The organism is Brevibacillus sp. AG (assembly GCF_028369215.1).
Taxonomy (GTDB): domain Bacteria; phylum Bacillota; class Bacilli; order Brevibacillales; family Brevibacillaceae; genus Brevibacillus; species Brevibacillus porteri.
The window spans coordinates 692,058-749,728 of record NZ_JAQMYO010000001.1; the positions used below are offsets into that span (position 1 = coordinate 692,058).

General features: G+C 48.0%; 43 protein-coding genes and 1 pseudogene (2 of these 44 cut by a window edge). 8 read left to right on the forward strand and 36 right to left on the reverse strand.

The features are described from left to right. The 17 genes from POF51_RS02960 to POF51_RS03040 all read right to left on the reverse strand — a co-directional run. Positions 1-1,210, reverse strand: the 5' portion of a protein-coding gene (locus POF51_RS02960) for an acyl-CoA carboxylase subunit beta (RefSeq protein WP_069845176.1). 356 nt of this gene lie to the left of the window's left edge; only the first 1,210 of its 1,566 coding nucleotides appear in the window; its start codon is at positions 1,208-1,210; the stop codon falls past the left edge of the window. A 4-nt stretch (positions 1,211-1,214) separates the two neighbouring features. After that, on the reverse strand, positions 1,215-2,267 hold the full coding sequence (gene meaB, locus POF51_RS02965) for a methylmalonyl Co-A mutase-associated GTPase MeaB (protein ID WP_069845177.1): 1,053 nt from the start codon (positions 2,265-2,267) through the stop codon (positions 1,215-1,217). Then, positions 2,264-4,435, reverse strand: coding sequence for a methylmalonyl-CoA mutase (scpA, locus tag POF51_RS02970; protein WP_069845178.1), 2,172 nt, complete (start codon positions 4,433-4,435; stop codon positions 2,264-2,266). Before scpA ends, meaB begins: the two co-directional genes overlap by 4 nt. Continuing rightward, positions 4,435-6,558 (reverse strand): methylmalonyl-CoA mutase family protein, encoded by a 2,124-nt coding sequence (locus POF51_RS02975; protein WP_271753749.1) that lies wholly within the window; start codon positions 6,556-6,558, stop codon positions 4,435-4,437. Before POF51_RS02975 ends, scpA begins: the two co-directional genes overlap by 1 nt. Positions 6,559-6,589: 31 nt before the next feature. Next, positions 6,590-7,105 carry an acetyl-CoA carboxylase biotin carboxyl carrier protein gene (accB, locus tag POF51_RS02980; protein WP_069845180.1) on the reverse strand — a complete coding sequence of 172 codons (516 nt, stop codon included), beginning with the start codon at positions 7,103-7,105 and terminating at the stop codon, positions 6,590-6,592. Between the two features lie 240 nt (positions 7,106-7,345). After that, positions 7,346-7,993 (reverse strand): TetR/AcrR family transcriptional regulator, encoded by a 648-nt coding sequence (locus POF51_RS02985; protein WP_026043063.1) that lies wholly within the window; start codon positions 7,991-7,993, stop codon positions 7,346-7,348. An 80-nt stretch (positions 7,994-8,073) separates the two neighbouring features. Then, the gene (locus POF51_RS02990) at positions 8,074-8,976 is read right to left on the reverse strand and encodes a M15 family metallopeptidase (RefSeq protein ID WP_271753752.1); all 903 of its coding nucleotides are present in this window, start codon (positions 8,974-8,976) and stop codon (positions 8,074-8,076) included. A gap of 96 nt (positions 8,977-9,072) precedes the next feature. Then, positions 9,073-10,650 (reverse strand): glutathione ABC transporter substrate-binding protein, encoded by a 1,578-nt coding sequence (locus POF51_RS02995; RefSeq protein ID WP_271753755.1) that lies wholly within the window; start codon positions 10,648-10,650, stop codon positions 9,073-9,075. A gap of 97 nt (positions 10,651-10,747) precedes the next feature. Further along, entirely contained in the window at positions 10,748-11,719 is a 972-nt protein-coding gene (msrB, locus tag POF51_RS03000) for a peptide-methionine (R)-S-oxide reductase MsrB (protein ID WP_069845183.1), read from the reverse strand. 174 nt (positions 11,720-11,893) lie between these two features. Further along, entirely contained in the window at positions 11,894-13,273 is a 1,380-nt protein-coding gene (locus tag POF51_RS03005) for a M20/M25/M40 family metallo-hydrolase (RefSeq protein ID WP_271753759.1), read from the reverse strand. A gap of 31 nt (positions 13,274-13,304) precedes the next feature. Then, positions 13,305-15,320: a S9 family peptidase gene (locus POF51_RS03010; protein ID WP_271753761.1), complete on the reverse strand. Its 2,016-nt coding sequence runs from the start codon at positions 15,318-15,320 to the stop codon at positions 13,305-13,307. 5 nt (positions 15,321-15,325) lie between these two features. Beyond that, complete coding sequence (locus POF51_RS03015; RefSeq protein WP_271753763.1) at positions 15,326-17,128, reverse strand: S9 family peptidase; 1,803 nt, start codon at positions 17,126-17,128, stop codon at positions 15,326-15,328. An 80-nt stretch (positions 17,129-17,208) separates the two neighbouring features. Next, complete coding sequence (locus POF51_RS03020) at positions 17,209-18,837, reverse strand: peptide ABC transporter substrate-binding protein (protein ID WP_069845187.1); 1,629 nt, start codon at positions 18,835-18,837, stop codon at positions 17,209-17,211. A gap of 36 nt (positions 18,838-18,873) precedes the next feature. Beyond that, positions 18,874-19,821 (reverse strand): ABC transporter ATP-binding protein, encoded by a 948-nt coding sequence (locus tag POF51_RS03025; protein WP_271753766.1) that lies wholly within the window; start codon positions 19,819-19,821, stop codon positions 18,874-18,876. Further along, entirely contained in the window at positions 19,822-20,841 is a 1,020-nt protein-coding gene (locus POF51_RS03030; RefSeq protein WP_026043061.1) for an ABC transporter ATP-binding protein, read from the reverse strand. A 28-nt stretch (positions 20,842-20,869) separates the two neighbouring features. Next, positions 20,870-21,814, reverse strand: a complete 945-nt coding sequence (locus POF51_RS03035; protein ID WP_069845188.1) for an ABC transporter permease — start codon at positions 21,812-21,814, stop codon at positions 20,870-20,872. A 3-nt stretch (positions 21,815-21,817) separates the two neighbouring features. Further along, a complete protein-coding gene (locus POF51_RS03040) occupies positions 21,818-22,750 on the reverse strand; it encodes an ABC transporter permease (protein ID WP_069845189.1) in 933 nt (310 codons plus the stop codon). A gap of 397 nt (positions 22,751-23,147) precedes the next feature. On the opposite strand from POF51_RS03040, the gene POF51_RS03045 reads away from it, so the two are divergent. After that, entirely contained in the window at positions 23,148-24,458 is a 1,311-nt protein-coding gene (locus tag POF51_RS03045) for a hypothetical protein (RefSeq protein ID WP_069845191.1), read from the forward strand. Positions 24,459-24,631: 173 nt separating this feature from the next. Beyond that, complete coding sequence (locus POF51_RS03050) at positions 24,632-25,573, forward strand: alpha/beta hydrolase (RefSeq protein ID WP_271753771.1); 942 nt, start codon at positions 24,632-24,634, stop codon at positions 25,571-25,573. Between the two features lie 99 nt (positions 25,574-25,672). Here POF51_RS03050 and POF51_RS03055 read toward each other — a convergent pair whose 3' ends face one another. Both POF51_RS03055 and POF51_RS03060 read right to left on the reverse strand, forming a co-directional pair. Beyond that, the gene (locus tag POF51_RS03055) at positions 25,673-26,560 is read right to left on the reverse strand and encodes a DMT family transporter (protein ID WP_106833887.1); all 888 of its coding nucleotides are present in this window, start codon (positions 26,558-26,560) and stop codon (positions 25,673-25,675) included. Between the two features lie 200 nt (positions 26,561-26,760). Further along, a complete protein-coding gene (locus POF51_RS03060; RefSeq protein WP_069845194.1) occupies positions 26,761-28,830 on the reverse strand; it encodes an acyltransferase family protein in 2,070 nt (689 codons plus the stop codon). A gap of 1,366 nt (positions 28,831-30,196) precedes the next feature. Here POF51_RS03060 and POF51_RS03065 point away from each other — a divergent pair. Continuing rightward, positions 30,197-31,807, forward strand: coding sequence for a multicopper oxidase family protein (locus POF51_RS03065; RefSeq protein WP_271753775.1), 1,611 nt, complete (start codon positions 30,197-30,199; stop codon positions 31,805-31,807). 43 nt (positions 31,808-31,850) lie between these two features. On the opposite strand, the gene POF51_RS03070 is transcribed toward POF51_RS03065, so the two are convergent. Further along, a complete protein-coding gene (locus POF51_RS03070; protein ID WP_271753776.1) occupies positions 31,851-33,815 on the reverse strand; it encodes an ATP-dependent DNA helicase in 1,965 nt (654 codons plus the stop codon). A 167-nt stretch (positions 33,816-33,982) separates the two neighbouring features. Between POF51_RS03070 and POF51_RS03075 the strand changes: the two genes are divergently transcribed. Next, positions 33,983-34,342 (forward strand): Lin0512 family protein, encoded by a 360-nt coding sequence (locus tag POF51_RS03075; protein WP_017248289.1) that lies wholly within the window; start codon positions 33,983-33,985, stop codon positions 34,340-34,342. On the opposite strand, the gene POF51_RS03080 is transcribed toward POF51_RS03075, so the two are convergent. Next, on the reverse strand, positions 34,339-34,668 hold the full coding sequence (locus tag POF51_RS03080) for an MGMT family protein (RefSeq protein WP_069845495.1): 330 nt from the start codon (positions 34,666-34,668) through the stop codon (positions 34,339-34,341). The genes POF51_RS03075 and POF51_RS03080 overlap by 4 nt on opposite strands. A gap of 80 nt (positions 34,669-34,748) precedes the next feature. After that, a complete protein-coding gene (gene pepF, locus POF51_RS03085) occupies positions 34,749-36,548 on the reverse strand; it encodes an oligoendopeptidase F (protein WP_069845199.1) in 1,800 nt (599 codons plus the stop codon). 247 nt (positions 36,549-36,795) lie between these two features. On the opposite strand from pepF, the gene POF51_RS03090 reads away from it, so the two are divergent. Further along, a complete protein-coding gene (locus POF51_RS03090) occupies positions 36,796-38,022 on the forward strand; it encodes an aminopeptidase (RefSeq protein WP_069845200.1) in 1,227 nt (408 codons plus the stop codon). A 104-nt stretch (positions 38,023-38,126) separates the two neighbouring features. Here POF51_RS03090 and cdaS read toward each other — a convergent pair whose 3' ends face one another. Then, positions 38,127-38,741: a sporulation-specific diadenylate cyclase CdaS gene (gene cdaS, locus POF51_RS03095; RefSeq protein WP_017248285.1), complete on the reverse strand. Its 615-nt coding sequence runs from the start codon at positions 38,739-38,741 to the stop codon at positions 38,127-38,129. A 193-nt stretch (positions 38,742-38,934) separates the two neighbouring features. Between cdaS and POF51_RS03100 the strand changes: the two are divergent. After that, positions 38,935-39,641: pseudogene (locus POF51_RS03100) on the forward strand (spore germination protein); the annotation flags it as partial. A gap of 326 nt (positions 39,642-39,967) precedes the next feature. Here POF51_RS03100 and POF51_RS03110 read toward each other — a convergent pair. From POF51_RS03110 to POF51_RS03170, 13 genes are all read right to left on the reverse strand, one after another. Continuing rightward, positions 39,968-40,732: a LamB/YcsF family protein gene (locus POF51_RS03110; RefSeq protein WP_069845203.1), complete on the reverse strand. Its 765-nt coding sequence runs from the start codon at positions 40,730-40,732 to the stop codon at positions 39,968-39,970. A gap of 4 nt (positions 40,733-40,736) precedes the next feature. Then, the gene (locus tag POF51_RS03115) at positions 40,737-41,744 is read right to left on the reverse strand and encodes a biotin-dependent carboxyltransferase family protein (RefSeq protein WP_271753784.1); all 1,008 of its coding nucleotides are present in this window, start codon (positions 41,742-41,744) and stop codon (positions 40,737-40,739) included. After that, positions 41,745-42,494: a 5-oxoprolinase subunit PxpB gene (pxpB, locus tag POF51_RS03120; protein WP_271754189.1), complete on the reverse strand. Its 750-nt coding sequence runs from the start codon at positions 42,492-42,494 to the stop codon at positions 41,745-41,747. It abuts the gene before it with no gap. A gap of 31 nt (positions 42,495-42,525) precedes the next feature. Next, positions 42,526-43,173 carry a pyroglutamyl-peptidase I gene (gene pcp / locus POF51_RS03125; RefSeq protein WP_271753786.1) on the reverse strand — a complete coding sequence of 216 codons (648 nt, stop codon included), beginning with the start codon at positions 43,171-43,173 and terminating at the stop codon, positions 42,526-42,528. Continuing rightward, complete coding sequence (locus POF51_RS03130) at positions 43,145-46,345, reverse strand: M14 family metallopeptidase (RefSeq protein ID WP_069845207.1); 3,201 nt, start codon at positions 46,343-46,345, stop codon at positions 43,145-43,147. The genes pcp and POF51_RS03130 overlap by 29 nt, the downstream gene beginning before the upstream one ends. A 13-nt stretch (positions 46,346-46,358) precedes the next feature. Beyond that, the gene (locus tag POF51_RS03135; protein WP_017248277.1) at positions 46,359-47,270 is read right to left on the reverse strand and encodes an ABC transporter permease; all 912 of its coding nucleotides are present in this window, start codon (positions 47,268-47,270) and stop codon (positions 46,359-46,361) included. Beyond that, positions 47,267-48,202: a nickel ABC transporter permease gene (gene nikB / locus POF51_RS03140; protein WP_069845208.1), complete on the reverse strand. Its 936-nt coding sequence runs from the start codon at positions 48,200-48,202 to the stop codon at positions 47,267-47,269. The genes POF51_RS03135 and nikB overlap by 4 nt, the downstream gene beginning before the upstream one ends. Before the next feature lie 70 nt (positions 48,203-48,272). Then, positions 48,273-49,853, reverse strand: coding sequence for an ABC transporter substrate-binding protein (locus POF51_RS03145; protein ID WP_271753790.1), 1,581 nt, complete (start codon positions 49,851-49,853; stop codon positions 48,273-48,275). Between the two features lie 68 nt (positions 49,854-49,921). Further along, the gene (locus tag POF51_RS03150) at positions 49,922-50,917 is read right to left on the reverse strand and encodes an ABC transporter ATP-binding protein (protein WP_017248274.1); all 996 of its coding nucleotides are present in this window, start codon (positions 50,915-50,917) and stop codon (positions 49,922-49,924) included. Positions 50,918-50,928: 11 nt separating this feature from the next. Continuing rightward, positions 50,929-51,882 carry an ABC transporter ATP-binding protein gene (locus tag POF51_RS03155; protein WP_271753793.1) on the reverse strand — a complete coding sequence of 318 codons (954 nt, stop codon included), beginning with the start codon at positions 51,880-51,882 and terminating at the stop codon, positions 50,929-50,931. Further along, a complete protein-coding gene (locus tag POF51_RS03160; RefSeq protein ID WP_244521678.1) occupies positions 51,882-52,673 on the reverse strand; it encodes an IclR family transcriptional regulator in 792 nt (263 codons plus the stop codon). The genes POF51_RS03155 and POF51_RS03160 overlap by 1 nt, the downstream gene beginning before the upstream one ends. A 160-nt stretch (positions 52,674-52,833) precedes the next feature. Next, positions 52,834-53,718 (reverse strand): YitT family protein, encoded by an 885-nt coding sequence (locus POF51_RS03165; protein ID WP_271753796.1) that lies wholly within the window; start codon positions 53,716-53,718, stop codon positions 52,834-52,836. A 101-nt stretch (positions 53,719-53,819) separates the two neighbouring features. After that, positions 53,820-54,674: a DMT family transporter gene (locus POF51_RS03170; RefSeq protein ID WP_069845213.1), complete on the reverse strand. Its 855-nt coding sequence runs from the start codon at positions 54,672-54,674 to the stop codon at positions 53,820-53,822. A 238-nt stretch (positions 54,675-54,912) separates the two neighbouring features. Here POF51_RS03170 and POF51_RS03175 point away from each other — a divergent pair, with 238 nt between their 5' ends. Further along, positions 54,913-56,517, forward strand: coding sequence for an SWIM zinc finger family protein (locus POF51_RS03175; protein ID WP_271753798.1), 1,605 nt, complete (start codon positions 54,913-54,915; stop codon positions 56,515-56,517). Next, positions 56,514-57,671: the beginning of a DEAD/DEAH box helicase gene (locus POF51_RS03180; RefSeq protein ID WP_069845215.1), read on the forward strand. Its footprint extends 1,701 nt past the window's final position; the window shows 1,158 of its 2,859 coding nt (coding positions 1-1,158); the start codon lies at positions 56,514-56,516; its stop codon lies off the right edge, out of view. The genes POF51_RS03175 and POF51_RS03180 overlap by 4 nt, the downstream gene beginning before the upstream one ends.

A 57,671-nucleotide genomic window follows, 5' to 3' on the forward strand; every position in this document is an offset into this window, starting at 1 on the left:
TCACGGTGATTTTGGGAACCGTTGCTTCTGAGTATGCATACAAGATTTTCGCCCCATGACGGATAATCCCTCCGTGCTCCTGATTGATCCCCGGGAAAAAGCCAGAGACATCTTCAAAGGTCAACAGCGGAATGTTGAAGCAGTCGCAGAAACGGATGAACCGTGCCAGCTTATCCGATGAATGAATGTCCAGTCCGCCTGCCATGACCTTTGGCTGGTTGGCAATAATGCCGACACTGTGTCCATCGATACGCGCCAGACCGATAACGATATTGCGGGCAAAGTTCGGCTGTACTTCCATGAAATCACCGTGATCCACGATTTTTTCGATGACCTTGCGCACATCGTATACTTTGGTACTTTCAGCAGGTACTAGCTCCAAGAGCTCCTCTTGCCAACCATTATTCTCCTCTGCTTTTATCACAGGTGCGCGATCGCGATTGTTTTGTGGCAGGAAGCTGAGCAGCCTGCGTACTCCTTCCAATACTTCCTGTTCGGTCTCTGCCGTAAAATGGGCATTGCCGCTCACCGTCGAATGGACTTTGGCTCCGCCTAGATCCTCCGCGGATATTTTTTCACCTGTAACGGTTTCGATGACTTTTGGTCCTGTGATGAACATTTGACTCGTCTTCTCAACCATGAACACAAAATCCGTAATGGCTGGAGAGTAAACCGCTCCTCCTGCACACGGACCGAGAATGACAGAGATTTGTGGAATCACACCGGAGTAAATGGCATTGCGGTAAAAAATCGTGCCATAGCCATCCAGCGAGCTTACCCCTTCTTGAATGCGTGCTCCGCCAGAGTCGTTCAGACCGATAAAGGGAGCGCCGTTTTTCGCTGCCAAGTCCATCACCTTGGCAATTTTCATCGCGTGCATCTCACCCAGAGCTCCACCAAACACCGTGAAATCCTGCGCGAACAAATAGACAGGACGACCGTTGATTTTACCATAGCCCGTCACAACACCTTCGCCTGGTGCCTCCATCTGGTCGAGACCAAAATGCGTAGCACGATGCTCAACAAACGGGTTCAGCTCCATAAAGGTGTCTGGGTCAAGCAGTAGCTCGATACGCTCACGTGCGGTCAACTTACCGCGGTTATGTTGGGCATCGATACGAGCATCTCCGCCACCAAGCTGGATTTTATATTTCCGTTCCATCAATTCATCAATTTTCTCGTACATATTGTTGCTCATAAGGGCCACCATCTCTCTATTCCTTTTTCATGATCGCATTCTCGTAGATCGCCACTAATTGTTGCACGGCACTCGTCGGTGAAATCTCGCCACTCGCAACGGCTCCTTCAATGGAGGGAAGCAGCTCGGCTACTTGCTGGTTGCCGAAAAAGGTCGCGCGCAAGTAGTCCTGAGCCATACTGTGCATCCAATCGAGTAGCTGCGCTTTGCGTCTTGCCTCGAAGCCGCCTGATTGGATGGTGGTTTCACGAAATTGACCGATGACCTCCCAAATATCTTCAATGCCTTCCCCTGTCAGAGAAGAACACATATATGCCTTCGTTTCCCAGCCAGTGGTTGCCGGCTGCAAGTAATGCAGAACACGATTGTATTCACCTTTGGCGATCAAGGCACGTGTGCGATTTTCCCCATCGGCTTTATTAATCAGAAGCGCATCCGCGATTTCCATGATGCCTTTTTTGATTCCTTGCAGTTCATCGCCCGCCCCTGTCAGCATCAGCAGTAAAAAGAAATCAACCATGGACCTGACTGTCGTCTCACTCTGTCCAACCCCTACCGTCTCGACCAAAATCACATCATAGCCTGCTGCCTCGCAGATCAGCATCGTTTCCCGCGTCTTCCGATTGACACCGCCTAGCGTGCCCCCCGTGGCAGAAGGTCGGATGAACGCCTGTGGATTGCGTGACAAAAGCTCCATCCGCGTCTTGTCGCCGAGAATGCTCCCGCGTGTAACCGTACTGCTCGGATCAACAGCCAATACAGCGACACGATGACCTTTTTCACAAAGCATACTGCCGAATGCTTCAATGAACGTGCTCTTGCCTGCACCTGGCACACCGGATATACCTATGCGTATGGATTGACCTGTATGAGGAAGCAACTGCTTAATCACCTCTTGGGCCATATCCATATGAGCGGGAGCATTGCTCTCAACCAGCGTGATTGCCTGCGCCAAAACCGTTCGGTTACTATCTCGTACTCCTGTGACGTATTGATCCACTGATAAGCGCGGGAGACGTGCCTTGGAGGAAACGTTCAAGAAATTCTTGTCAGCCTTGCCCCCGGTCATTGTCCAGCAGCCTCCAGGCGATACACGATCTCTTGCAGAACGTGCTGGGCTGCTACAGGAATGACTGTTCCTGGCCCAAAGATAGCTGCGGCACCATGCTCTCGCAAAAAGGCGTAATCCTGCGCTGGTATAACACCACCTATGACCACAACAATATCCTCGCGTCCTAGCTTCTTGAGCTCTTCCACCAGTTGGGGCAGCAAGGTTTTATGCCCTGCCGCAAGCGAGCTGAAGCCGATCACGTGCACATCATTTTCTATCGCCTGCTTCGCTGTTTCCTCAGGTGTTTGGAACAACGGACCGATATCGACGTCAAAGCCTAAATCCGCAAAGGCAGTAGCAATTACTTTCGCGCCCCTGTCATGTCCGTCTTGACCCATTTTCGCGATCATAATACGGGGACGTCTGCCTTCCCACTGCTCGAATTCGTCTGCCATCTTGCGCACAGCCGCTACCTCATCGGCATCTGCGTATTCGGAACTGTAGACGCCGCTAATGGAGCGAATGACCGCTTTATGTCTACCCACGACCTTTTCATAGGCATCCGATATTTCGCCCAAAGAAGCTCTTGCCCGCGCCGCTTCAATGGCCAGTTCCAACAGATTGCCTTCGCCTGTTTTCGCACATTCCGTAATGGCTTGAAGAGTTACTTGCACTCTCGCCTCATCTCGGTTACTGCGCAGCTCCTGCAAACGTCTGATTTGCGCTTCCCGAACCGCTGTGTTGTCCACTTCGAGAATTTCCAGCGGATCTTCCTTGTCCAGACGGTATTTGTTCACGCCAATAATGGCTTCCTTCGCCGAATCGATATGGGCCTGACGGCGTGCAGCCGCTTCCTCGATCTTCATTTTCGGCAATCCCGTCTCTATTGCTTTTGCCATACCACCAAGTGCTTCGATCTCTTCGATGTGTGCCCACGCTTTTTCCACGAGCTGCGCAGTCAAGGACTCGACGTAATAAGAGCCTGCCCACGGATCGACGACCTTGGTTATCTCGGTTTCGTCCTGCAAAAACAACTGTGTATTTCGCGCGATTCTGGCTGAAAAATCGGTCGGCAACGCAATCGCTTCATCCAGAGCGTTCGTATGCAGAGATTGGGTATGCCCCAGAGCCGCGGCCATGGCTTCGATGCACGTCCGCACCACGTTGTTATACGGGTCCTGCTCCGTCAAACTCCATCCAGATGTTTGCGAGTGTGTTCGCAGTGCCATCGACTTTTCGTTTTTGGGATGGAATTGCTTGATCAGATTGGCCCAAATCAAGCGGCCTGCACGCATTTTCGCCACTTCCATGAAGTAGTTCATGCCAATCGCCCAGAAAAATGACAGTCGTGGCGCAAACGCATCGATGTCGATGCCTGCTGCAAGGCCAGTACGAACGTATTCCAAGCCATCTGCCAACGTGTAGGCCAATTCAATATCCGCGGTCGCACCCGCTTCTTGCAGGTGGTAGCCTGAAATACTGATGCTGTTAAATTTGGGCATGTGCTTGGAGGTGTAGGCAAAAATATCGGAAATAATCTTCATCGACGCTTCTGGCGGATAAATGTAAGTATTCCGAACCATGTATTCCTTCAAAATGTCATTTTGGATCGTTCCGGTTAGCTCCGCCTGCGATACCCCTTGCTCTTCTGCTGCCACGATATAGAACGCCATAATAGGTAAAACGGCTCCGTTCATCGTCATGGAGACGGACATTTTATCGAGGGGAATGCCATCGAACAAAATTTTCATATCAAGAATGGAGTCAACTGCTACGCCTGCTTTCCCGACATCACCGACTACCCGGGGGTGATCAGAGTCATAGCCGCGATGTGTCGCGAGGTCAAAGGCAATCGACAGCCCTTTTTGTCCCGCAGCCAAATTCCGTCGGTAAAATGCGTTACTCTCTTCCGCCGTAGAAAATCCGGCATATTGGCGCACCGTCCAGGGCTGAGTTACGTACATCGTCGGATATGGTCCACGCGTATACGGTGGCAAACCAGGCATGTAGCCGAGGTGATCCATGCCCTCCACATCTTCCATGGTGTAAAGAGGTTTTACAGGGATCTGCTCCAGCGTCTGCCACATTTGCTCGTTTCCTTGTGGGTTTGCATCCAGTTGGGGAAACAAATCAGACACATCTCGTTTGGACTGATAAGCCATTTTTGAAAAATCAGGTCGCTTCATTATGAGCTCACTCCTATCCGCTCCTGAAGTTCTCGCAGCATCTCGTAGCAATTGGAACGCATGTGGATGCAATCATCTACACCAGCCGCCTTAAAAGTAGCCAGCTGCTCTGCGTCAGGCAAGCCAGCCAACAGAACCGTCATCTGAGCTACACGTTGCTTGATTGCTTGCGCCAAAGGTGGAGCCTGTTCTGGATAACTCGCATCGTCCGAACAAATGACCGTGATCAACGCACCCGATGCCACCGCAGCTTCGGCCGCCTCTACAATGCTAGAGAATGCTTGCTGACGCAATACGTCAAAACCGCCAACTGCAAAAAACTCTGATGCGAAATCTGCCCGTGCCTTATGCTTTGCCACTGAACCCATCATAGCCAAGAACACAGTCGGTCTCTTGCCTGTCGTTTTCAAGAAATCATCTGCCTGTATTCTCAAGGATTCAAAGCGTTCGGATGCCCGGTGAATACGGAGTGGTTGGATGATTGTCTCCACTGAATCTTCACGTTTCATGGCTTTGGCGATATCACCCACAGTCGCTCCATGAAGCACTGCTTTTACTGCACGTCCCACGAACTCCTCCGTATGATTCGCCAACTCATCGAGGGCTGCGGAGACGAGAGTCGCGTTTTGTTTCAATCGAAGGGATCGTGCTTCCGCTGCTCGCTCTTCGTGAATGCTCAGAAGACTCTCGGCCTGCAGTGGCTGCTCAGCCGTATTGGCATACATGTTGGTTCCAACCAAACGCTTTTTACGCGTATCGATGCTCGTTGCCTTTTGATCCGCGATCTGGGCAATCAAGCCTTGTGGGAAGCCTGCTTCTAAGGCGCTCAGCATGCCACCTTGCGCTTCTACCTGCTGGAACAATTCCCATGCTTTTTTCGCTAATGCATCTGTGAGCCATTCTACGTACCAAGAACCTCCCGCAGGGTCGATCACTTTTGCCAAATGCGCTTCTTCTTGCAAAATGATTTGCGTATTTCTGGCGATTCTTCTTGAAAACGCATTGGCAGGGCGTATGGCTTCGTCAAATGCGGATACATGCAGACTGTCTGCTCCACCAATGACAGCTGAGAACGCTTCTGTCGTGGAGCGCAGCATATTGACATACGGATCGTAAATCGTCTTCGTCCAGGCCGAAGTTCTGGCGTGAATCGTCATCTTTTGAGCTTCGGTTGAACCACCGTAGGCTGCCACGATGTTTGACCAGAGCATTCTTGCAGCACGCAGCTTCGCGATTTCCATAAAGACGTCTGAACCGATCGAATATGAGAACTGCATCCGTGTTGCGACTTCCTCTATGGACAGTCCCCTCTCAAGCATCGCTTGCAAATAGTCGACACCTGTGGACAGTGAAAAAGCCAGTTCGGTTACTGCGTTTCCGCCGCCGTCCTGATAAGGATTGCTTTGAACCAAGATCGTTTTCAGCGCGGGCGCATGATCGTTTGCCCATTTCGTCATGCTTGCCATGGCGTTATAAGCTGTCTGTAAGGAACAAGGGAGCTTGCCCTCTGTGAGAAGAACCGCTACAGGGTCTTGCCCGATGCAACCTCGAAGTTCGGAGACTTGCTGGCCTGTCGCTTCAACATGTGCCAAGATGAGTGAAAGAATGGGCAAGCCTAGCGCTCCCGTGTTCACGTAAAGAGGGATCTCTGAAAGCTTCACCCCTTGAAGTGCCTGCTCTACATCCTCTCTGCAAAAAACAGATACGCCTTTGTGACCAATCGAATCTGGCAATGCTTCGTCCGGATCAAGTCCATCCAATGTCGCTTGATCCACCAGCAGATGTAGCATCGTTTGCCCGCGCTCCAAATCGTCTACGGTTGCCTGATTGAAAGCCTTGGCACTCGTTGCGATGATTTCCTGACAGACATGCCATTTGTGTTCCTTTTGCTCGCCATGCTGTTGATTCCCTCTATGAAAAGGTGCCTCGCCTGGCAGCGCTTCCAGATGCGGAAATGTTTTGACATCTTCGTACCGATAGATGGGCTGGCGAACAATCCCCTCGTACGAATGCGTCAGTAACTTGGCATCAAAAGATGCACCCTTTAGCGATTTTTCTGCCGCCTCCCGCCATTGCTCGTACGTGGGAACGGAGAATTCCTTGAACCATGTATGTTTGCTCACTCTTCCAGTCCTCCCCTTAAAAGCTGCTCCATTACGCTTGCTTCACCAGGAATAACGGCTGTCCATGCTCGACCAACTGACCGTTTTCCACCAAGACTTGGACAATCTCTCCTTTTACTTCTGCTTCAATCTCGTTAAACAGCTTCATGGCCTCGACAATACAGACAATGGTAGTTGGCTCTACCCGATCATTTATGGATACGTATGGTGCTGCGTCAACGGCAGGTGCTGCATAGAAGGTTCCAACCATGGGTGAAGTGATTTTGTACAAGTTTTCCGTCACTTCCGCCGATTTTTGAGGCGCTTCCACAGGGACTTTTTCGACCGGACGCTCAATCACTTCTTTTTTAGGCAAAGGGAAAACCGGTGCCGCCGTCACGATTGGCGCGCTTTTTGTTTGTACGGGAGTCTGGTGTATGGCTGTGACTTGATTCCCATTTCTTCGTTTGATTCGCAATGAAGAATCTTCATCATTTACCTCAAAAGATTCTATGTCCGTCTGCTCCAATAGCTTCACAAGTTCTCGTAATTCGTAAATGGTAAGCACGACTATTCCTCCCCTATTCCCGAATCTGACTGGCACACTCTCACGAACCGACTAGTTGGTCTGTTGTGATTGTGCAAGACCGACCAGTTGGTCTTTTTGATATTATAACAAATGTCAGAATACTAGTACAGACCAACCAGTTGGTCTGATCGAAGAATATGATAAGGGACCATCAAGCGACTATGCCCCTGTCTCCTATCGAAAAGCTTGAGTGTAGCCGCATGATCCTTGTTAGCACCCCTACAATGGATTGAAGGAATTTCCTTCTGATTGCAGGAAAAAACGTTGAAATGCCGGGTTTTCCATCGATTCTGATTTCAAAACGGAATGAAGAACCATATCTGCATAAATATCCGCGATTTGCTCGATCGAGTACGTCCCTGACTTTTGATACCACTTGTAAATCCAGTTCACCATGCCAAAGATAGCCATGGACACAATCGGCACAGGCAACTCCGGGCGGAACTCACCCGATTCGATTCCGTCCGAAATGACGGTGAACATGATTTTTTTATAGCGATCCCGTTTTGTTTCAATATCCGTGTAGTACTCCGGAGCTAAAAACAAACTCTCCTGATAAAAGATCGTAACCTGCGAGCGGTACAGATCAATCATCATAACGAAGGATTTTACGATTGCTTGGAGTCGCTCTGTCGGGGTGTCCCACTTCTCGTAAGCTTCCTCTGCTTTCTCCAACACATACGTAATAAATTGATCATGAATGATATAGAGGAGTTCATCTTTTGATTTGAAGTTGTGATAAAATCCTCCCTTCGACGTGCCGCTTTCTTTCACAATTTGATCCACAGTCACTTTGTGGTAGCCATTTGCTTCAAACAAGCGCATGGATGTTTCAATAATACGTTCTCTGATTGATTTTTCGGCCATTATCTTCACCCGTGACCATTATAGCATAACTACATAGCAAAAACGCCGATTCTCTTCGGTGAGAGATCGGCGTTTCTTCCTTAATTCGTTGGTGTGGAAACAGGCACGGCACCTGAATATTCTTCGAGCGTAATCCCTTTTTCTCCAATTTCTTGCGCAATCTCGGGACCTACATAGCGCAAATGCCACGGCTCATAAATATAGCCAGTAATCGCGTCTTTTCCCTCTGGGTAGCGAATGATAAATCCAAACTTCTCGACGTTTTCATCCAGCCACTTCGCTTCTTTTGTTCCACCAAAGCAGCTCGTTGCTGCGCATTTGCCATCCTTACCAGACACGTCAATCGCGAGTCCCGTCTCATGCTCACTCGTCCCAGGAACGGCACTGTAAGTCCGTGCCTTCTCTACGCCGTCTTTTTTTACATAGCGACTAAACAGCGTTTTCTGGTAGGCGTGGGAGCGATAGGCAGATACGCCAGCCAACTGGACGCCGTCAGCCTGGGCTGCCGCAAATAACTGTTCAAGCGCACCAGCTGCTTCTTTGCGCATTTTTCGTTTCTCGCTCTTTTCCGGGAGCAGGTAAGGAACGTTCGGAAACACTAAATCATTTGGCTGATAGTTCTCTGGAAGCTTGCGTTGTTTGTTCACCAGTACAGCAACACTCTCAGGTTCGCCCACAACCTCGATGTCCGGGAACGACAGCTCAGGTGGCTGACCCGCTGGTGGCTTTTCTGCCGGCTTCGTTTCCGTTGGCTTCGCTTTCTGGGGTTGCTCCGGTTGTTCTTGCTTTGGTGTTTCAGCCGGTGAAGGCGTGGTCTCTTCTTTTGGCTTCACTTCTTCTTTCTTTGGAGGAGTTGGCGTCTCCACGGATGGTGGTGTCTGTGGTTCTTGTGGAGCAGCTGTACTGTTACATCCAGACAACACAAATGTCATTGCCGTTACGAGTACGAGCGGATGCAAAAGTCGGTGTCGAAAACTTCTCATTGTAACGTTCCTTTCGTTTTGGAGCTGATCCAATTATGTAGGTAATAAAAGTACGTACTTATTATGACATAATTGACCGGCGTTTCGTTACATGTTTTATCGAGAAATCACGACCTGATCGATATTCAGGTAACCCGCTGGACTGATGGAGAAGCCCTGAATATGGTTGCTAATCACAGCTAAATTCTCCAGATTGCGAATCGGCACGACCAAAGCATCTTGCAGCTCCACTTCTTGTGCTTTTGTGTAGATGGCGAGTCTTTTGGCAGGATCTGTTTCGATACGACCAGCCTCGATGAGACGATCCAGCTCGGGATTGCTGTATTGAAAACTGTTGCCAGCCCCGCCACCTGATGTATGAAATAAATTGTATTGATTGTAGTCGGCATCCCCGGTTGCATTTGCCCAGCCACTGACAAAAATCTCATGATCCTTCGTTTTCTCAATGGTTCGGACAAACTCATCGTAGCTAACGACTTTTAGCTCCGCGTCGATGCCGATCCCTTTTAATTGCGACCGTATCACTTGGGCAACCAAGATTCGGTCCCGTCTGTTGTAGGTAATCATATGAATAGGAAAACCATCTGGATAGCCCGCCTCTGCGAGCAAACGACGCGCTTGGTTGATGTCGTACGGGTAGCTTTTCACAGTCGGACTGTAGCCGAACACATGCGGTCCAATCGGTGAGTTCGCCTTGGTTCCCACATTGTTATACACCCCTTTAATGATCGCTCCCGTCTCGATCGCCATACTGATGGCTTTCCTCACACGGATATCATTCAGTGGTGGACGTGAAACATTAAACCCCATAAACTCCGTCCCGAGCGCATCACTGCGGTACACCCGCATCTGGTTGGACGCTTGAATCCGATCCAGCTCCATGACAGGGATGGACTCTGCAATATGTGCTTCTCCATTCTCGACCATCGCAATGCGAGCCCCATCATCCGGAACAACCTTGAAGACGACTTGATCAAGCGTAGCAGCCTCGCCCCAATAGGACTGGTTTTTGCTCAACGTAATTTGACTGCCAGGCTCCCATGATTGGAACTGATAAGGGCCAGTACCAACCGGGTGATGCGATAACTCCCGTCCGTATTTATCGATCGCAGTAGGGCTGATGATGCTCCCCTCATGACTGGCCAAAATAGAAAGCAAAGGCGCAAATGGCTTATGAAGGATGAATTGCACTCTGTACGGATCGATGACCCTTACCTGCTTTACTTTTTCGAACATAGCAGCCCGAGGAGAAGCCACTGCTGGATCTAATACACGATCAAATGTTTTCTTGACCGCCTGTGCATGAAAGGGAGTCCCATCGTGAAAAACAATGCCTTGTCGGAGAGTAAACTCCCAAGTAAGATCGTCGATTTGTTTCCATGACGTTGCCAGCTGTGGCTGAATGTTCATGTTCCGATCTCGTTTAACGAGCCCTTCATACACTTTTCCTTGGACGACACTCGCCTCATTAATCGTCAAAATAAAGTGGGGATCGAGATTTGCGGCATCCGACATACGTGCAATGATTAACGTCCCACCCTCAACAACGTTTTGGGGTGTCGGTACGATTTGATTGTTGTGAGGCGGCTCCTGACCGAAAGAACAGCCTGCTATAGCCATGATTGCTGCGAGTAACAGTCCAATTAGTCTGTGAAAGGATGTCTGCGTGTACATTGGACCCTCCCTGCTTGCTCTTATGATTTACCTAGTTGTATGCTTAGCAAAAAGACCGCCCTTCTCCCATGTTTCCCAGAGAGTAGCGGTCCACACTCTATTCTTTTTCAAATAATCGCTGAAACTCCCCGAAGCCTTCTTCTTCCAAACGATCCTTCGGAATGAAGCGCAATGCAGCTGAATTGATGCAGTAGCGCAATCCATTTTCTCCAGGACCGTCCTCGAAAACGTGGCCGAGATGAGAATCTGCATCTTTACTGCGAACCTCTGTACGAATCATATTATGTGTCAAATCCACATGCTCGGTTACGTTTTCCTCTTGCAATGGCTTGGTAAAGGATGGCCAACCGCAGCCGGAATCGAACTTGTCCAAGGAACTGAACAAAGGCTCGTTGGAGACGATGTCTACGTAGATGCCCTCTTTTTTGTGATCCCAGAATTCGTTCGTAAATGGACGTTCTGTCCCGTTATTTTGCGTCACCTCGTACTGGAGCGGGGTCAAGATTTTTTTCAATTCTTCTTGCTTCGCACGGTCACGCCATGCTTCCTTGGTGAATTTCGCTCTGCCTGATGCCGCCCGATAGTATTGGTAGCGAACTGAATTTTTCTTATAGTAGTCCTGATGATATTCCTCTGCCGGATAGAACGGCTTGGCTGGCAAAATCAGCGTTGCAATGGGCTTTTGGAAACGACCGCTCGCATCCAGCTCTTGCTTGGATTTCAACGCAAGCCTTTCTTGCTCTTCATTATGATAGAAGATCGCTGGCGCATACGATTGACCTCGATCACCGAATTGACCACCAGCGTCAGTCGGGTCGATTTGTCTCCAAAACATTTGCAGCAATTCCTCGTATGTGATGAGCGACGGATCATATGTGATTTGGACCGCTTCATAGTGTCCCGTCGTATCAGAGCATACCTGTTCATAGGTTGGGTTTTCGACATGACCGCCTGTATAGCCGGAGACGACTTTTTCAATGCCTGGCATCTTGTCAAACGGACTGACCATGCACCAGAAGCACCCGCCTGCAAAGGTTGCGATTTCGAATGGATGTGTATCGCTGTTCACGCATTTCGCCTCCTGTAAATGTATGTACATTATCATTTACGATTGTACATGGTTTGCAAAAGCAAAGTCCACTCTGGAAGTGCTGCGAGAGGGTTCCAAATAGGAAAGGAGACCTTTTCACCTGAAAGGTCCCCTTTTCGCTATAGAATTGCCTGATTCTTCACTCGTATGTCGCTACTCTGACAGCGCTTTGGCAAATCCAGAGAGCATGACAACCATATGGGCAATTCCTTCCTCGAAGTCTTTCAAACGGATGGATTCGTTCGGTGCATGTACTTTGCAGCCAACCCAGCCTACTCCTGTACTAACAACAGGAAGCTTCAGCTGTTCACCGAAAATATACATCGGCCCCGTGCCTGCCGCGTTTGGAGAAAGCACTGGTTCATGTTCGTAAATGACGCGAGCCGAATCCAGCACGTGAGCAACAAATGGATGGTGGAAATCGGAACGGTACGCTTTTTGTCCGTTAATCATGCTGACGGTAATATCCGTAAAACCATGCTTCTCCAAATGGTTCTCGATGCAATTCATGATGTGCTGTGGATCTTGTCCTGGGACAAGGCGGCAATCCAACTTGGCCTTCGCGCTTTTCGGCAGTACCGTTTTCGCACCCTCTCCTGTATAGCCGCTATCCAGACCACAAATGGTCATAGTCGGGTGGAAAACCATGGCTTCTCGTGGGTCCACGTTGTTTGCTGCGGTAATCAATGGGCGTTTCAAACCGTATAGCGCTGCTGTCGCCTCTTCACTGAACGGCAATTCGGAAACGACTTTCTTTTCATCCGCTGTCGGTTCCTCGATCCCGTCAAAGAAGCCTTCGACCAAAATCTCGTTTTGCTGATTTTTCATCGTCGCCAATGCCTGCACCAAGCGCCATGCTGCATTGTCTACATACGCACCGACAGAGGAATGCATGTCGATCTCTGCCCCAACGCATGTCAGCTCAAGGTACGCCATTCCTTTGATCCCGGCAACCATGCTGATTCGCTCATTTTCGTCTTTTCCACCGAATTCCCAAATGCAGGCATCCGCCTGGAAAAGATCCTTGTACTCTCGAAGATATGGCTCCAGATTCGGGCTGCCGATCTCTTCTTCTCCTTCGATCAGGAACTTGATGTTGCAAGGCAAACCGCCCGCTTGCTGCTGCAAAATGTGAATCGCCGTCAGACGCGCAACGAGGTCACCTTTATTGTCGGCAGCACCACGTGCATACAGCTTTCCATCGATGATCGTAGGGTCAAACGGCTCCGTGTTCCACTCATGAAACGGCTCAGGTGGTTGAACATCGTAGTGATCGTAAAACAGAATCGTTTTGCTGGCGTCTCCTTCACTGCCTGCTGCAAAAAACGCATACACGACTAGATTGCCGCCAAGATTGTCGAGTACCTTTGTCTCTCCGCCAACCTCATGAATCATCTTGACCACGTATTCAACTGTCTCTGGGATGGCCTTATGCTGCGCGGACACGGTAGGAAAACGCAAATATTGCTTCAGCTTCTCGATTGCCTGTGGCAAATTTTCTTGCACGATACCTATTACTTGTTCTTTGTTCACGATCGGGCACCTCCTATCGGCATTTAGCTGCCTATTCGATTTTCTCTTTTTGGTGTGCAACCAAATAGCTGTCAAACCAGTCTGTCGTATATTGCAGTCTCAACACGCGTTGTTCAGGATCACCACTGCGGGATAGTTCATGACTGGCACCCGGGAAACGGACAAATGACACCGGGGCCTTACCTTGATGCTTCAATGTTACATAAAACTGCTCGGCCTGTTCGATTGGGCAACGGTAGTCATGTTCCCCATGCATGATCAGCAGTGGCGTCTCTATGTTCTCTACCAAGCGAATCGGTGAATGCTGCCACATTTTTTCCGGATTCGTGAATGGATTTGCCTGAATCTCTTCGGCAGTGAAGTAATATCCGATATCACTGACACCGTAAAAGCTTACCCAGTTGCAAATACTCCGATCTGTCACACCCGCTTTGAATCGATTGGTTTTACCGACGATCCAGTTCGTCATGAAGCCACCGTAGCTGCCGCCTGCGACACCCAAGCAGTCCTCATCGACAAAATCGAAATGATCGCATGCATATTGCACGGCCGTCATCAAATCGCGATAATCGTTCCCTCCATAGTCTCCGCAGCACGCCTGAACAAAACGCTCTCCGTAGCCAAAGCTCCCTCTCGGATTTGTATAGAGTACTGCGTAGCCTTTTGCAGCGAGCAGCTGGAACTCATGGAAAAACGTATTTCCGTACATAGAGTGAGGCCCGCCATGAATTTGCAGAACCATCGGATATTTTTTTCCTTCTTCAAAACCGACAGGCTTAAGCATCCAACCGTGCAGCTTCCAGCCATCCATCGCGACAAACTCCATTTCTTCAGGAACAGGGAGCTCGATGCCTGCAAATAGCACTTCGTTCAGCGCTGTCAAACGTTTTTCTTCGCCGTCTTTCAGACTTACTTGATACAAGTCTCCGGGCGTAAACGGATCACTGATGGCAGCAACCACCGTTTGTTCGTTTTCATGCAGCGAAAAACCGTAAATATTCCGGTTGCCCGCTACAACACTCGTGACTTGTCCGTCCAGCGTTACGTGATAAATGCCAGAATTTCCTCGTTCGCTGGCGATGAAATACATGCCTCTTCCGTCCGCTGTCCATACAGCCCCTGGATTCGGGTGACCTGGCGAGCGCATGTCTCCGATGGTGGAATCGCCAACCTGAACGTCCCAATCCGCTGTGATGCAAGTATAGTCGCCCTTTTCCAAATCATATACCCAGATGCGCTTCTGTGCTGCGTACAAATGTGTGTCCAATTCACTTCCGATATACGCTAGCTTGTTCCCATCATGTGACCAGGTTGGATAAGCAAAAGTCCCCTTGCTTTTGGTCAGCTTTTTCCATTCTCCCCCTTCAGAAGGGATGAGAAAAACGTCAACGCTATGCTGAAAATCAGGATCTTCTGCTCGGTTCGCCGTAATGGCGAGCCATTTTCCGTCCGGCGACCAGGAGCCAAACGTATGATTGTACGGGCCATCGCTGAGTGGAGTAACCTCGCCTGTTTCTACTTGAACAATGGCCAGCTGCTTGTTTTTCTCGTAAATGAACCCGAGATCATCGGATTTGTACTTCATTCTTCCGACATGAATGGCTTTGGCCTTTTCTTTTTCCTCGGTTCCCTCGAGGTCTGCGAATGTTTCACCCTCATCCAGGATCGACGAGAAGACAATGTATTTGCCGTCAGGTGACCAAGTCGGATTGCTGACGCCGTTTTTGCAACGCGTGAGCTGCCTTGCTTCTCCTCCCTTTGCATCGATCAGCCAAATCTGTGGTTTTCCAGATCGATTCGAAACAAAGCTAATCTTTGAACCATCCGGCGACCAGCGCGGAAAGGTGTCGCGGGAGCCAGACGTCAGGGGCTGTGGATCATCTACATCCAATTTGCGTAACACCAAGTGATTTTGGTAAGCGTGGGACTCATCGATGAGATTTTCCACATAGGCAAGCGTTTTTCCGTCTGGTGATAGCTGTGGATCGCTCGCGTACCGCATTTGATACAAATCTTCAGCCGTTATGCCTCTTTTTACTTGCGTCATCCTAATCACTCCTCGATTTTATTGGTGGATGCCAGTTGCTCCAAAAAGAACTGGGAAATTTTTTGATTCAACGTGATGTGATTGTCCAGCTTTTCGGTAAAGTGGCCTTCATCCTCAAAAATGTGCAAATCGACTTCTTGTCCCCTGCCTCTCATGTCTGCTACGAGCTGCTCTGCTTCGCTGACAGGAACACGCGTATCATTGCGCCCGTGGAATACGAGAAGCGGAGCCGAGATCTTATGGGAATGATTCAAAGGAGCAATTTCTTCAAAAAAGTCATCGTCTTCGCCGAGGAACCCGTACTCCACCTCACGCAATCTCCGTCTCCATGCCCCGGTGTTCTCCAGAAAGGTTTTGAAGTGGGAAATCCCCACAATATCAACACCTGCGGCCCACAGGTCAGGGTAATGCGTGAGTGCCGCCAGTGTCATGAAGCCTCCGTAGCTGCGACCCATGATGCCGATCGCATTCGGGTCAACGCTTGGGCGATTGCCTAAATCTTTGACCAGCCAAGCCAAATCGGCTACAGAATCCATCCGCTTGCGGCGATCATCGAGCTGGACATATTCCCGACCGTAGCCCATGCTGCCGCGAACATTCGGTGCTACCACCGTAAAGCCTTCGTTTGCCAAAAACTGAAAAACGGGATGATACTCCGGTCGAATTTGGCTCTCTGGCCCGCCATGGACGTAGACGACGACTGGTTTTATCTCTGCATCATTAGATGTATCTTTGGCATAGAGGAAATACGGTACTTCCAAGCCATCAAAAGAGGGAAAGCTGCACAATTTGGGCTCGATGAGTTTATCTTCCAGCGCATCGGATTGACCAATGTTCGTCACACGTCTGCTGGTTTGCTCCGAAATGGTATACGTCCAGATGTCGCCTGGAAGTGTAGGACTTTTCAGTGTATAGGCGAGCTGATCATCACTCACCCACGCCAAGGAAGAGATCACTCCATGTGGTGCTTCCTCCACCCGCTCCCAGCGTTGCTCTGTCAAAGAATAGAGAGCAAGAACGGAGTAGCCTCCTTCATTGATCGTAAAGGCAAGTCGCTTCTCATCTGGAGATAATTTGACCTCCTCAATGTCCCATTTCGCATCGTGCACCAGTTTGTTCAGCTCTCCTGTATGCAGTGAAAAGCGGCACAACACTTTTGTGTTTTCATCGCGGTCGGTTACGAGATATCCCGTTTGGCCGTCTTTTGACAGTACCAAGGAATGATAGCGCGCATGTTTGCTGCAAATGGCGAGCTTTTGCGCTTCCTTCGTTTGCAGATTCAACACATACAGACAATTGTCAATGTTGGTCTCCTGTACGCTGAAAATGAGTCCTGTCCCGTCTGGCAGCCAGCCGATTGGATCTGTGCGCCCATCAGAGCGGAAGACTTCCTCATACGCACCACTCTCGACATCCTGTACAAAAATATCAAAGCTGCGCGGATTGCGACGATTGCTGGACCACGCGATCTTTTGCCCACACAAAGACCAGCCTCCTAAATAGTGAAAGTAATCGGGAGCGTCTGTCAGCGGCTTCACAACCGCACCATTTTCCGTTAGCAAAAAAAACTGTTGCCGCTCGTCTCCCTTGTTGTCCATCCCAACAATCGTTTTCGTTCCGCACGGGGAATGGTCAACTGCTACCACACGATCAGGCAAAAAGGTCACTTGCTCCGAGCGGTTGGAATCTTCATTCCAGCGCCACAACTGCGCGATACCTGACTGTTTCGTTAAAAAGGTAATCTCTCTACGCTGCGGTACCACCTTCAATTGATACGCGGATTTCACTTGCAGATAGTCCAAAATCAAGAGAAATCATCCTTTCCTCTTTTGCTAGATGTATATTGGAGTATGTAAAGAGAAAAAAGAGGAGAAGCTCCTCTTTTTTTCTATTTTTTGGTTGCCCAGCGCGCACTTGGGAACGCGTTGACTGGGAAAGTGAGACCTTCTACATTCGGTTTCACCAAATAGTTTTGCTGGTAGTGGTAGACTGGAATGAACGGCATGTCATCCATCAAAATGGCTTCTGCCTGATGAAGCAATTCCATACGCTTGTTCGGATCTTGCTCAACTTTTGCCGCCATATTCAACTGATCATACTCTTTGTTTACCCAACCAGTACGGTTGTTCGGACTTTCACCCAAATAGTAGTCCAGGTTAAATGCAGGGTCGTTGATTTGACCTACCCAGCCCATACGGCCCATTTGGTAGTTCTTTTGTTTCGTTGTATCCAGGTACACTTTCCACTCTTGGTTTGTCATTTTCACTTCTACGCCCAAGTTTTTCTTGAGCATTTCTTGGATCGCTTGCGCTATTTTCTTGTGGCTTTCATCGGTGTTGTACATCAGCGTAACGTCTGGCAGTGTGGACCAGCCTTCTTCTTGCATACCTTCAGCCAGCAACTTCTTCGCTGCTTCGTAATCTTCTTTGAAGTAATCTCCGCCTTCTTCGCGGAAGTCTTTTCCGTTTGGTTGCATCGCACCACGCGGAACCATGGAGTAAGCTGGTGTCTCTCCACCTTGGCTCACCATTTCGGACAGGGCTTTACGATCAAGCGACATGGCGAAAGCTTTGCGGACTTTTTTATTCGTAAACGGTTCTTTCGTTACGTTAAACATGTACATGTACGTACCATAGTAAGGAACGGATTTGAAATCTGGGCTCGCTTTTTCTTGCGCGAGGATGTCAGACGGCATCTCTTTGTTGAAGTCGAGCTCACCACTCTTGTACATCTGATAAGCAGTCGTGGCGTCATTCACCATTTTCCAGGTGATCTTATCCATTTTTACGTCAGCCTTGTTCCAATAATGCTCGTTCTTTTCTACCACGAGCTCCGAGTCATGCTTCCAGGAAACGAGCTTGTAAGCACCGTTGGAGATGTAGGTATCCGCATTTGCTGCCCATTTTGGATTGGCTTCTGCCTGCTTCTTGTTGATCGGGTGCCAGTAACGGGTAGCCAGCATTTTGTCAAAGTATGAAGTAGGTGCAACCAGCTCGATTTCGAGCGTTTTTGCATCTACAGCCTTGATCCCTACATCTTCTGCTTTTCCTGTGCCCTTGTTGTATGCCTCTGCTCCTTTAATGTAATAGAGGAGGTAAGCCGTAGTCGAAGCAGTTGCCGGATCAAGGTGTTTCATGTACGTAAAGGCATAATCCTCGGCTGTCACTGGCTCGCCGTTGGTCCATTTCGCATCATCGCGCAAAATGAACGTATACTTCAGCTTGTCATCCGACAGCTTCACTTCCTTGGCTTGTCCCAGGATCGGATTGCCGTCCTTATCCTTGGTGTACAAGCCTTCGCCCAAGTGATCCATGATCCAGAAGGACGTCGTATCCGTCGAGGTGAGCGGGTTCAAGTCTGGTGGCTCGGACTTGGCATTGAACACAACTTCTTGTTTGGCAGCAGCGCCTGGAGTAGTGGTACCTCCAGTCGATGTTGACTCGCCACTACCGCCGCAACCAGCCAGAGCCGGAATAACGAGCGAGAGCGACAGGGCAAAGGCAGCTAATTTCTTCACGTTGTTTCCCCCTATATATTAAGATAGAAAATCGAACTACTGATAGAGATGACAAGCAACCCAATGGTTCGGTGCGGCTTCCTGCCATTGCGGAATCTGTGCCGCGCATTGCTCCATGGCCTTTGGGCATCTTGTTCGGAAAACACAACCGCTTGGCGCGTTGGCAGGACTCGGCAAATCGCCCTGCAAAATGATGCGCTCCCGCTTGATCGTCGGATCAGGAATCGGAATCGAGGACAACAATGCTTGTGTATATGGATGAAGTGGCTTTGCATACAGCTCGAAGCTGTTTGCCATTTCTACCATTTTGCCGAGGTACATTACTCCGATTCGAGTGGAAATGTGCTTCACCATGGACAGATCGTGGGCGATAAACAAGTAAGTCAGCCCCCTGTCCTGCTGCAAGTCTTCTAATAGATTCACGACCTGCGCTTGAATCGACACATCAAGCGCCGAAATCGGTTCATCCGCGATGATAAATTCCGGTTCAACCGCAAGGGCTCGGGCAATCCCGATCCGCTGTCTTTGGCCTCCGCTGAATTCATGAGGGAATCGGTTCGCATGTTCCTTAGACAAACCAACGAGCTCCAGCAATTCTTTGACCCGATCCGCTCTTGCACCACGGGACAAGCCGTGAATATCCAAGCCCTCCGCAATAATGTCCATGACAGTCATGCGCGGATTCAGGCTTGCTTGCGGGTCTTGAAAAATCATTTGGACGTCACGGTGGAACTGCTCTGCATCTTTCCCTTTTAGACGGTGTGCATTTTTGCCTTTGAACAAAACTTCTCCATCTGTATTTTCATAGAGGCGAATCATTGTTCTGCCCAACGTCGACTTACCACAGCCGCTCTCGCCTACTAGTCCGAGCGTCTCGCCGCGATTAATGGTGAAGGTCACGCCGTCGACTGCCTTTAGCGTCATCCCATTGCCGATCTCAAAATGCTTTTTTAGATTTTTGACTTCAACCAACGCTTGGCTCATCTACGTCTGCCTCCCTGCTGCCACCAATTCTTCCAGCTTCGGTGCCCGTGGATCATGTAGCCAACATGCAGCTTGGTGACCCTCGGTGAATGTGGAAGCGTCCGGCATTTGCTGCTCGCATATTTCCATCGCAAACTGACAACGCGGAGCGAACGGACAACCTTTTGGCGGGTGGAATAAATCTGGCGGGGTTCCCTCAATCGGTACCAGTCGTTCCTTTTCCACGCCATCGATCCGCGGCAGAGAGCGCATCAAGCCCCATGTGTACGGATGCTTCGGATTTGCGAAAATATCCTCTACCTTGCCTGTTTCCACAACAATTCCTGCATACATAACCACGGCCCGGTGCGCGATTTCGGCTACGACACCCAAGTCATGTGTAATCATCACGATGGAGAGCTGCTGCTTTTCCTGCAATTCTCGGAGCAAGTCCAAGATTTGTGCTTGAATCGTTACATCCAATGCTGTCGTCGGTTCATCTGCAATGACGAGCTTTGGATTATTGGCGAGTGCAATCGCGATGACGACACGTTGCCGCATTCCCCCGGAAAACTCATGCGGGTATTGATCGACACGTTTTTCCGGATCGGGGATACCTACGAGCCGAAGCATCTCCATCGCTTTTTTACGCGCCTCTTCTTTGCTGACCTGATGGGTACGAACAAATCCCTCTACGATCTGAGCGCCGACCTTCATCGTCGGGTTCAGTGCTGTCATCGGGTCTTGGAAGACCATCCCGATCTCAGCTCCACGAACCGAAAGCAATTCCTTCTTGTTCATCCCCGTGATGACTTTTCCGTCAAAACGAATCTGACCATCCACGATTCTTCCCGGCGGGTTCGGGATCAAGCCCATGATCGCTTGGGCGGTTACACTCTTCCCACAGCCGCTCTCTCCTACTACCGCAAGCGTCTCGCCACGATCAACATGAAAGGTAACTCCCCGTACAGCCTGTACCTCTCCACCGTACGTTTTGAAATGTACGCGGAGGTTTTCTACTTGTAGCAAATGATCCGCCATGTCTGATCCTCCTATCTTCGTGGCGAGGTTACTCGCGAATTCTTGGGTCCAATGCGTCCTGCAAGCCATCACCGAAGACATTGAAGGCAAACATCGTCAAAGAAATCATCAGGGCCGGGAAGAAAAGTCTCCACCAATCCCCTGTCAAAATGACGCCGAGTGCGTCGTTAGTCATCGTGCCCCAGCTAGCGATTGGTGCTTGCACACCCAACCCCAAAAAGCTGAGGAAAGATTCTGCAAATATCGCCGACGGAATGGTAAACGTCAAGTTCACGATGATGACCCCGATCGTGTTCGGAATCAGGTGGCGTAACAGAATGCGAGGGAATTTGGCACCCAGCACTTGCGCAGCCATGATGAACTCCTGGTTTTTCAATTGCAGGATTTGTCCCCGAACGAGACGAGCCATCCCTACCCAACCGGTTGCAGATAACGCGATGATGATGGTAACAATTCCAGGCTCCATGACAACCATCAGCATGATCACCACGAGCAGGTACGGTAGTCCGTACAAGACCTCGATCAATCGCATGATGATGGTATCGATTCGGTCTCCCTTTTTGCCTCGACCGGCCATGTATCCGGCAATACCACCGACAGTCACTCCGATGACCAAATCAATTAACGCTGCCGATATTCCGATAATCAGTGAAATCCGCGCTCCGTACCATGTTCGTGAAAACATGTCACGACCCAGCTCATCTGTTCCGAACCAATGCTCGCTCGAAATTTCCTGATTCGCATTCAAGAGACTCTGATCGGAATAGCTGTACGGAACGAGATGTGGTCCAATGATCGCCATGGCAATCAGCAAAACAATCAGGGTCAAACCCACCATTGCCAACTTGTTTCTGACGAGCTTTCTCGTAACTTGTTGAAAATGAGTCAGGCTCGGTCGCATCTGGGCGATCTGTCCATCTGCTTTTTGAGCTCTAGGTCGAAACAACTCATTTACCGATTGATCTACCGCCATTGGCTACCTCCCCCTACTCGATAGTTTGATTCGTGGATCGATGAACATATAGGCCAGATCAATCAAGAAGATAATGAGCACCAAGATGGCACTGTAGAATACTGTCGTTCCCAGAATAACGGGATAATCTCGATTGAAAATGCCATCGACGAAGTACTTGCCGATCCCTGGTACCGCAAAAATCTTTTCGACGACGAACGTTCCAGTTAACAACCCCGCGATAAGCGGTCCCATAAACGTGACGATCGGCAAAATAGCGTTGCGGATTCCATGCTTGATCACTATCAGAAAAGTCGGAATCCCTTTCGCCTCAGCGGTCCGTATATAGTTCTGGTTCATCACGTCGATCATGCTCGTACGCATATAGCGTGTAATGATCGCTAATGGTCCAAAAGCAAGTGCGAGTGAAGGCAGAACCGAGTGTTTCCAGCTGGTAAGCGTCGCTACTGGGAATAACGGCCATTTGATTGCCAAGTAATTAATGAGCAATGGCGCCATAATGAAGCTGGGTACAGCAATTCCTAATACGGCCATGACCATTGCCGTATAATCAATCCAGGTATTTCGGTTTAATGCCGCAATTGTTCCGAATAAAAGTCCGAAAAAAAGGGCAACCGCTATCGCCTGCAAACCGATCAGTGCAGATGCTCCGAAGCCATCTTTGATCATATCATTGACACCGCGTGTCTCCGACTTAATAGAAGGTCCTAAATCGAGCATGACCAAACTTTTTAGATAAAGTAAATACTGCATCGGAAGCGGTTCATCCAGATTGTATTTCGCACGCAGATTCAACAAAATTTGCTCGGGCAACTGATCTGACTCTGACGCGAATGGATCACCAGGGATCATGTGCATCAGGCTGAAAGTCAGCGTTACAATAATCCACAAGGTGAGTACCATCATCAGAATTCTTTTAAGTAAATAACGCGACATCTATACGACCCCCTAGTCCAGACTTGCAAAAAGATTAAGAAAATTCAATGCGCCCTCCTTTTGAACAACCTCTTTAACGGAAATTGACCTAAAACATTCCTTAATTCAACAATATAGTGCCGTAATTATTTAATGTCAATTCTGATTTTTTTATTTTTTGCATCGATTTATAAAGGAATTTGCCTAAAGTTGTCAAATATACAACCATTAATACGGAATTTTTCCCTAAAACATCCCTATTTACAGCTTCGTGGTCGCTACAGCTCGCTTGCCCATCCGATGGGTTATATTCTATATATATAAGAAAGACTGGCATACTAAAATGCCGAAAAAAGGATGGTTCTCCTTCCTAACGAACTGTTTATCCCGTAGTTTAACTTTTTTGGAGGACATTTTGATGATAAAAGTTGGCATAGTCGGTCCAAAAGATTCAGTAGATGCAATGGTAGCTGTGGGACGTGAGTTTTCCGATCACATCCTGCTCACCTCCTTTATTTATCAAGGAGTGGAACAAGTACCTACCTATGTAGCCGAAAATGATATGGAAACAGACATCTGGTTCTTCTCTGGAGTCGCCCCCTATTCGATGGCAAAAGCGCATATTGGCAAGAAAAAAGCCTTTTATCCGCAAGTCAATTCAAGTGTCCTGACCAAAGTATTGCTCGAATTGGTATACCGCGATGGCTTGTCTTTAGATCGCGTGAGCTTCGATACCATTTCGGAAGCACATTTTCGTGAGACTTTAGAGGAATTGGGCCTGCACTGTGAGAATCCATACCTAATGCCATATAAAGAATTCAGACAGAGATCTGAATTGGTAGCCTATCACACCCGCCTTATTCAGGAAAGCAAGGTAGACGCTTGTGTCACGGGAACGCTTTTCGTCACCGAAGAATTAAAACGACAAGGAATCAGAGTATACCGAATGGGCTTCACGCGCTTCATATTTCGAGAGATTTTCAAGCAAATTCTGCAGGAGGGCGAAACGCTCCATTTCAAGCGCTCCCAAATTGCTGTTCAATTGATTGAGGTAACCGACATGGAAAAACTCGAAAATGAGCCTGCAAACGCCTACGAACTACGCCGCCTCGACCTGAAGCTACAGGAGCTAGTGCTGGATTACACGGAGTCGATATCAGGCAGCTTCGTCGCCGTTGGCAATTCCAAGTTCATCATTTTTTCCACCCGGGGTTCATTCGAAGAAAATCCAGAATTTCACCCCACGATCCTTTTGGAAAAAATCAAGCTGCTCACCAATTCGCATGCCAATATGGGAATCGGCTTTGGTGTCACAGCATTGTCTGCTGAGCGCAATGCACAGCTCGCTCTCGGCCATGCCAAAAACCATAGAGATGCCGCCATTCTTGTCGACCATGACGGTTCGATTGAAGGACCACTGCGTCAAACGAACAGCATCACCTACGAATATTGGACACAGGACAAGGAAATCAGCGAAAATCTGAAAAAAGCCGGTGTCAGTATTACGACGTTTAACAAAATCATTTCCGTCCAAAAAGCGTTGGGGCAAAAATATATTAGCGCCTCGATGATCGCAGAATGGATGGGCATGACTCCTCGCAATGCGCGAAGAATACTAAGTGATTTAGCAGAACACAACATCATCGAGCTCATTGGGGAAGAAACACCGATGAACCGTGGGCGCCCACGGAAGATTTATCGTATACTCCCCTCCCCACAAACCACTTAATTGTTTCTCCATGAGAAAGGCGTAAGCTTGTGATTTCCAGAAAACTTCTTTTGTGGATCATTGCTTGCGCTTTTTTCTCGTGCTACTTCTCCCAGAGGTTCAGCTCTCTCCTCTTTCAAATCTGGTCATGCCTGTAAGCTATCCAAATATCATTCGAATTGGGGGTCATACACATGCCGGTTCATCCACATATTCAACAAATATTAGATGTCTTCAACCGCTCACGCAATGATGTTGATTTCAGCCAATTGACACCACAGATTATGCGAATGGCGACTGATCAAAATCGAGACTCAGGCGTAGAACCTGAACAGGTAAAAAAGGTAGAGAATCTATTGCTTCCCTTAGAAGGCCGTTCTATTCCGATTCGCATCTACACACCAGAAGGTCATGCACCCTTCCCTGCACTTGTGTACTATCATGGAGGCGGATTCGTGATCGGTAATCTCGAAACAGTAGACTCGGTATGTCGCAACATCGCAAATAACGCAAAATGTGTGGTCATTTCTATCGATTATCGACTCGCTCCTGAGCATCCTTTTCCTGAAGGATTGGAAGATGCCTATGATTCTCTCCTCTATATTTCAAGCCATGCTGATCAGTTTGGCATTGACCCATCGCGGATAGCAGTAGGCGGAGATAGCGCCGGAGCTAATTTTGCAGCAGTAGTGAGTCTCATGGCGAAAGAACGACAGGCCCCGTTTATCGTTTTTCAATTATTAATCAATCCAGCCGTAGGAATTGTGGACACCGATCTCTATCCATCCATGCAGGAAAATGCGAGTGGCTATTTGCTGGATGTGAAATTGTTGAATTGGTTCCTCGGTCACTATATACCTCCGACTGCCGATCGGCACAATCCATATCTTGATCCGATCAACGGAGCCGATTTCACTGGTCTGCCTTCTGCCATGGTGATTACAGCCGAATACGATCCTTTGCGAGATGGCGGAAAAGCGTATGCAGACAAGCTACGCGAGAGCGGTGTCGATGTCATCTATCGAAATGAACAAGGCATGATCCATTCCTTCACTGGATTCCATACGTTTATCAAGCAAGCTCAGGAATCGCTGGATGAGATGTCGGCACAATTGCGAAAATCTTTCAAAATGTAGGCCATATTGGATAAAAAAAGCGTAAGCATTGATTCGGGCAATTCTCACTCCCGAATCGAAGCCTACGCTTTCCTTTTCATCTTTTACAAGCAGTATGCTCTATACCGTCTTCGATGGCTGAACAGATTGTTTCTTTTGAACACTGGCAACAATCACACCCACGACAATCAACAAGGAGCCTCCCACTTGAATCGACGTCACCTGGGAACCAAGCAGTAAAAACCCGACCAGCATCGCTACAAAGGGCTGCAAGTTAAGAAAAATAGCTGCTTTACCCGTCCCTACCACTTTTAATTGTTGATTCCAGACAATTCCACATATTCCTTGCATAAGGATCGCGGTCAAAATGAGCATCGCCCATGCCCACACTTCGTGGCTGATCTGCGCCCCTGGCTCGATCGTCAACAGCGCCGCTGGCGTCAAAAACAAAGTGCCAACTGTCGTCGAGTAAACGGTGGCAATAAACGGCTGCATGGTTTGCGTCAGTTTGCGAATGATGATCATGGAAGACGAGAATGTGACCATGGCAATCACAATGAGTAAGACTCCTTTGGAAATGGAGAGTCCTGCCCCAATTCCGACTACGAAGAATGTTCCCAATAGAGCCAAGCCAGACCCAAGCTTCATACGCATGGTAAACTGTTCCTTCAAAAACAAAGAAGCCAGCACTGCAGTGACGATCGGCGCCAAGGAAAGAATCAGCGATGCCGTTGTCGCATCTGTCGTCAAGAGCCCATTGAAATACGCCGTTTGATTCGCCAACGTTCCGATCAAGCCAAGCAAGACAAGAAGTCCTAGCTCACGAACGGTGATTTTTACGAATTTTTTGGTCAGAAACGCGTAAATGATCAGAAACATAGACGTGAAAAGCAAGCGTACATCTGCCAAAAACAGCGGCGGAAACTCTTTGACCAACATGCTTCCGAACACAAAATTACTGCCCCACAGCGTCACACAAAAAAGCAATAGCAAGTACGACCGAATCATGATTGTTCCTTCTTTCACCCGATGCATTATTCTTCCGTTAGCTATCGTACAGGAGAGTGAGCAAAAAGTCCATGAGCTGATCTGCTATCGTTTGATGAAAATTATGTTTGGTTGTACACACTGTCACATAAAAAAGACCAGCGAACGACTTGGTTCACTGGTCTTCCCTTGCTTTGTTTCAGTCAGCAATTGTTCTGGTATTATTGTACCATTTCTTCCATAGGGGTTTCCTCAGTTGCCTCCAGTGCCCCTTCCATCTGCCCTGCCTCTTCTACTGCCGTCTCTGCCGCTTTCTCTTCCTCTTTTACTTCCGGCTTCTTCTCTGGTTCCGTAGGCGCGATTGCACTCGCCACGAGCGCCGCGTATTTTTGCGAGCCTTCCTTATTCGGGTGAACACCGTCTTTGTAAAAGTAAGTGCTTTGCCCTTCACTTGCCGCATACCAATCCACAAGAACGACATGCGGATGGGCTGTAGCAGTTTCCGCCAGCATCTTATTCACGACGCTTTCCCACGGTTTAGGTACGCGAGAATTGACGAGAATGATTTGCTCTACGCCATCCAGCGATTGCAGTAGCTTATCGAGCTGGCCTTTACTAAATGCTCCGTTCGAGCCTAATTCAATCACAACGCGATTTCCCAATTGCCCTTTTGCTTTGAGCTGCGCAATCACGTCAGGAGCTTGCGACATTTGCCTTCCGATTTTGGCATCCACGACGATCCCTGGCAATAGCTTCTCCAGATAAGGAGCCACATCCAGCATGACAGAATCACCAATCACCGTGATTCCTTTACCGGAGCCTATCGCTTTGATCGGTTCCTGTTTTTGGTCAGGCTGTTTGGAAGCATTCGAATCTTTCTGCTTCTCCACAGGCTTCTGCTTTTGTGCGTTGTTATTTGGTTTCTGCTCATTTTTCGGCTTTGTTGGTGGAGTAGCTGGTTTTTGTACCGTTTCCGGTTTCTTTTCTACGATTGGCACCTCAGGACCATGTGGCTTGTCGGGGACCTTCGTCTCGGTGACCGTCTGCGTTGGCTGCGTCACATTTCCAGCGGTCGCATCTGATGTGAGCGAAGCGATCCCATAATACGTGACACATAGAGCGATCGCGCAACCAGTTGCCAATACACGGTTTAAACGTTTTGTTTTCTGCCCAGCCTTATTGGAACGATGCCAGATTCTGCCTAATGCACCGTAACGAATTGGCTCTTCTAGATATTTAAATGACAACGATGCCAGCAAAATGCTTGCGAGGAGTTGTAAAACCGCTCCAGGTACCGCCATCCACTCCCTGTCCGCTAAAAACGGATTCGTCCAAACGATAACAGGGTAGTGCCACAAATAAATCCCGTAAGATCGAACGCCGATCCAACGCAATGGCTTGCAGCCCATCCATTTCGCCAAGCTGCTGGCCGGATGTGCGAGTACTGCGACCAGCACAGCACTGACAACAGACAGGAGGACGAGCCCGCCCTCGTACAAATAATCATCATACTGATTCGTGTTCCAAATGCTGTACAAAAGAATTCCTAAGCTCAAGAGACCGCTCAGATCAAGCGTCAATCGCGCTTTTTGGGAAATGTTCGTCGTAAGCAAGCGACTCGGCCACATCATGGCGAGTGCGGCACCGATCAGCAACCCGAATACCCGTGTGTCCGTTCCGTAATAAACACGACTCGGATCAAGACCTGGCTCATACATGACGGCCATGGAGATGGCGGATAGTGCAGCCAGCACCAAAGTAATGATCATAATTGGCCCCCTGCGCTTCAGGAAGCGGAGTCCCAGAGCGAGTACCAGCGGCCAAATGACATAAAACTGTTCTTCTACTGCCAATGACCACAGATGGCCTAATGGTGAAGGCGGACCGAATTTTTCAAAATAAGATACGTCATGAAAGACCAGCCACCAGTTACTCACGTAAAGAACGGCTGCTCCAACATCTCCGCGGATGGTGTCCAACTGCTCTGGCGAAAAGATAGCTACTCCTGCCATCACCACAAACAGCATGAGGAAAAGCGCTGGGAGCAGTCTTCTAGCACGGCGCAACCAAAAGTCTTTCATGTCGAGTCTGCCATTTCGATTCCATTCTGCAATTAATAAGTCTGTAATTAAATATCCCGATAAAACGAAGAAAATACCGACACCCAACAATCCCCCGGGTGCCCAGTCGTAATTCAAGTGATAAATAATGACTGCGAGTACCGCCAGCGCACGAAGCCCGTCGATCCCAGCCATGTATCGGCTGCTTACAGCTTTGATCGGTTCAGGCATGCTGGTGGCCTCCTATCGTTGCATGTTGGCGAGTGATTAATTCGTTCTGATTATTAATTCTTTTCGTACCCATCGTCCTTTTCGTATTTTTATGGTGATTCTTCGTGCTCGCCATGCAAAACATCTGCATTCTCCCCTTTTACTTCCGTTCTGTTTTCATCATTTGTTGTTGGGGGCAGTCATTACACATCGGGAATTGCGTGCTCTATGAATGCAAAAACCCCTGTTTCTGGAATCGTGAGAAAACGGGGTTTGGTCTCGTTCATTATCTTTATGGAAAATGAATTCTTCCCATCATCGTTGCCCGTATTCAGGATGTGATGAACTACTCACTATCTCGTTGTTTTCTGTTCACTTACTCCCTTATATATGCATCACACCTTCCTTATAGTGGATGGTTTCACAAGGAAATTACCCGGTCCTTGTCTTACGTTAGACGCTTGCTGAATAGTTGTTTGTAACCTGATTATATGACGGTTTCGGGGGATAACTCGTTACAAACTGTTTACATTCTGACTATGTTTTTTCCCGGTAGAAACGCGGAACAAAAAAGAAGCTGCTGGTATACTTTCCCCCCATCAGCTTCACGATTGTAGATCATCGCAGACCACCACTGTCAGATGCAAAATGCAACGTGTTTACTTGTCACAAAAGATTTACTGATCAACAGCCTGCATCAGTTCGTAATTTTTTGCGAGTTGTATTGACATTCCTGATTGTCATTTGTTGATAAACCTTTGAGCCAATAAGTTTCTGCTTGATGTACTGCCAAATCCAAAAGCTTGTATGTATCGTCTCTTCCAATTTGTGAGGAATGGTTGCTTTGAAATCGGTATCCCCCGAAGGAAAGCGACATCAACCCGATTATTCTCCTATCACTTCCATTTTCGCCAATCGAAACGGGAAACACAAGACAAAAATAAAATCCCCATCGATTACCAGCTCCGACGAGGATTTTCGCTTGATTATCCAATTTTAAATGTGATGAGTAAACAAATAATTCAAGAAAAAACCACCGCTGACAACTGCAATTACCATGCATACGATGCCACTTTTCACCCGTTCCGAAAGCAATCGCATAAATCCAAGACAGAAAAAGACTCCTGTGACCAAAAAGTAAGCGACTCCAACCCAAAAAACATTCCAAGGCAAGCTCGCAAAATCTACGTTACCCAAACGTGAACACCATCCCTGTCCGATTCTACTGATTCCTTCTATGTACGATACTCCATTATAGCATTTGTTCACGCTTACTTTCCCATTTTTGCAAAATGCGTAACAGAAGTGTCATACATCCCGTCTTCATGTTTTCTACACAATCGTTTGGTACGCTTTCCCCAACAGCTCAAAGGAGGAAAAAGTGCACATGAACAAACGGAAAATACGCCCATGGGCTTATCCCTTGGTTCTAGGTGGCGTTTTGCTGTTAGCCGCCTGCTCCACTGACAATACCACAATGGATCATAATGGACACAACATGAATTCTTCACCCCAAACAACAGCAGAAACGCAACCGCAGCAGATGTCTGCTTCCAGCGACTCGTCGATGGAGGTGCTTACAGGCAATACATTTACCCTCACGGCAAAAGAAAACATGCTCCACCTCGATGACAAGACCATGAAAAACGCATGGACGTACAATGGAACCGTTCCAGGTCCACAGCTTCGTGTCAAACAAGGAGAAACCATCAGCGTGACGTTGAAAAACGAATTACCCGAGCCGGTTTCCATTCACTGGCATGGCTTACCCGTCCCGAATAACATGGACGGAATCCCTGGTGTGACCCAAAATGCCGTAAGACCAAACGAAAGCTTCACCTACAAATTCAAGGTGGACGTTGCCGGGACATACTGGTACCACTCGCATCAAAACAGCGCCAAGCAGGTAGACAAAGGCTTGTATGGTTCACTTGTGGTAGAACCGGCTACACCAGAGCCAGCTGATAAGGACTTTACCCTCGTTCTGGATGAATGGATGCAGGACGATAGCATGGTGGAAATGCACGGAAGTGGCATGAGCCATGGCGTGAGTGCCCCTTCTTCCGATAGCTCGTCCTCTGGTGGTCACAACATGGTCGGTATGGAGATGCCCATGAGTGACGCTGAGATGATGCCGTTGATGTATACGATTTTTTCGGTGAACGGAAAAACTGGCCCGGCAATCCAGCCGCTATCTGTTACAGAAGGAGAAAAAGTCAGAATCCGCCTGATCAATGCCGGATACTTGAACCACAAGCTAAACCTGCAAGGTCATGAATTTAAAATCGTAGCAACAGACGGGCAACCTATCCATAATCCGCCCCTTGTAGGAGGCCAGCTCCTCAATATCGGGCCAGGAGAACGATATGACCTCGAATTTGTCGCAAACAATCCTGGCAAATGGTTATTAGAGGAGCGCAGCACAAATCCAGGCGCCAAGTCCCTTGTCGTGCCTATCGTCTACGAAGGCTCAGAAACAAAAACAGCCAAATCCGAAGCTGGCGATATGCCAACGATAGACATCACGAAATACGGCGAAGCGGCAAAAAGCAGCTTTGCGCTGGAGCAGAAGTACGACATCACGTATCAAATGGATCTGAACACGGAAACGGCAGATGGAAAAATGGCCTTTACCATCAATGGAAAAACGTTCCCGGATGTCCCTCCGCTCAATGTCAAAAAAGGCAATCGGGTCAAAGTCACGATGGTGAACAAATCACCAAAAGATATCCACCCGATGCATTTGCACGGACATTTCTTCCAAGTATTGAGCAAAAACGGACAGCCTATCTCAGGCTCCCCTCTGGTCAAAGATACGCTGAACATTTTGCCGGGTGAATCTTATGTAGTCGCCTTCGAAGCTGACAATCCAGGTGATTGGATGTTCCACTGCCACGATTTGGGCCACGCTGCGCAAGGAATGGTATCCGAAGTAAAATATGAAGGCTTCAAGCCAGATTTCGTCGTCGATCCTACCGTCGGCAACATGCCGGAATAACCATAAAAAAAAGCAGGAAGCCACAATGGCTCCTGCCTTTTCCTTACGCCAATACACCGTCCAAAGACGTTTTCCACTCTACGCCAGCCGGAAAAACATCCTGAACTTGCTGTCTCAGCTGGTCATTTTCGCTCAATTGCGGACTCAAGATTGATACCAGACCGCTATCCTCTCTCGAACGGATCAAACGCCCGATGCCTTGACGCAGTCTCAGTAGCATGTAAGGCATATCTACCTCGTCGAAAGGATTCGCTGCACTTTTTCGTTTTGCTGTAAACACCGGATCATTCGGCGGGAATGGCAGTGACCAAATGATCGCATTGGACAGCGAAGGCCCCGGAACATCTAGCCCTTCCCACAGGCTCACCGCACAGAGGCTGCTTTTCTCGTCGTTTTGGAATTGAGAGATCAGATGGCTGATTTCCGCATCTCCTTCAAACAAGAATCGCAGATCCGTACAGGCAGGCTCGTTTTTGATGGCGGTCTTGAATTGTTGTAATTCCTCCATGGAGGAAAACAACAGCAGCGCACTACCCGCTGTTTTTTGCAGCAATTGGGTAGCCTGTCTCATTTTTTCCGCAAATGAGTCGGTCGCAGAAAGTGTCGGTACGTATACCTCCATTTGCTTGTCGTACTCGTACGGAGAAGCCACCGAGAACGACAGGTATTGCTCAATGCCCAAGCTGTCCGCCACATACTTGAACGATCCATCAACAGATAGAGTCGCTGACGAAAAGACAATCGGCATCTTTTGTGAGAATACACGCTCTTCCAGTACTTCCTGCACCTTTTTCGGCATGACGACCAAGGTAGGACCTGTAATCTCTTCACTCATCCAGGAAATGACGTGATCCGGGTCTTGGAAAAGTCCCAGTGCCAGCTGCATCATTTCCAGATGCTCTTCGACAATTCGCAGCTGGAACTCGTCCAATGTATACAGCCCACCCTCTAACGCCAGCTCTTCTTCAATCCAACTGACGAGATTCGTAAAACGGTGGATGGTTGCAATGAGTTCCGGATGGAAGTGAATCTCTTTGCGGTTGGAGCCCATCACAGCCTTGCTCTCTTCGTTTAATCGGGAAAACATCTCTTCACTCTGAGCAATGGCTTCCTCAATGGCAATAGCGAGCTCTTCCCTGATCTCACCCTTCAAGACACGCGTAATCGTTTCTTCGAACACGGAGTGATTCAGCTTGTACGTCAATGCTTTTTGGGCAGCAGGCTCCAGCAGATGGCCCTCGTCAAAAATGACCGAGCTATGCGGTGGCAGCAACGGCAGCTGGCCTCCGCGCTTGCGGATCTCATAGGTCCACACATGCTCCATATAAAAGTCATGGGAGCAAATGATTAAATCGGCTGACTGACGGTAATGATTTCTCGAAAGGGTCTGTCCACAGCGGTGCTGTCTGTCGCACACAAAGCAATCTTGAAAAGTATCCCAGTTCATCTGCGCCCATTCTTGATCATCCAGGTCAGGATATGTGCTGCGATCCCCGTACGGATAAAACGACTGCAAGGCCTCATGTGTATGAACAAATGAAGGAAGCTCTTGATAAATATGCTGGAAAGCTTCCCCTGTCTCAGGCTGGAATCTCGCCTCATCCAGCTTGCGCAAACAGAGATATTGGTCCGGAGATTTACCGAGTCTCGCGTCAATCGTCAGGTTGAGATGACGAGCCAGTTTGGCAATATCGCCTTCGGGTTTTACGAGCTGCTCAATCAACGACTCATTCGCACAGGCAATGATGGCGGGCTTTCTGGTATATCGTGCATAGCAGATGGCGTACAGCAAGTAAGCCAATGTTTTTCCCGTGCCTACTCCCGCCTCTGCAAAAATCGTTTGCTTTTCTATAAAAGCCCGTTCAAGCTGAAAGGCCATGTAGATTTGCTCATCACGCACCTCGAATCCAGCCTCAGGCAATACTTCATAAAAAACGTCCGCTACCCAATCACTCACCTGAGAGATGAACGGCTGGGACGGATCGTAGGCAAAAGGATAACGTTCCAATTGTGACCTGCCTCCAATAATGAAAAGAATCGTCAAGCATAGATACCAACATGTTATGATGACATGTCTTGACGATAAACACAATACAGATGAGAGAAAAAACCATTCCTTTTCGTGGTAAGATAAGGATGTTAGAAAAGTAGAATGAAACAGGAGTGAACAAGCCAATGGAAAAAGTAATGTTTATTGAAATAGGAATGGGCATCGACATGCATGGACAAAACGTCACCAAAGCCGCAGTCCGCGCTGTTCAAAATGCCATCCATCATAATTCGATGCCTGGACTGCGTTCTGTCCTGCCAGGAAACGATATCCATAACATGAAAGTAAATGTGAGGCTGGCCGTTCCTGCTGACAAGGACAAGCTCGACTTGGAAACGGTTCGTAAAGCACTGCCTTACGGGGAAGTCTCCTTCGAAATCGTCGAGGGTGGCATGCTGACGAGCAGTGGAGTCGTGATCGCTGAAAAAGAGGACAAGAACGACCTTGCCTATATCGTCATTGCTTCGGTAGAAGTAGGATACTAGAATAGCGGCTCATCCACTACATGTGGGTGAAACTGATAACGTTCCAACTCTATTTCTCCTGCTGCTGACACGACTATCCCTTCGATTTCCAAGGCCATTTTTTGCAGCGTGAACGAATCCAAATCTTGCAATCCGATCTTTCCTTGGGCGTTGATGACCCGATGCCAAGGAAGCTTGTGCTTTTTGGACATGGAATGAAGGATGCGAACGATTTGTCTGGCAGCCCTTGGACTCCCGGCCAACGCAGCAATTTGCCCGTACGTCATGACATGGCCCGCTGGAATCCCGGCAATAATGTTTAGTGCGCGCTGCGTAAATTCGGTCATGATGACTACTCCTTCTTGCTTGATCAAATCAAAAGGCTTGTGATTCCTTGCGATCACAAGCCTTTTCTGCTTTTATCAGGTTAAAACAGTCTTTCCAGCTCGTCAACCAGACTGCCGACGTATGCGACAGCCTCGCGGATTGGCTGCGGATCTGACATGTCCACGCCAGCTTTTTTCATCAGTTCCAGCGGCGTTAGTGTTCCCCCGGCTTTGAGCACCTCGATCCAGCGATCAACAGCAGGCTGTCCCTCTTCCTTGATGCTCGCTGCCATTGCTGTAGAAGCGGTCAAACCAGCTGCGTATGTGTAAGGATACAGCCCCATGTAATAGTGCGGTTGGCGCATCCATGTAAGACTCGCTGCCGCGTCCAGATCAACTGCATCACCCCAGAAGTCTGCGAGCACTTGCCCTTTCCATTCGGAGAGCTGTTTGGCAGTCAAAGGTACGTCTTTTTGCGCTGCTTCGTACACTTTTCGTTGCATTCTCGCTTCTAACAGATGCGTGACAAAGTTGTGATAGTACGTATTCATCAATTGCAAAATGACCCAACGCTTCAAACGCGGATCGTCGGATTGCTCCACGATGTGCTGCGCGAGCAAGAGCTCATTGAGTGTGGAAGGCGCTTCGATAAAGTACAGCGATGGACGAGAGTTCGTAAAGCTTTGCTCTCTTGTCGCCAGCATAAAGTGTCCGCAATGACCCAGCTCATGTGCCAGCGTGAAAGCACTGCGCATATTTCCCGACCACGTAATGAGAATGTAAGAGTGCTTGCTATATGTCGTTGAGCAGAACGCACCTGTCGATTTGCCCACGTTGTCTACGTAGTCGATCCAGCGTTCATTCAGTGCTTTTTCCATAATGGCTGTATATTCAGGACCCATTACTTGCAAGGAAGCCAGTATCTTTTGCCCAGCTTCTTCAATCGTAATCGGTGGGCTGAATTCTGGATCAAGCGGCGCCTTCAAATCACAAAAGGCCAACTTTTCAAGACCGAGCTCTTTTGCTTTCAACTTCGCATAGCGACGCATGTGCGGAGCGAGCTCATTGCCGATAATATCCAGAATGTTGTGGTACATATCCAGCGTAACTTGCTGTGGTTTAAGCAGCATGTCCGTTACGGTTTCATAGCCACGCAGGCGAGACATGACTGTCTGTCTTTTCACCTCTGTCGCGTATACCGCAGCGAAGGAGTTTTGGTAAGAAGCGAGTGTCTTCGAAAAGGATTCGTACGAAGCACGGCGCAGCGTCGTATCGGAAGACATCTCATAATCGGTCTCAAACAACGCGAAGGATACTGGACGCTCATTTCCTTCGCTATCATGGACGGGTCCAAATGACATGTCCGACAGTTTTCCACGCGCGTAAATGTTGTATGGTGCAGAGAAAACCTCGCCCATCGCCGCAAACGCTTCTTCGGTCTCGGCCGACAATCGGTACGGCTTTGTTTCCAGCAAATCATTCAGGCTTTTGCGGAATACTTTGAGTCCTGGTTCTTCCGCCAAGAAGCTCTCGATTTTTCCTTCAGGCAGTGCCAAAATCTCGGAAGGTATAAAAGAAAGCGCAGCATTCAGCTGGGACACGACATCCCCTACCCGTGCAGAGTTCGCTTGGTTTTGTGGATTCGTCCCGTCTTCAGACGACCGCAGTCTGGCATACGTCGCTGCGATATTTGCCCGAACATGGATCGCCTCGTTTGCCTCCAAGCATGCCAATAACGTCTCTCCGCTCGTATGCAGCTGACCTTTGAATGCAGTGACGACAGGCAGATGCTGTACAATTTCTACTAATTCTTGCTCCCACGCTTCCTGGCTCTCAAACAGATCGTTCAGGTTCCACGTATACTCGACAGCGACTTGATCACGTGTCTGTCTTGTCTTCACTCTGACTGCCTCCTTTAGTTCTGCCAATAAAATATTTTTTATGTAATAAAATTGCCTTTTCATTTGAATTTTCCTACAATTAACCAAAATAAACAAGTGGATAACTTGCTCGAATTAGGCAGTAATCTGTCTTTTTCTGCGCTTTCCTAGGAAATTCTTTCAAATCATAAGCAGGTGATTTCGGAGGGGAAGGTAAAATAGATAGAGTGCAAGTAAGCCTTTTGTTCTTAAAAGGAGGAAATGAACCATGTCTTTTGAAACCTTGTTCGACCGTTACGCTGATCTCGCTGTAAAAGTCGGCGTAAACGTACAGCCTATGCAAACGTTAGTAGTAACAGCTCCGCTATCGACTGCTCCTTTTGTGAGAAAGGTAGCCAAAAAAGCGTACGAAGCGGGTGCCAAGCACGTGCATATTGATTGGACCGACGATGAACTCACACGGATGAAATATGATTTGGCTCCTGATGAAGCGTTTCGTGAATACCCGCAATGGAAGGTACAGGGATTAGAGGAAATGGCGGAAAATGGCGCGGCGTTTCTCTACATTTCTGCAGCGAATCCCGATTTGCTGAAGGGTGTAAATCTAGACCGCATCTCTACTGCCAACAAAACAGCTGGTCAAGCTCTCCATAAATTCCGCAGCTATACCATGTCCGATAAAGTGAGCTGGTGCGTGCTTGCAGTTCCATCACCTGCATGGGCCGCCATGGTCTTCCCGCATTTGCCACAAGAGGAACAGGAGCCTGCCCTGTGGGATGCCATCTTCCGCGCGACTCGCGCAGATATGGATGACCCTGTCCAAGCTTGGCATGACCATCATGCGACACTGAACAGCAAGGTGGATCAGCTCAACGCCAAACAATACCGTTACCTTCATTACGAAGCTCCCGGTACCAATTTGACAATTGAGCTGCCTGCCAAACACATTTGGATTGGCGGCGGTAGCGTAAATAAGGACGGTGCCTCCTTCATGGCCAATATGCCGACAGAAGAAGTATTCACCGCGCCATTAAAAGAAGGCGTCAACGGAACCGTTCGCAGCACCAAGCCTTTGAGCTATCATGGGAATTTGATCGAGAATTTTACGCTGACTTTTGAAAAAGGAAGAATTGTGTCGGCAACTGCTGAAAAGGGAGAAGAATCCCTAAAGCAATTAATTGAAACAGATGAAGGCTCGCATTATTTGGGGGAAGTGGCCTTGGTTCCTCATTTGTCCCCCATTTCGCAATCAGATATCATTTTCTATAACACGCTCTTTGATGAGAATGCATCCAACCATTTGGCGATCGGGAACGCTTATAGTGTGAATATCGAAGGTGGCGCTGAGATGAGCAATGAGGAACTGGCTAGCCGCGGTATCAATATCAGCCTCACTCACGTTGATTTCATGATCGGCTCCGCCGAGATGAACATTGATGGTGAAACAGCTGACGGCAAGCGTGAACCAATATTCCGCAACGGAAATTGGGCTTGAATCTAACCTGAGAATGACATAGCGAGAGGCTGGATTTGTGCCATCACCATGACAAATCCAGCCTCGTTCTTTTCTCGGATACAACAGCTTTTCGCGGAGCGCTTTCATGAAGGGGAAATTATCGGATATAAGTGTCCCTGCATGGCAAAGGACGCTTTTCCCGTTTCCTCGGAAACAACAACGATCAGTGCATCGCTCTTTTCACTCAACCCCAAAGCAGCACGATGTCTGGTTCCCAACTTTTTTTCCCCTACGACAACTTGTGATAATGGCAGTACATTGGCCGCGGAAATGATCTGATTTTCCCGAATCAGAACGGCCCCATCATGCAAAGGGCTGCCAGGATAAAAGATCGACTCCAGCAAGGAATGGCTCATCGTTGCTCCAATCGGTATGCCAGCTTGCAGCAGTAAATCAAGTGGGTCCTCGCGCTCAACGACGATCAATGCTCCTTGACGCCTTTTGGACAAGTGCTGCACAGCCATGGACAGATCCAGGTATTTTTCCGTATAGGGAGAGAGATAGCATTGTAAATAAAACGAAGCTGCTACTGTTTCGAGTCGGCTAAACTTCGTACGTATTTGATCAAACGTCCCGAGCACACATTCGTTTTCATTTTTTAACGCATGTATGCTCTCATCTAACGTAACGGATATTCCCCTCAGCTCTTGCAGCAATTCAGCCTTCAGCGATGATGTATCACAGTTAACTTCCAACATATGAACCCCTCAATTTCCATTTCTCTTCACGCCTCGTTCTTTGTTTGATTGTTCCCTTCCCTATAGGAAATCATTCTATTTTCTAGATGATAATTCCACTACAAACCGGACATAGTAAAACTCAAATGATGAACAGCTTATGGAGCGAAACCGACATGATCACGAAATGGAATGAGTTTCTTTCCATCGCACCACGGAAAACGAGTTTAGTGTCGTTGGACCAAAGGTAGGCTTTGTTGAAAACATCGATATCAACCTGCATCTCATCCGTCAACAAATCAGCACACCCAAATTAATCATTCGAGAGTTAACCTTAGGTACGCTCTCTCATACGCGCATAGCCGTTGTCTACTTGTCTGGTATTACGAATCCTCAGCACATTGAAACCGTTGAGCAAAGACTACAGACGATCGCACTATCTTTGATTTCTTCATTTCTCCTGAGGATTATTATTTACCGTGGATCTTATCGTCCTTGTTTCGGTTGATTCGCATTTTTGGTGTGCTTTTTTCTATTTTGATGACACCTGCCTATACGGCCGTTCTCACTTTCCATTTGGAAATGATTCCGCAAGACATGCTGGCTCCGATTATTTTATCGAGGAAATACGTCCCGTTTCCCCCTGTTTTAGAGGTGCTTTTCTTGGAGCTGACGATCGAGTTTTTGCGAGAAGCAGGTGCCCGGCTCCCGACAAAGGTCGGACAGACTCTTGGAATCGTAGGTGGAATCGTCATTGGTCAAGCATCCGTAGAAGCTGCCTTGACCAGTAATATATTGCTGATCATCGTTGCTCTGTCTGCGCTTGCCTCTTTCACTACCCCCATTTACAAAATGTCAAATACGATTCGATTTCTGCGCTTCCCGCTCATTATTTTACCTGGATTTGCAGCGATTGGAGTTCATTGTGATATCTCTTTGGCTCTTCGTGATTTTGCCAAACATCTGTCTGAATCTATGGGGGGTTACCCGCGGACTGAAACAAATATTTGGCCTCAGTCAAATCCGCGCCCTTCTGCTTCTCCTAGCGTCTCTGGCAATGGGTTCCTTTCTGCTCGAAGGTACGACTCCTTTGCTCATGGCACTCGATTTTTATGGGAAAGTGAGCATCGTTTTCATTTATGGCTATATCCCGCTGTTGTTCTTGCTCTTCCTCCTCTGGGGGAAAAAGCGAAGTACCGCACGATACCAGACTCCCGGAGCGGAAACAGAAAAAGCCCGATAGATGTCTATCGAGCAAATCGTGCTGCGATTGTCATGCCAGCTCCTACCAAAGCTTCTCGGATGCTTTGCGCGAATTCCAACGCATGGGCACCGTCGCCATGAATACAAATCGTATCGGCCTGAATCGGGATATCCACGCCTTGCTGGGTCAGGACGAGTCCCTTGCTTACCATACGTATGACTTGCTGGAGGGATTGCTGTTGGTCTGTAATCATCGCATTCGGCTGACTACGTGGTGTCAGCGTGCCATCCTGCTGATACGTGCGGTCTGCAAACACTTCATGCGCCGTAGCAAGACCGATTTTTTCCCCTGCACGCGTCAACTCGCTTCCCGCCAAGCCATACAACACCAGCTCCGGATTTACTTTGTAGATGGCCAACACGATAGACTCAGCCAGAGCGGGTCTTGTGGCTGCCATATTGTACAAGGCCCCGTGTGGCTTCACATGATGCATGACGCCTCCTTCTGCCCGTACAAACGCTTGCAGGGCGCCGATTTGGTAGAGGACTAGCTCGTACGCCTCATCAGGGGAAATCTCCATGTTGCGGCGACCGAAGCCGACCAGATCAGCGAATCCGGGATGGGCACCGATTGCCACACCTGCCTCCAAAGCCATTTGCACCGTTTTTCTCATTGTTCCTGGGTCTCCAGCATGGAAACCACAAGCCACATTTGCAGAGGTGATATAGGGCAAAATCTCTTGATCGTTGCCCAACTGATAGGCGCCAAAGCTCTCTCCCATATCACAGTTTAGATCTACTGTTTTCATCTTTTTACCTCCATCCCACGGTTACTTCTATACCAAGCTTGATCGCCTTCATCAATGAATCCCTCTCGATAAGCGCCTTTTGAGCATCACGCAGAGAAATCTCTTGAAAGTGAATCTTTTCGCCTGGCCGCAACTGGGCGACGATCGGCAAATCTATAGTTGGCACATAGCCTATCTTCGGATAACCGCCAATGGTTTGTCTGTCTGCCATCAGGATAATAGGTTGACCGTTAGGCGGAACCTGTATCGTACCTACGGTGACCGCAGCCGAGATCAGTTCCATCGCCTGCGTAAGTTCGAGCGCCGGTCCTGTTAAACGATACCCCATCCTGTCTGATTGAGTAGACACTTGAAAGGTTTGTTCGAAAAAGCTTTGACGGCTCTCTTCCGAAAAATCTGCGAATTGCTCGCCTTGTATCACCCGTACAACCGCTTCTCCATTTTTTACAAGCGTACTAGAAGGAATAAACCAATTCGCTTGGTAGAAAGGAGCTGCTCCTGCCTTTTTTTCCAATTGGTTAGCGAGAAATTGGCTGAATGAACCTGGAGAGCTTTGAACTAGCTTATCTCCTGCCGCAAGCATTCTACCCGCAAAGCCTCCGAAGCTTCCACGGAGATTCGTACTACGACTACCCATCACAAGTGGCACATCCCATCCGCCTGCGACTGCGAGATAGGCGCGACAGCCTTCCTTGGCCAGGCCAAACTTCAAGATGCTTCCACTCCTGATCCAGACTGCTCGATTGGGCAAAACGGATCTATCATTGATCGTGGCTTTGAAGTCACCACCACAAATGGCGATTAGCATGTCCTTATGAAACAATAAGCTAGGGCCTCTCATCGTCAGCTCCAGAACAGCATCCGTTTGTTGATTGCCAACTAACATGTTCGCCATCTGTACAGCTTGCTTGTCCATCACCCCACTGACACTGACCCCAACCTGCTGAAAGCCAAATCTACCTGTATCTTGAACGGTCGTGCAAAGTCCTGGCGTAATCACCTCTATACTCACTTAGTACACCTTCTCCCCGTTATCGTATTCCCGCTCGGAGATAGGACGAAAGCGAACTTTATCACCAGCGCACAAGAGACTTGGAGAACTTTCATCTGCCTGAAATAAGCTCAGTGGTGTTCTTCCGATAATTTGCCACCCACCTGGGCTCTCTATCGAATAAATACCTGTTTGCAATCCTCCGATCCCTACACTACCCATCGGAATAGATAGTCGTGGCGAGGAACGTCGCGGCGTGGCCAGTCGCTCATCCATTCCACCGAGATACGGAAAGCCGGGAGCAAATCCGATCATGTACACCAGATACTCTGTTGTCGAATGGATCGAAATCACTTCCTCTACACTAAGACCATTTTGTTTGGCGACTACCTCCAGATCTGGACCAAAGCTCCCTCCATAACAAACCGGGATTTCTACCAGTCTGTACTCTGTAGAGTGAGTGTTGGAGATTTGCTGCGACATTTGCTCAAGAATAGCAACGGCACGATCGTATGGCAAAATATCATCAAGTGGATCGAAAAGAGTAATCGGATCGTAATAGACTGTAACAGTCGTAAAGCCAGGTACAGATTCGATCATCCCGGGGAAAGGATGCTCCTGTAGGTATTCAGAGAATAGGATGACCTTCTCATGGGTCTGTTGATCGATAACCTCTCCTAGTTTGACCATGACACCCGAGTCCCCAAGAGGAGAGAATTCATATCTAGGCAACGTTTTTCCCTCCATTTTCGAATATCGGTATTGCCACATGAATTGAAGGGAGGAGGGTTTCTCCTCCTGCTCAGCTAATTTGTCCGCCTTCCATGACAATATCCCGCTCATTAGATAGGGTCGTCTCGATTGCCAATCGCAAGCCTTTTACAATTGTTTCTAACGCCATGCTTGGCTGCCCTGCTTGCCTTGCTGCCTGTTCAGGCAAATAAGGGATATGGATGAACCCTCCGCGTACGGAAGCTTTTTTCTCAGCAAGGTAATGCATCAATCCATAAAAAAGATGGTTGCACACATATGTACCCGCCGTCTGCGATATGGAAGCCGGAATTCCTTGTTGTTTTAACTCATGTACAATCGCTTTGATTGGCAATGTAGACCAGTAGCCAGTAGGACCGTTTTCCCTGATCGGTGTATCAATCGGCTGATTTCCTTCATTATCCGGGATTCGAGCATCATTGACGTTAATCGCTACACGCTCAACGGCAATATCTCCTCGTCCACCTGCTTGACCGATACATAACACGATGTCCGGATTCGTTTCTTCTATCGCTGCGTACAGATGTTCGATAGATTTTTCAAAAACCGTAGGAATTTGGCGCAGCTCTACTTTATACAAATCAGACTCGATTTTTCCCAGCTCTTTTACCGATTCCCAAGCAGGGTTAACCGTTTCTCCACCAAAAGGATCAAACCCTGTTACTAAAATGGTCTTCATGATTGTTTCCTCCGATCCGCATCGGTCTCATTCGTGAGAGTCGAATATGGTTTTGTCCATACTGTCGCGAAACACGCCGTGGGCTGGATGCCACACACTCCATGACAGCACGATTGAAAATCTTATGTGTTTCTATGCAATCTCGCAATGCTCCTCCCGCAACCGTCTCATCAGCCGCTTCCGTTATTAAATCAAGCGTCACCCATTCAGGAAAACGAGAGAGTAAGGAAGGAGAGGTTCTGTTCGGCTTTGTAGGCCACCGATAAAACAAGAAATCTTGATCAGTAGGCAATGGGAAAATGGCGGGCTCCCAGTTATGTCCATACCGAATGTAGCGCTCGATAAAGCGTTTATTTTTGTTCCACAGACGCGGATGATGTCTCAGTCCTTCCTCGGCTGCCTTTTGAATCGTATCAAGAGCGACAGCATGATAAGGATAGTCAGATCGCTCCATCTCGCGGCCAATCCCGTAAAAGAGTGAGATCGGCATCCAATAAGATACAGGGAATCTCGGCGGGCTATTGTACCCTGCGAATGGTTGTGTCCATTCATGCGAAGGGATTCCGTGATCATCGATGATCACATCCGGCAACCAGCGATAAAACAGTTGGGGAACCACCCGCGATTCGCCAAAAACGCTCGGCTGAAAACGGTGATTGGTGTATTCTAATCCAACGGCATTATAACGGGCAGCATGATGCTTCCAAAATGGATTATCTTTGACGAGCTCTTGATGAAGTGCGACCCCATCCGGATTGGCAAATGGAATCACGACCAGATTGAAACGAGTAAGCCAATCCATTTTTTCGGCAAGGATCTCTGCCACCAGCTCACGTGCAGCAGGCATACTGGAAACCTCGTTTGGATGATGTCCGGTTTCGAGCAAAATGGTTGGTTTATACAGAGAGAGCTTGTGAGTTGATACGTATTTGGAAATCTGGGGTGCTGTTACCTCCACTGCATAAATCGGCCGTCCTTCAAACGATTTCTCTACTTCCCACATATGTACAGACGGATGTGTAGCCAGCTCTGCCCATTCGCCCATATCTGGATAATGGTTTCGGTGTAGATAAGGAAGCTTCCGTTCTTCGTTGCTGGTACTCCTTTCGTACGTTCTCAGGATGCGTGCTTTTACAGGAGCAGATTGCTCTGCCTCGAAGTATAAATGAGTCGTTTTGATAGAAAAAGCTTGTTCTTCTTTATATTCTTTTACGCGAATGGTTGCCACTGGAGAGCTTGCTGGTTTGACCTTTACAAATGGTCGCACCGCCCCCGGAGAATTCCACGCCACTCCCGTTTTTCTTTCACCCAAATACGCATAGTAGTCCAGCGTATAAAAATAAATATCTTCATGCAACGCTTCTAACGACGATATGGTTTCTTCGTCTATGTCTAGCCGTTCTTCCTGTTCACTCATAGTGACGGTTACCTCTATCGAATGAAAGAGCGGAGTGTTTCCTTGATACGGTTCAATTTGTTTACATAACAATTCTTCCGTCAACTCAGGTAAAAATTGCTGCGTATAGAATTGCCAAAACCTCTCTCGATCCGTAGGAACCAAGAATTGTTCTTTAGTTGTTCGATAGGAGAAGAAGAGTCCAGACGTAGTTGGATAAGCTCGACTTTGCTCGTCGGCATACGGCATTGTGGATACAGGTACATCCAAATTCCATGTACCTAAGTGCTCCAGCCCGACTCCCCATGCTTCGACTTGGTATGTAGTCGGTAGGTTCTCATCCATCACGATTGATACTTGCGACAAGGACAAGCCCAATTCTTTTTCCAACAACTGATCAACCGGGTATAATTCTTGAAGCCATCGATGAGAAAGCTCCATCCCACCTTCTCTTTCCTCTCGTTGGAAAGAGATCAAAATTCGATCTACTCGTTCCCCTGTACGTACAAGAGACGGCAAAATCGTTTCTTTTATCCAGCACAAACCTGGTTTAAAAGCAGAGTGAATATGTACCGTACTATCGTTATCTGGAAGCAGCTCTGTGATTGCGCTCTTCCAGCATCGCTCCAACGCACGTCGAATCTCTTTTGGTTCTGATAAAAACGCCGTGACCGCCAGCGGAGAAGATAAGCACCCGTCCGTCTCCATTCGACTAGCAATCGCGATCAACTGCTCATGAAACAACTGTTCTATCTCATTTCGTTCGCCCTGGTCTTTCCATGTTTTCTCTATAAATAGGGGGAATTCCTTCTCTTTTGGCTCGTCTGATTCTTCCCATGCACCAAAAGTCCCCCCGAGTCGGTGCGAAGTGGCAGTCCCAAAATAATCAAGCGCCGCAACAAGCGCTTGTCCTCCCCCTGAAAGCTGAATGACTCTTGTTGTCTTTTCTCTAGGGTCTGGGATTACTTCGACCACTCCACTTGCTAGAGGTGCTTCACCATTCATGTGTAAGCAAAAAGTGAGCTCCGCAATCCGATTTGCTTCTCCTGTGAGCGGGAAATGTATCCCGGTCGAAGCTAGACCAATCCGAGCTGCAAAGCGGGCGGCAGACATAACCGCCTCTGCAGTATGGATCCCTGTAAAAAATACATCTGTCCGACTCGTTAAATCCGTACGCCCCGCTTGATAGAACCCTGCCGTTGTCCAAAGCTCTGTCAGACTTTCAAGTGGAGTTGGTCTCTCTACGATAGGACTTCCCTCATGCGAGCTCATCAGCGCATACTGGGGTATCGCAATCTGACAAACAGGTGAAGCATCCGCACAAACATATAGTTGAACTTCATGTAAAGAACAACTAATCCTTTCAATGTCGCCGAGTGAAGTTGTTGCAGGTGCTGCATCTGTCCAATATGCCGCCATCCAGCGAAGTAATCGACTAAGACTCTCCTCACTTCCACCAACGAAAGCAATTCGATTGTCCCCTCGATCGAGCGTGCATGACGCATCATCCACATCGCAGGATGGCTCGATACATACTGTGCAAAGCCACTCACCGCTTTTCGTGCTGCTAGCAACCATCGGTGAATCTTCCATACAAATGGAAGGCAGATCTAGCTCACTTGTTTCAAGGCCTAATCGGGCACAAAAATCAATGAATCCTTCTACGACGATTCCCGTTTGAAAACAGAAGGAAACAGACAATGAATCAGCTACACCGTCATTGTTTCGGTCCGCAACTAACCCTTTCGTTGTAAAAATATCACCTAGCCCTCTCATAGGTTAGCCCCCTTTACACGCGCAGATTTGGATCTAGCTCATCACGCAGCCAATCGCCCAGCAGGTTAATTCCAAACACCGTAATCATAATGGCGATGCCAGGGAAAGTAGCAACCCACCATGCCGTCTCTAGATAGTTGCGACCGTCTGCCAGCATGCCGCCCCATGTAGGAATCGAAGGGTCTACACCCAATCCAATAAACGTCAACGATGCTTCCAACAAAATGTTGGTGGCTACATTTAACGTTGCCAATACGATGATCGAAGAAGAAACGTTTGGCAGGACATGTTTTCTGATGATCCGCAAATTCGTAGCCCCGATTGCTTTGGCAGCCTGGACGTATTCCATTTCTTTTACACTCATAACCTGTCCTCGAACCAGTCGTGCAAAGCCTACCCAGTTACTGATCCCTAGAACAAGTATGAGCTTCCATAGACCTGCCCCAAAGACCGTCATGACGATAATCGCAAACAAAATGAAAGGGAATGCCAGCTGTACATCTGCCAAGCGCATTAACAGATCATCTACCCAGCGCCCGTAAAAGCCTGCGATGAGGCCCAGAATCACCCCGATAACCAAGGAAATCAGTACGGATACGACACCAACCAATAACGATATTCGCGCTCCGTAAATGATTCGGCTCAGTAAGTCACGTCCTACCTGATCCGTACCTAGCAAATACTCGGATTTCCCCGTATCGTCCATCCACGAGGGAGCAACCAACCGTGCACGCAAATCAGCTTTATCAGGAGTAGATGGCGCTATTACCGGTGCAAAAAGTGCGGATACGACGGCAAGCATAAGCAAGAACATCCCCGTCATTGCCCACCGATTTCGAACGAATCTTCTGCCCATCTTGCTCCATTTTCCACGTTTTTTGATTGGTGGATTGGTCTGATTGTTTGTAACTGTCGCTGTCGTCATTCGCTTTTTCCTCCTTCCTGCCTAATACGTGGATCAATAAAGCCATAACTGATATCAACCAACAGGTTCACGAAGATCATCAAAAAAGACAAGATAATCACAGAGCCTTGAATCACTGGAAAGTCACGTTGCGATATCGCATCAATCAGCATACGCCCAATACCTGGCCATGAAAAAACTTGCTCAATAATCACGGTACCTCCCAACAACGTTCCAAATTGCAATCCAATAAAGGTTACCGTTGGGATTAATGCGTTTCGTAAGCCATGCTTGATGATGACAAGCCATTCCTTGATCCCTTTGGAACGAGCCGTATTGATATATTGCTGATTCATTACCTCCAGCATGGAAGAGCGAACTAATCGAGCCAAAATTCCTGACAAGATGAGTCCGAGTGCAACAGAAGGCAGAACCAAATACTCCAGACCTTCATAACCAGAAGCAGGAAACCAGCCCAGCTTAACGGCAAATATGATGATTAACATAATCCCTAACCAAAAGTTAGGAAAAGAGATTCCTAGCAATGAAAAAATGCGTCCGAAAAAGTCAGCTACGCTGCCTCTGTAAACAGCGGAAATGATACCTACTGGAATCGCAATCAACAGGGCGACAAACATTCCCCCGAAGGCAAGCAGCAAAGTTGCTCCCATCTTCTCCTTCATCATGTCGATCACGCTCTCACCCGTTCGGAAAGAGGTGCCAAAGTTTCCGGTAAACATATCTTTTAAATAAAGCCCGAACTGTACATAAACGGGCTCGTCCAGACCGAGATTTTTCCGAAGCTCAGTAATCGCTTCTTTGGTAGGCTCACCTGCTTGAAACATGATCGATACTGGGTCACCAGTCATTCGCACCAGGACAAAAATGACAAGAGTAATAGCAAGAACGACAAAAACACTATGTAGTAGACGTCTAATTAAAAAGGCTGCCATCCCGCTCCTCCTTTATCAAAAGTGAAGGGAATAGAAGAGACATCTTCTACTCCCCTGTTCAAAACATTCCTTATTCAACCGATACTTCGCGCAAATCGATACGTTCATCTGCCGGAGGTTGGAAGCCTTTTACTCGTTTGTTCGCAGCCCACAGGTTGATCGTTTGATAGAGCGGTATATCTGGGACTAGCTCATACAGACGTTGATTCAGCTCTTTAAATGCTGCCAGACGCTTTTCTTGGTCAAACGTGGAGCGTTCTGCTTTCAAGAGCTCCTCTACTTTTTCGTCATGGAAATCAGGGTTCCAGAACTCGCCTTTGTGATACATCAGATAGGCAGTATTATCAAAGTCGAGCGTCCATCCACCCCAGCCATTCCGGTACATATGTCCTGCTTTTCCCTTCGGAATGAGGTCAGAAGTAAATGTAGAGCTGTCCACCAGATTCAGCTTCACCTTGAGACCGACTTGGCCCAATTGCATTTCGATCGCTTGTGCTACCTCTTTAAATGTAGCATCTGTACCTGGGAGGAAGAGATCAAGCTCAGTTCCTTCCTTCACACCTGCTTCTGCGAGCAGTTGTTTTGCTTTTTCTGGATCATAATTGCGTAATGGCAGGTTAGGATCATAGCCGAAAGACATATCGCTTTGGAATGAATTGACGCGCTTACCATATCCGCCGAGCAGCGTTTCGATAATCAAGTCTGCATCAATCGCGTAAGCAATCGCTTCACGGACTTTTACATTGTCGACTGGCTTCATCGATGTATTGAAACGAATCGAATAAACGGTTGGCGACCCGACTTGCATCAGTTCAAGATCAGACATGCCCTTAATGGATTCTGTTTGGCTAATCTCGACTTTTTTCATAATGTCGATGGCACCTGTTTGCATTTCAGCGAGACGTGTAGTCGCTTCTGGAATAAAACGGAACGTTACTTTTTCCAGCTTCGGTTGACCTTGCTTCCAATAGGTTTCATTTTTCACCAGTACAACCTTGCTATCTTTTTCATAGCTATCCATTTTGAAAGGACCCGTACCTACTGGATGCGTGTTAAAGTACTCGTCCCCTTTTTCCTTGTAATACTTAGGCGGAACGATCACGGCGCCATAACCTGCCAGCTTTGTAATGAGTACAGGATCTTTTTCCTTGAGAATCATGTTGACTGTAAACTCGTCTACCACTTCTACACGGTCAATCGAAGCATAGTTCGCTTGCTGTGGTCCTTTTTTCCCTTCTTCACCAAGCAGGCGATCAAATGTAAATTTCACTGCTTCCGCATTGAATGGCTCGCCGTTGTGGAAGGTAACTCCTTTACGAAGTTTAAATTGAAGTGTCTTGTCATCCTTGAACTCCCACGATTCAGCGAGTCCTGGCTGGATTTTCAAGTCGGTGGTACGCTCGACTAAGCCTTCAAATACAGATGTTGCTACAGTACTCCAATCAAGCAAAAACGTATCAATCGGATCCCAAGAGTGCGGATCTCCATTCACACCAAGTGTGAGTTCATTTTTTGCCGGAGCTTGCGCTTCTGTTTTAGGTTGCGGATTTGCCTGTGTGCTAGTGTCAGCCGGCTTACTCGAACATCCGCCCAAAGCAGCAGCTAGCACGAGTAATGCGGAGCAAGCGGTGATACCTACCTTCTTTTTCAAAACAAGTCCCCCTTTTCTTTTCGTTCTGGAATTCATGTTGAAAAAAATATGATAGCCGTCATTTGCTCCTATTGGTTATACAAATGACAGGCAACATATCGACCATCGCCCATCGATTGAAATTCGGGCTTGTCCGTTTTGCAAATTTCCATACAATCCGGACAACGCGTATGAAACGTGCAGCCACTCGGCGGATTCGCAGGACTCGGTACATCTCCAGTCAAGATGATGCGCTCACGCTTCATTTTCGGCTTGGCAATCGGAACTGCGGACAGTAATGAGCGGGTATAAGGATGCAGCGGCTCTTCATATAGCGCATTTTTGGGTGCCAGCTCAACCATCCGTCCCAAATACATCACGCCGATCCTGTCGCAAAAATGCTTCACGACGCTCAAGTTGTGAGAGATGAATATGTAAGTGAGTCCGTATTGCTTTTGCAAATCTCTCATCAGGTTCAATACCTGGGATTGAATCGATACATCGAGCGCAGATACTGGCTCATCTGCCACAATCAGCTTGGGATTAAGCGCTAGCGCACGTGCAATGCCGATCCGCTGTCGCTGACCACCACTAAACTCATGAGGAAAGCGTTCCGAATTTTCCGATTTTAGACCGACAACCTGCATCAATTCCGCTACTTTTTCCTTGCGTTCTTTTGACGTTTCATACAGTTCGAAAATGATCATCGGCTCTTCAATGATCTCCCCGACTGTCATTCGCGGATTGAGGGATGCGAACGGGTCTTGGAAAATGATTTGCAAATCCTTTCGCTTCATCCTCATCTCATTTGGGGAAAGTGCCGCTAAATTCTCTCCTTGAAAAATCACTTCGCCACCCGTAGGCTCGAGCAATCGCAGAATGGCTCTGCCTGTGGTTGACTTCCCGCAACCAGATTCACCTACAATTCCGAGCGTCTCCCCCGTGGCAACGGTAAAAGAGAGATCGTCAACCGCTTTGACGTGATTCGTTACCTTCTTCAATAATCCACTGCGAATCGGAAAGTATTTTTTTAACCCTCGCACCTCAAGTAAGGGCTTACATTCTGATTGTTCCAAAAGATTCACGTCCCCTCCTATTACTCATACAGCCAGCATCTGCTTTTTGTACCATCATTCAGATCGAATAACGGTGGAGCTTGTTCGTAGCATTTGTCAAAAGCCTTCTGACATCGTTCAGCAAAACGGCATCCTGCGGGCATCTGACCTGGACTCGGAACGGTCCCGCCAATCGTAAACAAGTACTCCTGCTCTGTGTCCATATCCGGGATCGAGCCCAACAAACCAACCGTGTACGGATGCTTTGGAGTAGCAAATAGCTTTTCTAACTCGGCTTCCTCGACGACTTGCCCTGCATACATGACGACCACCCGATCACACATCTCTGCTACCACACCAAGATCGTGCGTGATCAGCATGATGGTCATCTCGCTCTTCTGCTGTAGCTCTCTCATCAGGTCAAGAATCTGCGCCTGAATGGTCACGTCTAGTGCGGTCGTAGGCTCATCTGCAACCAATAGAGATGGACTACAGGACATCGCCATCGCGATCATCACACGCTGCCTCATCCCACCAGATAGCTGATGCGGATACTCATCAACGATTTCTTCCGCTCTCGGAATTCCGACCAGCTTCAGCATTTGGATCGCATGCTCTTTGGCTTGTTTTTTGTTCATACTTGTATGATTCAAGACGAGCTCCATGATCTGCGCCCCGATTGTATAAACCGGATTAAGCGAGGTCATCGGTTCTTGAAAAATCATCGCGATCTCTTTGCCTCGCACCTTCCTCATCTGATCCTTGGAAAAGGCAACCAGATTTTCACCGTTGTACAGGATCTCTCCTCCGGTGATTCGCGCGGTCCTCGGCAGAAGCCCCATGATGGATAGAGAGGTGACACTTTTCCCACAACCCGACTCCCCTACTACTCCAATCGTCTCACCTTTGTTGATTTGAAAACTAACTCCATCCAAAACGGTAATTTCTCCATTATCGGTTCGGAATCTCGTCTGAAGATTTTTGATTTCCAGCATCAAAGTCCCGCCTTTGCATCTGAATATCCCAGCTTGCTCATGATTTGATTCGCTACTGCTTTTGTCTCCTGTACCAAATACCCCAATCGATCTGGCTGAAAGCGTGATGTAGCTCCAGCCAAGCTCAAGCCAGCTATGACTTGTCCCGTAAAATCTCGAATAGGTACAGCAATGGCTGCGGAATCCGGCTCCAATTCACCGTAGCTGACTGTATAGCCGTTTTCACGTGCATCGTGAATCCATTGCCATAGCAGATCTTTGTCTATATTTGTGTCTGGTGAGATTTTCTTCATATCTACTCGATTCAACAATTCTTCGATCTCATCATCCGGCAGAAATGAGAGTAAAATGCGCGGGCATGCCCCTGCGTACAACGGTGATTTTCTACCTACCTGCGTATATACACGAACATACTGGCGGGTATCGACTTTTTCGATGTAAACCCCTTCGTCTTGATCACGAATAATCAAGTTGACTGCCTCATCCACCGTATCCCGCAGCTGCTGCATATACGGTAGCGCGATTTTCCTGATCTCCAGCCGTTGGGCAACAATGTTCCCAAACTCCAGCAGCTTCAATCCCAATTGGTATTTAGGCGGATTATGAGTGGTCGTTTTGGAGATAAAGCCGCGCATTTCGAGCGTCTGAAGAATTCGAAACACCGTACTCTTCGGCATATCTGACAACTCGACAAGCTCAGCCAGGCTTAATTCACTGTTTTGGATAAAATATTCTAGAAACTCTAGCGTTTTTAATACACTTCGGTTTGCCGTTTTTTCTGTTTTGTCCATTTTCATCACCATCTTATTGTCCCAAAATACGGAACGTTATTTTGTATTTTGGCATGCCACAATATTAAATGAATTCAGTTATTTCCGTCAATACATTTTTACCCCTTAGCAATCAGGTCGTTTCTACCTACTGGCTCAGGGGTAATTTGTAGTTAAGGCTTTAGTGAATATTCTTTTTCTTAAACCGTCCACCAGAAACATCATGAATATGACCGATTGCCAAAAATGCAGAGGAATCAATTTCCTCCACGATGGATTTCAGCTTCGCTTCTTCCAAACGGGTGATGACACAGAAGATGACTTTTTTGATATCTCCGGAGTAGCCACCTTCTCCATTCAAATAGGTGATTCCCCGCCCTAGTCTCGCCGTTAGCGCATCGCCAATTTCGGTTGGGTAATCACTGATGATCCATACTGATCTCGATTGTTCGAGCCCGACCATGGTGATATCGATCATTTTGTAAGCAATGTAGTAAGCAATTAACGAGTACATGGCCCGGTCCCACCCAAAAATGAAGCCGGCACTGCCTAAAATAAAAATGTTAAAAAACATGACCATTTCGCCGACCGAGAACGGACTTTTCCTCGTCATCAGGATCGCAACAATTTCCGTTCCATCCAAGGAGCCTCCCGCGCGAATGACAAGTCCCACACCGATTCCGATGATGATCCCCCCAAAAACGGCAGAGAGAAGCAAATCGTCCGTCAAGCTAGGAACATGATGGAGGTAGCTCGTACCCAATGACATCACGACGACACCGAACAGCGTAGAAATGGCAAATGTCTTGCCAATTTGCTTGTAGCCGATAAGTAAAAAGGGCAGGTTCAGCAGGAATAAAAATAATCCAAGTGGGCCTCCTGTCAGCTTTGAGGCCATAATGGATACACCAGTTACACCACCGTCAATGATGTTGTTTGGAACTAGGAATATTTCCAGTCCGACTGCCACCAACAAAGCTCCAATAATGATTCCGAGAGCTCTCAGTACGATCCTTCTTTTTTTCGTCCGCTTATGAGTGACCGGAGCAACTGCTTTTGCATCCATTTTGATCATCCTTAGCCGTTTTTTTCTTACCACTTCATCTTTCCCTGGTAGCAAAAAAAATAGCCAGCCAGGATTTCTCCCAGCCGACTCTTTCTCATCCGTTAGCCCCAAACAGCAATGGAAATAATACCAATCGTGATCATCAAAGACATGGACAGACGCCATGCGCGTTGTCGCTCCTTTAGCAAGAAGACCCCGAGCAGCGTACCAAAAACCGTACTGACCTCACGAATGGGCGCAATAGCTGCCAGTGGTGCCAATGTCATGGCAAATAAAAACAACAAATACGAACCTGGTGACAAGACGGCACCGAGTACAATCGTTCGCCAGTTTTTTTGCCACTCACGGCGGATGAGTCCCTTTTTCCAAACGAAACCCCCTGCGACAATCAAACAGGCAAAGTTCGTTATTTCCAATAAAGCGAATGGAGATAATTGTTGTACGATTTGCTTGTCGGTTAACGTGTACCCTGTAATGCATAGTCCAACAGCAAATGCGTATCGTAGGGCGAGCGGATTCACTGGTTGAGCCTGACGATCTGTGCCAATCATTCCACTAATGGCGAAGACTCCAATTACGATGCAAATGACACCCAGCCATCCCGGTACAGATAAATACTCTTGAAAGAAAATCGCGCTAAAAAACGGAATGAGAAGCGTCCCCGTCCCCCTCATGATGGGGTATACCTGTGAGATATCCCCGTATGTATACGCCTTTGAAATCAATAAGGTATAGCATCCTTGAAAGAAAAAGGACATAAACAGAAAAAGAACCAAAGACCATGTCAGTTGTACGCGCATCAATTCCCAAATGAGCACAGGCAAGAGGATCACGGTTGTTGGCAATGTAATCAACCAAAGAAACGCCATTTTGTTCTCACTTTTTTTCGTGAACAGGTTCCAAACTGCGTGCGCAAGGCCAGATGATAGTACGAGCAAAATCGAAATCGATAGCATGTGTGCCCCTTCTCTCTCTTGTTGTACAAACACAACTAAAGACAATAAAACACATTGCGTTTAGTTGCTTTTCACTCGACGTGTACAGTATACACCCAGTCCCCGCAAAAATTAAGTATTGTTTCTACTTATCGCCCAAACCATTTTATTGATGCTCTCGAACACACGCATCTTTTTCCATTCTCCGCATTTTGGGTTATAATGGAGGGATGACACTTCGTTCGGAGGATCTGACTACATGTTGCAAAGAGAGTTGACTCGGGAACAAGCGATACAGGTAGGCGAGCAAATCCTAATTGCCGTCGAAGGACACATCATTGAACGGGGCTATACGTACTTTTCAGATGGCGTCGTCTTCAATACACGCGTAGAACAAGGCCAATATTTGACCAGTGATGTTCAAGGCTCCGAGGTGTATCATGCGCGCCTCGATATGGAAACGGTTCAAAACAGTACCTGTACCTGCCCTTATTCACGTATTTGCAAGCATATTGCTGCTACTTTTTTTCAGATGTACAGTGTGTTCGAGAATCCTCGTACATTTTTGACACGCTCCCAACAACCAAGACGAGCTACTTTTTCTCCTCATCTGCTGATTCCTGCATATAAATACAGCCATACCGCTCCTGCTCAGCAGGATACAGCGTCTGTTTCCTCTCCGCTTACTGCGAACAGCTCCGTCAAAGATTGGTGGGCATTTTTTGAGAGCTGGACACGCAACCTGTTTGCGGCCATGGAATCGTATCGAGCTTCCTCTGAGTTATTATCGAGCTATCAAAATGTGCTAAGTGTTGCTGCCTCGTGGCCGAAGGATCGGGCACAACTCTTTGTCATTCATGCCAATCTGTTTCATCTCATGAAGCTTACACAATACGTCAAAACGTACCGTCAATCCTACTGGTTTCTGGATTTGGTTCAGACAGCCGAGCGGCTATTGGATCAATTAGAAGGGACATTGTACTTCGCAGATATCCCAGCTCTCTTGACTCACCATCAGGATGCCATCGTAGATACTCTTCAACTGACAAAACAATTGAAAGAAAACGAAGCCACTTCCCTCTACTGGATATTCGCTTATCAAATGTTATGGTGGATGCTATTGAAGAAGCCAGAGTGGATGCAAGAGGAGATCCATGTGCTGGATCAGCTTATCAACAATGAAGACAGTTCTGCCGCCGAAAAGGAAAAAGGGCTGCTGCTCCGTGCCCACTTTCATGTGATGGAAAAGGAGGACGAAGCTGCTCTACAAATCTGGAAAAGAATGAGCCGTTTGAACCTCTCCTTCTATTTGTCCTATATGAAATCATTCGCTCGCAATGGGGAATGGCAGCGATTTCTCGATTGGACTGCTTCATTGACGTCCTTAATCGGGCAAGCCGAGACACAGCAATACCGACTCGTTATCGCCATTTGGCAGGAAGCGATGCAGCAAGTGGGACGATCAGCCGAGTGCGGCTCCAAGCTGAAGCAGTTCTTACCGAGCAGTTATCACGAATATGCCGCCTATTTATATGAAGAACGACAGTTTCAGCAATGGATTGATTTGCAAATGTCGTTTCAAGTGCCAATGGCAGATATCTCGGTCGTGCAGGTGAAAGAAATTGAGGAAGCCGAGCCGACTCTGCTCTTCCCTTTTTACTTGCGTGAGGTGAACAGACTCATTGCCGAACGTAACCGAACGGCCTACAAAGAAGCGATCAAGCTCATGAAAAAGGTAAGAACGATTTACAACAGAGCAAACCAAGATGCGCGCTGGGAACGATACGTTGAACAATTATCTGCCAAACATAATCGGTTACGTGCTTTTCAAGAAGAGCTAAGGAGAGGAAATTTCAACTTATGAATACCGTCACTACATTTGTTCTAGACGGAGAGCTTTTGGCAGATGGACAATTCTTGATTACTGGCAAAGACACGCAAGGAGCAGTGGTCGATCCAGAAGAATTGGCAGGAACACTGTTTGCGTGGGATGAGTCATCCTATTACGGAACCTTCCTGGACAAAAACGAGCAGGGCGTATTGCTCAGCCCTGCCAAGGCCCTCTCCTTTTTCGTCTCTCCCCAGTGGCTTTTGCATCGGACCTATTCATCCAGCACACCATTTGAACAATTTACGCATGTAGCGGGAATGATCCGTGAGACGCTCGCCCAAGGGTCCATTGCCCCTGATTTTTCTTCCTGGAAAAAAGGACAAATAGGCTGGAAAGTCATGCAAACTCCCGACGATTTCCCGGAGTACGGACACAGGTGGCTTTCGCTCGTCGTGGAGGAATCTGTGCAAGGCACTGGTGAGATTGGACGAAAGTGGGAGCAGCTATTAACGCAATACCCAGCTCTGTACGCCATGGGCGCCGAGCTTTCTCCACATCTTCTGGAACAGGAATGGTTGCAATCGATAGGCTGGCTGCCAGATACGACACCATTTCGCACATGCTTGCAAATCGTCGAAGCCGAGGAGCACCCCAATGACTGGCAACTCCAAGTATATTTGCAGAATCGTGAAGAGCCAGATCAGTTATTTCTCATTGAGCCACACCAGTTGACGGCTGAGGGAGTAGCCACCGCTCGCATCCCTGCGGACTGGCGTGAACACTGGAATCGTTTTCTCACGGACCTAGCCAAATGCAAAGAGATTCTCCCGTGGCAAAAAGACACCCAGAAGAATCAAAGCCGTTTTCTCACCCAACTGACGAACGAGCAAGCATGGATCTTTTTGACGTCAAGCAGTTTGCAGCTGGTGCAAGCCGGTATTCACGTCTTTCTGCCAGCTTGGTGGGAACAAGTACGCCGGGTAAAACCGAAGCTAAAAGCCAAGATTACATCCTCTGTCGGGGCTAGCAGACAGTCCTTCCTGGGTGTCTCCCAGCTTATGGATTTTGAATGGAAGCTCGCCTTGGGACCTGTGGAGCTCAGCGAAGAGGAATTTGAGGAACTCATTAAACAAAAGCAGCGCCTGCTGAAAATTCGTGGGCATTGGGTACAATTGACTCCCGATCTA

Bases quoted from the DNA above. Each gene is read 5' to 3' on its own strand.
- POF51_RS03065 (WP_271753775.1), top strand. From the start codon at position 30,197: ATGAACAAACGGAAAATACGCCCATGGGCTTATCCCTTGGTTCTAGGT.
- POF51_RS03010 (WP_271753761.1), bottom strand. From the start codon at position 15,320: ATGACGCAAGTAAAAAGAGGCATAACGGCTGAAGATTTGTATCAAATG.
- pcp (WP_271753786.1), bottom strand. From the start codon at position 43,173: ATGAAGACCATTTTAGTAACAGGGTTTGATCCTTTTGGTGGAGAAACG.
- POF51_RS03035 (WP_069845188.1), bottom strand. From the start codon at position 21,814: ATGGCGGTAGATCAATCGGTAAATGAGTTGTTTCGACCTAGAGCTCAA.
- POF51_RS03170 (WP_069845213.1), bottom strand. From the start codon at position 54,674: ATGCTATCGATTTCGATTTTGCTCGTACTATCATCTGGCCTTGCGCAC.
- POF51_RS03160 (WP_244521678.1), bottom strand. From the start codon at position 52,673: ATGGACAAAACAGAAAAAACGGCAAACCGAAGTGTATTAAAAACGCTA.
- meaB (WP_069845177.1), bottom strand. From the start codon at position 2,267: ATGACCGGGGGCAAGGCTGACAAGAATTTCTTGAACGTTTCCTCCAAG.
- POF51_RS03155 (WP_271753793.1), bottom strand. From the start codon at position 51,882: ATGCTGGAAATCAAAAATCTTCAGACGAGATTCCGAACCGATAATGGA.
- POF51_RS03040 (WP_069845189.1), bottom strand. From the start codon at position 22,750: ATGTCGCGTTATTTACTTAAAAGAATTCTGATGATGGTACTCACCTTG.
- POF51_RS03090 (WP_069845200.1), top strand. From the start codon at position 36,796: ATGTCTTTTGAAACCTTGTTCGACCGTTACGCTGATCTCGCTGTAAAA.
- POF51_RS03165 (WP_271753796.1), bottom strand. From the start codon at position 53,718: ATGGATGCAAAAGCAGTTGCTCCGGTCACTCATAAGCGGACGAAAAAA.
- POF51_RS03110 (WP_069845203.1), bottom strand. From the start codon at position 40,732: ATGAAAACAGTAGATCTAAACTGTGATATGGGAGAGAGCTTTGGCGCC.
- nikB (WP_069845208.1), bottom strand. From the start codon at position 48,202: ATGGCAGCCTTTTTAATTAGACGTCTACTACATAGTGTTTTTGTCGTT.
- POF51_RS03030 (WP_026043061.1), bottom strand. From the start codon at position 20,841: ATGGCGGATCATTTGCTACAAGTAGAAAACCTCCGCGTACATTTCAAA.
- POF51_RS02990 (WP_271753752.1), bottom strand. From the start codon at position 8,976: ATGAGAAGTTTTCGACACCGACTTTTGCATCCGCTCGTACTCGTAACG.
- POF51_RS03045 (WP_069845191.1), top strand. From the start codon at position 23,148: ATGATAAAAGTTGGCATAGTCGGTCCAAAAGATTCAGTAGATGCAATG.
- POF51_RS03135 (WP_017248277.1), bottom strand. From the start codon at position 47,270: ATGACGACAGCGACAGTTACAAACAATCAGACCAATCCACCAATCAAA.
- POF51_RS03175 (WP_271753798.1), top strand. From the start codon at position 54,913: ATGTTGCAAAGAGAGTTGACTCGGGAACAAGCGATACAGGTAGGCGAG.
- POF51_RS03130 (WP_069845207.1), bottom strand. From the start codon at position 46,345: ATGAGAGGGCTAGGTGATATTTTTACAACGAAAGGGTTAGTTGCGGAC.
- POF51_RS03075 (WP_017248289.1), top strand. From the start codon at position 33,983: ATGGAAAAAGTAATGTTTATTGAAATAGGAATGGGCATCGACATGCAT.
- cdaS (WP_017248285.1), bottom strand. From the start codon at position 38,741: ATGTTGGAAGTTAACTGTGATACATCATCGCTGAAGGCTGAATTGCTG.
- POF51_RS03055 (WP_106833887.1), bottom strand. From the start codon at position 26,560: ATGATTCGGTCGTACTTGCTATTGCTTTTTTGTGTGACGCTGTGGGGC.
- pxpB (WP_271754189.1), bottom strand. From the start codon at position 42,494: ATGTGGCAATACCGATATTCGAAAATGGAGGGAAAAACGTTGCCTAGA.
- POF51_RS03025 (WP_271753766.1), bottom strand. From the start codon at position 19,821: ATGAGCCAAGCGTTGGTTGAAGTCAAAAATCTAAAAAAGCATTTTGAG.
- POF51_RS03050 (WP_271753771.1), top strand. From the start codon at position 24,632: ATGCCGGTTCATCCACATATTCAACAAATATTAGATGTCTTCAACCGC.
- POF51_RS03060 (WP_069845194.1), bottom strand. From the start codon at position 28,830: ATGCCTGAACCGATCAAAGCTGTAAGCAGCCGATACATGGCTGGGATC.
- POF51_RS02985 (WP_026043063.1), bottom strand. From the start codon at position 7,993: ATGGCCGAAAAATCAATCAGAGAACGTATTATTGAAACATCCATGCGC.
- POF51_RS02995 (WP_271753755.1), bottom strand. From the start codon at position 10,650: ATGTACACGCAGACATCCTTTCACAGACTAATTGGACTGTTACTCGCA.
- POF51_RS03080 (WP_069845495.1), bottom strand. From the start codon at position 34,668: ATGACCGAATTTACGCAGCGCGCACTAAACATTATTGCCGGGATTCCA.
- scpA (WP_069845178.1), bottom strand. From the start codon at position 4,435: ATGAAGCGACCTGATTTTTCAAAAATGGCTTATCAGTCCAAACGAGAT.